40 protein-coding genes, 1 pseudogene and 1 riboswitch are annotated in these 42,929 nt (G+C 68.0%); of the genes and pseudogenes, 23 read left to right on the top strand and 18 right to left on the bottom strand.

Features of this window, described 5'->3' with window-relative positions:
- The 10 genes from J0J10_RS25565 to J0J10_RS25520 form a co-directional block, all read right to left on the bottom strand.
- Window positions 1–211: transposase (locus tag J0J10_RS25565; RefSeq protein WP_291650278.1), on the bottom strand; the 211-nt coding region annotated here is incomplete at its 3' end.
- A 180-nt stretch (window positions 212–391) separates the two neighbouring features.
- Window positions 392–766 (bottom strand): hypothetical protein, encoded by a 375-nt coding sequence (locus J0J10_RS25560; RefSeq protein ID WP_291650276.1) that lies wholly within the window; start codon window positions 764–766, stop codon window positions 392–394.
- Window positions 767–1,034: 268 nt separating this feature from the next.
- Window positions 1,035–2,246, bottom strand: coding sequence for an NnrS family protein (locus J0J10_RS25555; protein WP_291650273.1), 1,212 nt, complete (start codon window positions 2,244–2,246; stop codon window positions 1,035–1,037).
- Complete coding sequence (locus J0J10_RS25550) at window positions 2,243–2,983, bottom strand: ABC transporter ATP-binding protein (protein ID WP_291650271.1); 741 nt, start codon at window positions 2,981–2,983, stop codon at window positions 2,243–2,245. The genes J0J10_RS25555 and J0J10_RS25550 overlap by 4 nt, the downstream gene beginning before the upstream one ends.
- On the bottom strand, window positions 2,980–3,789 hold the full coding sequence (locus J0J10_RS25545; RefSeq protein ID WP_291650269.1) for an ABC transporter permease: 810 nt from the start codon (window positions 3,787–3,789) through the stop codon (window positions 2,980–2,982). The genes J0J10_RS25550 and J0J10_RS25545 overlap by 4 nt, the downstream gene beginning before the upstream one ends.
- Window positions 3,790–3,793: 4 nt before the next feature.
- Window positions 3,794–4,759, bottom strand: coding sequence for an ABC transporter substrate-binding protein (locus J0J10_RS25540; RefSeq protein ID WP_291650267.1), 966 nt, complete (start codon window positions 4,757–4,759; stop codon window positions 3,794–3,796).
- Between the two features lie 57 nt (window positions 4,760–4,816).
- On the bottom strand, window positions 4,817–7,081 hold the full coding sequence (locus tag J0J10_RS25535) for a TonB-dependent receptor family protein (protein ID WP_291650265.1): 2,265 nt from the start codon (window positions 7,079–7,081) through the stop codon (window positions 4,817–4,819).
- A gap of 444 nt (window positions 7,082–7,525) precedes the next feature.
- Window positions 7,526–10,156, bottom strand: coding sequence for an AAA family ATPase (locus tag J0J10_RS25530; protein WP_291650263.1), 2,631 nt, complete (start codon window positions 10,154–10,156; stop codon window positions 7,526–7,528).
- Window positions 10,153–11,277 (bottom strand): metallophosphoesterase family protein, encoded by a 1,125-nt coding sequence (locus J0J10_RS25525; protein ID WP_291650261.1) that lies wholly within the window; start codon window positions 11,275–11,277, stop codon window positions 10,153–10,155. Before J0J10_RS25525 ends, J0J10_RS25530 begins: the two co-directional genes overlap by 4 nt.
- A gap of 186 nt (window positions 11,278–11,463) precedes the next feature.
- The gene (locus J0J10_RS25520) at window positions 11,464–12,387 is read right to left on the bottom strand and encodes an NAD(P)-dependent oxidoreductase (protein WP_291650259.1); all 924 of its coding nucleotides are present in this window, start codon (window positions 12,385–12,387) and stop codon (window positions 11,464–11,466) included.
- 157 nt (window positions 12,388–12,544) lie between these two features.
- Here J0J10_RS25520 and J0J10_RS25515 point away from each other — a divergent pair, with 157 nt between their 5' ends.
- From J0J10_RS25515 to J0J10_RS25465, 11 genes are all read left to right on the top strand, one after another.
- On the top strand, window positions 12,545–13,450 hold the full coding sequence (locus tag J0J10_RS25515) for a LysR family transcriptional regulator (RefSeq protein ID WP_291650257.1): 906 nt from the start codon (window positions 12,545–12,547) through the stop codon (window positions 13,448–13,450).
- 132 nt (window positions 13,451–13,582) lie between these two features.
- Window positions 13,583–14,665 carry a 4-oxalomesaconate tautomerase gene (locus J0J10_RS25510; protein ID WP_291650255.1) on the top strand — a complete coding sequence of 361 codons (1,083 nt, stop codon included), beginning with the start codon at window positions 13,583–13,585 and terminating at the stop codon, window positions 14,663–14,665.
- A 26-nt stretch (window positions 14,666–14,691) separates the two neighbouring features.
- A complete protein-coding gene (locus tag J0J10_RS25505; protein WP_291650254.1) occupies window positions 14,692–15,417 on the top strand; it encodes a PIG-L deacetylase family protein in 726 nt (241 codons plus the stop codon).
- Window positions 15,414–16,103 carry a 4-carboxy-4-hydroxy-2-oxoadipate aldolase/oxaloacetate decarboxylase gene (locus J0J10_RS25500; RefSeq protein WP_291650252.1) on the top strand — a complete coding sequence of 230 codons (690 nt, stop codon included), beginning with the start codon at window positions 15,414–15,416 and terminating at the stop codon, window positions 16,101–16,103. Before J0J10_RS25505 ends, J0J10_RS25500 begins: the two co-directional genes overlap by 4 nt.
- A gap of 55 nt (window positions 16,104–16,158) precedes the next feature.
- Complete coding sequence (locus J0J10_RS25495) at window positions 16,159–17,334, top strand: ABC transporter substrate-binding protein (RefSeq protein ID WP_291650250.1); 1,176 nt, start codon at window positions 16,159–16,161, stop codon at window positions 17,332–17,334.
- A 34-nt stretch (window positions 17,335–17,368) separates the two neighbouring features.
- A complete protein-coding gene (locus J0J10_RS25490) occupies window positions 17,369–18,226 on the top strand; it encodes a branched-chain amino acid ABC transporter permease (RefSeq protein ID WP_291650248.1) in 858 nt (285 codons plus the stop codon).
- Window positions 18,223–19,230, top strand: a complete 1,008-nt coding sequence (locus tag J0J10_RS25485; protein ID WP_291650246.1) for a branched-chain amino acid ABC transporter permease — start codon at window positions 18,223–18,225, stop codon at window positions 19,228–19,230. The genes J0J10_RS25490 and J0J10_RS25485 overlap by 4 nt, the downstream gene beginning before the upstream one ends.
- Complete coding sequence (locus J0J10_RS25480; RefSeq protein ID WP_291650244.1) at window positions 19,227–19,979, top strand: ABC transporter ATP-binding protein; 753 nt, start codon at window positions 19,227–19,229, stop codon at window positions 19,977–19,979. The genes J0J10_RS25485 and J0J10_RS25480 overlap by 4 nt, the downstream gene beginning before the upstream one ends.
- Window positions 19,972–20,697 carry an ABC transporter ATP-binding protein gene (locus J0J10_RS25475; RefSeq protein WP_291650242.1) on the top strand — a complete coding sequence of 242 codons (726 nt, stop codon included), beginning with the start codon at window positions 19,972–19,974 and terminating at the stop codon, window positions 20,695–20,697. Before J0J10_RS25480 ends, J0J10_RS25475 begins: the two co-directional genes overlap by 8 nt.
- Window positions 20,698–20,722: 25 nt before the next feature.
- Window positions 20,723–21,832, top strand: a complete 1,110-nt coding sequence (locus tag J0J10_RS25470) for a 5-methyltetrahydropteroyltriglutamate--homocysteine S-methyltransferase (RefSeq protein WP_291650240.1) — start codon at window positions 20,723–20,725, stop codon at window positions 21,830–21,832.
- Window positions 21,829–22,794, top strand: coding sequence for a catechol 2,3-dioxygenase (locus J0J10_RS25465; protein WP_291650238.1), 966 nt, complete (start codon window positions 21,829–21,831; stop codon window positions 22,792–22,794). The genes J0J10_RS25470 and J0J10_RS25465 overlap by 4 nt, the downstream gene beginning before the upstream one ends.
- A gap of 19 nt (window positions 22,795–22,813) precedes the next feature.
- Here the strand turns inward: J0J10_RS25465 and J0J10_RS25460 are convergent, their stop codons facing one another.
- The 5 genes from J0J10_RS25460 to J0J10_RS25440 form a co-directional block, all read right to left on the bottom strand.
- Window positions 22,814–23,470, bottom strand: a complete 657-nt coding sequence (locus tag J0J10_RS25460) for a class I SAM-dependent methyltransferase (protein ID WP_291650236.1) — start codon at window positions 23,468–23,470, stop codon at window positions 22,814–22,816.
- The gene (locus J0J10_RS25455) at window positions 23,467–24,255 is read right to left on the bottom strand and encodes an ABC transporter ATP-binding protein (RefSeq protein WP_291650234.1); all 789 of its coding nucleotides are present in this window, start codon (window positions 24,253–24,255) and stop codon (window positions 23,467–23,469) included. Before J0J10_RS25455 ends, J0J10_RS25460 begins: the two co-directional genes overlap by 4 nt.
- Entirely contained in the window at window positions 24,252–25,289 is a 1,038-nt protein-coding gene (locus J0J10_RS25450; RefSeq protein ID WP_291650232.1) for a FecCD family ABC transporter permease, read from the bottom strand. Before J0J10_RS25450 ends, J0J10_RS25455 begins: the two co-directional genes overlap by 4 nt.
- The gene (locus tag J0J10_RS25445) at window positions 25,286–26,311 is read right to left on the bottom strand and encodes an ABC transporter substrate-binding protein (protein ID WP_291650230.1); all 1,026 of its coding nucleotides are present in this window, start codon (window positions 26,309–26,311) and stop codon (window positions 25,286–25,288) included. The genes J0J10_RS25450 and J0J10_RS25445 overlap by 4 nt, the downstream gene beginning before the upstream one ends.
- 275 nt (window positions 26,312–26,586) lie before the next feature.
- Window positions 26,587–26,798: riboswitch (cobalamin riboswitch) on the bottom strand.
- A 34-nt stretch (window positions 26,799–26,832) separates the two neighbouring features.
- Window positions 26,833–27,726: a LysR family transcriptional regulator gene (locus J0J10_RS25440; protein WP_291650228.1), complete on the bottom strand. Its 894-nt coding sequence runs from the start codon at window positions 27,724–27,726 to the stop codon at window positions 26,833–26,835.
- A 160-nt stretch (window positions 27,727–27,886) separates the two neighbouring features.
- Here J0J10_RS25440 and J0J10_RS25435 point away from each other — a divergent pair, with 160 nt between their 5' ends.
- From J0J10_RS25435 to J0J10_RS25390, 10 genes are all read left to right on the top strand, one after another.
- Complete coding sequence (locus tag J0J10_RS25435) at window positions 27,887–29,044, top strand: NAD(P)/FAD-dependent oxidoreductase (RefSeq protein WP_291650226.1); 1,158 nt, start codon at window positions 27,887–27,889, stop codon at window positions 29,042–29,044.
- The gene (locus tag J0J10_RS25430) at window positions 29,041–29,304 is read left to right on the top strand and encodes a 2Fe-2S iron-sulfur cluster-binding protein (RefSeq protein ID WP_291650224.1); all 264 of its coding nucleotides are present in this window, start codon (window positions 29,041–29,043) and stop codon (window positions 29,302–29,304) included. Before J0J10_RS25435 ends, J0J10_RS25430 begins: the two co-directional genes overlap by 4 nt.
- A gap of 52 nt (window positions 29,305–29,356) precedes the next feature.
- Window positions 29,357–30,643 carry an FAD-dependent oxidoreductase gene (locus tag J0J10_RS25425; RefSeq protein WP_291650222.1) on the top strand — a complete coding sequence of 429 codons (1,287 nt, stop codon included), beginning with the start codon at window positions 29,357–29,359 and terminating at the stop codon, window positions 30,641–30,643.
- A gap of 3 nt (window positions 30,644–30,646) precedes the next feature.
- Window positions 30,647–32,050: an aldehyde dehydrogenase family protein gene (locus J0J10_RS25420; protein WP_291650220.1), complete on the top strand. Its 1,404-nt coding sequence runs from the start codon at window positions 30,647–30,649 to the stop codon at window positions 32,048–32,050.
- A 20-nt stretch (window positions 32,051–32,070) separates the two neighbouring features.
- Window positions 32,071–32,979: a 4-hydroxy-tetrahydrodipicolinate synthase gene (gene dapA, locus J0J10_RS25415; RefSeq protein WP_291650218.1), complete on the top strand. Its 909-nt coding sequence runs from the start codon at window positions 32,071–32,073 to the stop codon at window positions 32,977–32,979.
- A 126-nt stretch (window positions 32,980–33,105) separates the two neighbouring features.
- Window positions 33,106–33,933, top strand: a complete 828-nt coding sequence (locus J0J10_RS25410; RefSeq protein WP_291650216.1) for a transporter substrate-binding domain-containing protein — start codon at window positions 33,106–33,108, stop codon at window positions 33,931–33,933.
- Window positions 33,934–33,982: 49 nt separating this feature from the next.
- Window positions 33,983–34,645 carry an amino acid ABC transporter permease gene (locus J0J10_RS25405; RefSeq protein WP_291637037.1) on the top strand — a complete coding sequence of 221 codons (663 nt, stop codon included), beginning with the start codon at window positions 33,983–33,985 and terminating at the stop codon, window positions 34,643–34,645.
- 12 nt (window positions 34,646–34,657) lie between these two features.
- Entirely contained in the window at window positions 34,658–35,467 is an 810-nt protein-coding gene (locus J0J10_RS25400) for an amino acid ABC transporter ATP-binding protein (protein ID WP_291637035.1), read from the top strand.
- 4 nt (window positions 35,468–35,471) lie between these two features.
- Window positions 35,472–36,608, top strand: a complete 1,137-nt coding sequence (locus tag J0J10_RS25395; protein ID WP_291650214.1) for a saccharopine dehydrogenase family protein — start codon at window positions 35,472–35,474, stop codon at window positions 36,606–36,608.
- Window positions 36,608–37,342 (top strand): aspartate/glutamate racemase family protein, encoded by a 735-nt coding sequence (locus J0J10_RS25390; protein WP_291650212.1) that lies wholly within the window; start codon window positions 36,608–36,610, stop codon window positions 37,340–37,342. Before J0J10_RS25395 ends, J0J10_RS25390 begins: the two co-directional genes overlap by 1 nt.
- Before the next feature lie 21 nt (window positions 37,343–37,363).
- On the opposite strand, the gene J0J10_RS25385 is transcribed toward J0J10_RS25390, so the two are convergent.
- Both J0J10_RS25385 and J0J10_RS25380 read right to left on the bottom strand, forming a co-directional pair.
- The gene (locus J0J10_RS25385; protein WP_291650210.1) at window positions 37,364–38,902 is read right to left on the bottom strand and encodes a sulfatase-like hydrolase/transferase; all 1,539 of its coding nucleotides are present in this window, start codon (window positions 38,900–38,902) and stop codon (window positions 37,364–37,366) included.
- Between the two features lie 8 nt (window positions 38,903–38,910).
- A complete protein-coding gene (locus J0J10_RS25380; protein WP_291650208.1) occupies window positions 38,911–39,906 on the bottom strand; it encodes a Bug family tripartite tricarboxylate transporter substrate binding protein in 996 nt (331 codons plus the stop codon).
- A gap of 132 nt (window positions 39,907–40,038) precedes the next feature.
- Here J0J10_RS25380 and J0J10_RS25375 point away from each other — a divergent pair, with 132 nt between their 5' ends.
- Window positions 40,039–40,929, top strand: a complete 891-nt coding sequence (locus tag J0J10_RS25375) for a LysR family transcriptional regulator (protein ID WP_291650206.1) — start codon at window positions 40,039–40,041, stop codon at window positions 40,927–40,929.
- A gap of 120 nt (window positions 40,930–41,049) precedes the next feature.
- Window positions 41,050–41,961 carry a polyphosphate kinase 2 family protein gene (locus J0J10_RS25370; RefSeq protein WP_291637024.1) on the top strand — a complete coding sequence of 304 codons (912 nt, stop codon included), beginning with the start codon at window positions 41,050–41,052 and terminating at the stop codon, window positions 41,959–41,961.
- Window positions 41,962–42,007: 46 nt separating this feature from the next.
- Here the strand turns inward: J0J10_RS25370 and J0J10_RS25365 are convergent.
- Window positions 42,008–42,783, bottom strand: a pseudogene (locus J0J10_RS25365) (IS630 family transposase); the annotation flags it as partial.
- Window positions 42,784–42,929: the final 146 nt, after the last annotated feature.

The following is a 42,929-nucleotide window of genomic DNA, read 5'->3' as shown; positions in this document are numbered from 1 at the left end:
ACCAGCCGTAATACATCGACGAGGCGATGCCTTCGCGCCGGCATAGCTCGGCGATGCTCTCCTCGCCGCGCACCCCTTCCAGCACGATGCGGATTTTCTCTTCGGCCGAGAACTGCCGCCGCGTCGCTCGGCGGATATCCTTCACGACCCGCTCTGCCGGAGCTTTCTCCGGCCCGGAGTTCGCTGCCGCGGTCCTTCGGTTCTGTCTCATCTGCGCTCCTGAATGGCTGCGATGATCCAGAAATCCTCCCTTCCCGAAAACCCCTAAACCGTCTCAAGGGCGCTGACGGCGGACACCGGATGTGACGGAACATCTGAATTCCTGTCGCGCTGCGGGCTTCAAAATGTGTTCCCGTCCACCTCAGGTTGAGGTTTCTCCATGTGAGATCTGTCAGCGCCGTCCGTTCGCCTTTGGTATCGGCGGCTTCGGCTGCCAGGTGCGCTGAACAAAGTCAGATACCAATGTGTGCTGAGCTGATGCCCAAGCGTCGCTCGGCCCACGACCAAAGCGAAACGACAGCCAAGCGGCGACTGCCTCTTCCTTAGATCGTTCGGCGACCCACGCGATGCAAAGCTCGATCGGCCAATGCTGACCGCTCATCTGTTCGACAGCCCAAAGCCTGTCTGAGTTCCAGGCGTCACGGTCGGAGCGAGCATCCATGAACAGGAAAGTGCTGGGCCGAACGCCTTCTGTCAAAGCGTGCTCGGGCTGCCCGCCCAGCGTGATCTTGACTTGATGCGGGGTAAGAATTCCCTGATCGCGCATCAAAAAATCACTGATTGCGCACCAGGGAATTCGCTCGTAAGTGCATCAACGGGCGAGGTAATTTCCGAGCCGGTATCGAGTTTCCCTGTCAGTTTCGACGAAATTCCCTGTATTTTCCCTGTTGTTCAGGGAAACAGCCCCAGACCGGTCCGATCCTGACTGTGTCGTCAGCCACTTCCTTAAGTGGTTGATTTAAAGCGAAAATCAAAAGCGCGATAACAAATCGGAGTGACGCTGCAGGCTGTCGCGCCGCGCGCCTGGTTGTCCTTCAACCGCAGCCGCTGTCCTCGCCTTTCCCCGCATTGAGGATAGGCCAGAAGCCGACCAGCCAGATCGCGAAGGCAGCCGACCAGAGCATGGCAGCCAGGGTGTAGTGCAGCCCCGCCAGGCCGGCACCGATGCCGAGTTCCGGCAGCGTCCGGACGAGGCCGGCGGCAGCCATCGCGGCCAGCGCATATTTCGCTGAGGCCGGAAGCACGAGGTCGCGACCGCTATGGCGCAGGCCCGCGATGACGAAGACCGCCATCACCGCCAGCCCGAGCGCACTGACCGAGAGCAGGTGCAGCCCGGTCGTCGGCGAGAGCGGGGCGCCGAGGCCGGAAAGGCCGATCGTCAGGAAACCCAGCCCGCCATAGGCGTTGGCGGCGGCCAGCGCCAACACTTCCGCCCGCAGCACGGCGCGGCCGATGAACCACTCCGCCAGCCGGTCGAAAAAGGCCGCGGCCGCCGCCAAAGCGAGCCAGGCCGGGACAGCCGAATCCGGCCAGAGCAGTGCCGCGGCGAGCTGGAGCGAAACCAGGCCGGCCGTCAGGTTCTGGCGGCCGGGATGCGGGCGATAGGGCGTCGTCTCGCCGCTCGGATCGAGCGCATGGTTGACCACCACGACATTGATCCTTGCGATGGCGAGCGACAGGAAGACCAGGAACACGGCGAGCGCCGCATGCAGCAGCCGCCCGGACAGCGCCGTCTCGCCGGTCAGCCAGGCGGCACGGATCGAAAGTTCGAGCAGCGCGAAGAGACCGACCCAAAGCACGAAGGAGCCATGGCGGGTGCTGCGGCGCGCGACCAGCGGCGTGGCCACGAAGAAGAGCAGCAGCAGGAGAAAGGCAAGATCGGTCGCAGCGGCCATGATGATCAGCGCATCGGCGCCGACAAGGCCGATCAGCCTGCCCGGCAGCCAGAACCCGGCCAGCAGCAGCAGGGCTTTGCCGCTGCGCGCTTTGGTATCCGTCCATTCCGGCATGGCCGAGGCGAGGAAGCCGGCGAGCGCCGCGCCATAGGTCCCGAAGATCATCTCATGGGCATGCCATTGCCCGGGCGGAACCTCCCGTGCGAAGGGCAGGCCGAGGCCGAACAGCGCGACCCAGGCCAGCGGCAGCAGCACGGCATGGGCGGCTGCGAGCGGAAAGAACAGCTTGAGCCCTTCGGCGAGCAGCGGATGGCGGATGCCCGTGGCAGCGTCGGTGCTGTGCTGGCTCATGCCCTGTCCCGATCCGGGTCGAACAGCTCGGCGAAGGCCGCCTCGTGCATCCAGCCCTGGACCATCTCGAAGATCGCCCGGTCGTCGCGCGCGCCGGGCGTGCCCGCGATCGTTCGGTCGACGCGAATGCTGCCGTCGCGGCCGGACATGACGAGGATGCGGTGGGCCAGCCGCGCCGCCTCCGAGAGATCGTGCGTGACGAACAGAGCCGCGAATTTTTCGCGCGCCGAGGCGGTGATGACGAGATCCTGCAAGACGCGCCGCAGGCCGACATCGACCGCCGTGAACGGCTCGTCGAAGAAGACCACCTCCGGATCGACGGCGAGCGCCCGGGCCACCGCCGCCCGCTGGCGCATGCCACCGGAGAGCTCGGCCGGATATTTGTCGAGGTCGCGCGGGTGCAGACCGACCTCGGCGGCCCGTGCGGCGGCGATAGCGTGACGCTCCTCGCGGCCGATTCCGCGCGCCGCGAGCCCGTAGGCGATGTTGTCGCGCGTGCGCTGCCAGGGCAGCAGGCGCGGCTCCTGGAAGACCACCGCATGGCGCCGATACTCGCGCCGCACCCGTCCGCGCAGCGGATCGACCAGCCCTGCCGCAATCTGCAGCGCCGTGGTCTTGCCGCAGCCGGAGGGGCCGACCAGCGCCAGCACCTCGCCTGCGTCGAGGCGGAGCGTCAGATTCTCAAAGACCGCGCGGCCGAGAAAGGCATGGCCGATGCGTTCGAGTGCGAGCCTCATCGCTTCACACCCCAGGGCCGCCCGGCCTCGCGCCATTGCTCGAGCCGGTCGCGCAAAGGCTGGATCAGCACATATTCGGTGAAGAGCGCAAAGCCGACGACGGCGAGCACCAGTGCGGTGACGCGCGGGATGTCGAACAGCGCCCGCGCGCTGGCGAGATCGCCCCCGAGCCCGCCGGCATTGGAGAGCAATTCCGCCATGACCGTGACCTTCCAGGCCGAGCCGGCGGTCGTCGTCCAGGCCGGAAAGAGATAGGAGACGAGATGCGGCGCCGTCACCGTACGCAGCCGCATGAAACGGCCGGCGCCAAAACTCTTCGCCATGGCTTCGAGAGCCCGGTCGCGCGTCGCGACGCCTTCCAGCCCGCCGGCGAAGGAGATCGGCAGCGAGGCGACCACCACCGTCAGCACCGCAGTCCCGCCCTTGGCGCCGAACCAGATCAGGGCGAGCACGATCCAGGCGATCGGCGGCACGCCGAGGATCACCGTCACGATCGGCCGCATCAAGCGCATCGCCGCGAAGGAATAGCCCGCTGCGATGCCGGCGCTCGTGCCGACCGCGACCGAAAGCAGGAAGCCGAGGCCGGAGCGCTGTGCCGTCTCCAGCGCCGCGACGCGGAAATCGGGCTCGCCGATCAACCTGGCGACCTCTTGCCCGGTTTCCAGCGGCGATGGCAGCACGAACGAACCGTAGAGCTCATGTCCCGCCTGCCAGGCGGCGGCGAGGCAGAACAGCCCGGCGGCACCCGCCCAGGCCGACCAGAGATAGCGGCCGAGCCAGCCGAGGAAGGCGAGAATGGCAGCCATGTGGTCAGAGGGCGTAGAAGCCGTCGCCCGGCAGTTTGCCACCGATGATGCGCGGATCGCCCTCGGCCAGCGCCGCGAACAGCTTCTCCAGATCGGGGCGCGCCGCGGAGGCGGGTTGAACGACGAGATTGCTGAAGGGCACGGCGCGGGCCAGCACCGGGCCCGGCAGCTGGAACAGCGTTGCGGCGTCCGAGGCGACGGCCGAGGGATCGGCCAGCACGGCGGCGAGCGCGGCCTCCATCCCCTGCTGCAAGGTTCGGATGCCGGCCTCGCCGAGCTCACGGCCGAGCGGATCGCTGATCGCGAGCCCCGCTTGCGGCAGGCTCGCGGCCCCGGTCGCCTTCTGCCATGCTAGGCGCGTGTCGATGGCACGCTCCAGCTCCTTGCCACGCAGGCCGGCGAGCAGGAGCGCGCCGGCCGAGGCCGGCTCGGAAAGCAGTGCCGCATCGGCACGGCCGGCGAGCAGGAGCTGCACCGCCTCGGGCGGCGTGCCGGAATAGTCGATGCTCAGTGCGTCGGGCGTGATCTGGCTGAAGGCGAGCAGGCGCCGGAAGATGAAGTCCGGCATGTCGTTCTTGAACGGCACGACGACGCGCTTGCCCTTGAGATCCGCCAGGGTCTTCACCGTGCCGGCGGGCGCGACGACGCTGAGCAGCCCCTGGGTCAGGATGTTGACCAGCTTCAGGCCGAGGCCGCGATTATGGAGATTGGCTGCGGCATAACTCGGCATCACCACCGCCTTCATCGTGCCGGAGGACAGGCCCGCCCGCATCTCGTCCGGCGTGCGCCAGATCCTGACCTCGACCGGCATCGGAAGCGCCTTCAGCGCCGCCTCGCGCGCTGCGGCGACCAGCAGCAGGCCGGGCGTGGCCGGCGGCCCCCAGAGCAGCAGCGGCTCCGCTGCGCGCGCGACATGCGGCATGGCAAGGCTGGCCGCGGCGGCGGCGAGGAAATGGCGGCGGTCGAGCATGATGCCCTCCTTGGCGCGGGCCAAACCGGCTGCCGCGCGTTCTGAATGGTCCAAAGTTCAGAAGGTCGCCTTCAGACCGGCATAGAAGGCACGGCCGGTTCCCGGCAGAAAGGCGGCCTGATCGGCACGAGCCTGGTCGACGATCAGCGTCGAGGCGGCATAGGTCTTGTCGAAGAGATTGGTGACCTCGCCGAACATCGTGAGGCGCTCATTGAGCTTGTATTCGGTGCGCAGGTCGAAGAGCGCATAGGGGTCGGCATAGAGCGTGTTCATGTTGTCGACCGGGGTCTTCTCCGGATTCCAGCGCAGCGCCGCCTGCAGCATCCAGGCTTCGGTTGCCTGGTATTGCAGCGTGGCGTGGATGACGTGGCGGGGCGCGCCGGCGATGCGATTGTCGCCGCGCACGGGATCGTCGACGAAGCGGAAATCCTGATAGGTGTAGGCGAGGCGCCCGGTCAGCCGCTCGAAGATCTGCGCGCCAAGGCCGAGCTCGACGCCGAAATGCCGGGTCTTGTCGGCGTTGACCGCGCCGAGCGAGGCGCCGGTGGCATCGCGCAGGCTGAGCAGCTCCTTGTCGACCCAGGAATAATAGACGACGCCGTCCCAGGAGAAGCTGCCATGGCGGCCGCGCCAGCCGCCCTCCAGAGTCGTCGCGGTCTGCGCCTTGAGGTCGGGCGTCGAGAAGGCGGCGGCCGCCGCCGTCGGCGCCGCCGGATTCGGGCGGCCGGGGCTGCTGTTGGGCGTGCCGTTCACCGTCGCCAGCAGATCGTCATGGGTCGGCGGCTCGAAGCTGCGCGAGACCGCCGCATAGAGGATCTGGTTGGTGTCGGGGCGCCAGCTGGCGCTGAGGCTCGGACTCCAGCCGGCATAGCTGCGCGAATAGGTCGTGCTCTGCGTCGGCACCGAGCCGTTGGGCAGCAATCTATAGGGCGAGGCCGGGTTGTAGGCGTTCGTCGGACGCCGAGCGTAAGGGTAGGTGTCGCTGTTGTCGCGCGTCGCATAGGCATAGGAGAGCGCCGGAGAGACAGTGATGTTCTGCCAGACCGGGATATTGGCCCCGGCATAGAGCGAGAGCGTGCTGGCATCGAGATCGCTCTGCCCGAACAGGGCTCCCGTCACGCCGTCCTGGTTCAGATAGTTCTCGCGTTTCGCTGAGCCGACCACATATTGCGCCGTGGTCTCGAACAGCGGCAGCGCCGCGCTCTCGACCGGTTTGTAGGCATAGCGGGCGACCGCAGTGAGATCGCCGCCCTTCGTGACGCGCACGCCCGATGACATCGGGAAGCGGAACATGTCGTCGGTATAGGTATAGCCCAGGCCGAGATCGATAAGATGCGGCCCGTATTCGGCAGTGGTGCGGTTGCCGATGAAGAACTGCTTGGCTTCGCGCCGCGGCCGGTCGCGCAGCACATTCGGGCCGGGATCGACCGCCACGCCGCCGACGACGCGCGGACCGCCATGGACCTGCTTTGGATCGAGGCGCAGGCCCTGCTTGGTCAGCGGGCCCGAAACGTCGAAGCCAAGATCGGTATAGCCGACGAAAAAGCGAGTCTTGATGGTCTCGCTCAGGGCGATACCGACATTGGCGCTCGCGCTGATGCGCTGCGAGTCGTTGTAGGTGCGGTAGCCGTCCGAGCGGCTGATATCGGCCTGGAGCAACCCGTCGACGCCGTCCTTGGCGAAGCCGGTCTGGCCGGAGGCATTGAACTGGCCGAAGCTGCCGCCGGAAATCTGCACCTTCGAGCCCGGTGCATTGCTGCCGGTCGGGGAAACGAAGTTCAGCGCGCCGCCGAGCACGGTCGCGCCGAGCCGGTGTGCGGTCTGGCCACGATAGACTTCGATCGACTGCGCCTGGCCGGGATTGGCCAGGCCGACGATATAGGAGCCGTCGGCCCGGTTGAGCGGCAGCCCGTCGCGCAGGACCAGGATGCCACGCTCGACCGGGTTCTGCTGCAGGCCGGAACCGCGGATCTGGATGCGCGGCTGGTCGTTGCCGCCGAAGAACTGCTGGACGACGACGCCCGGCGCGTTCTGCAGCGCCTGCGCCAGGGTCGGGTTCCCAGTTTGCGGGATGTCGTCTTCCGTCAGCAACGTCGCGCCGCCGGCCGTGGCGAAGAAGCGCTCGCGTACGAAGCTGGGAACGCCGTTGGCAGTCCCCTCGACGACGATCGTGTCGAGGCTGATCGTCGACCCTGGCGAGGCGGACTGGGCAAGGCAGGCCTGGCCAGACACCGAGGCGAGCAGCGTCGCCAGCATGAGCCGGTGCACGCAGCGAGCGCGCTTGCCAGCGACTGGGGCGGGGCCTGAGGTCTTCTCGGTCATGTCGGCTCTCGTCGGCGTGTCTCGAACGGGCGTGCAGCATCGGCCGGCGGCGCTGGCTGGCGCTCCGTTGCGGGACGGGGTAAACATGAATTTCAGATGTTTCTTTTCTGGGACAAAGGCAGCGATTTTGTCAACGGAAATTCTATCGTGAATTTATAGATTCACTCCTCGTCACTGAATTTGATCCGTCGCAAACAGATAGAAAATGTATAGATTGTAATTATTCAAATATAGATCTGAAATCTGTTCTACAAAATCTGATCTTGAACTATTCTAATATCGAAATTTATTCGTAATAATTGCTATTCAGGCGAGTTTGTTGCTAGGTAGAATCGCCGATTATCTTCAATTGCCTAGCGGCCAAGAGACAGGCGAAAGGCCGAACCTGTCAGCCGATAGACGACCGGCCGCGAGCGGTGACGTCCTCGCCGAGTGCGCGTTGCCTCATGTCTCCGGGCTCCAGGGCTTCATCCGCAGGATGTTGCCGCCGAGCTGGGAGAAGGCGCGCTGCCGGCAGGAGAAGACGATGATCTGCTGGTCACTGGCCTGCCGGTGCAGGGCGTCGAACATCCGCTCGATGCGGTCGTCGTCGGAATAGACCAGCGCGTCGTCGAGGATGACCGGTGCCGGCTGGCCATCCTTGGCCAGCAGCCGGGCGAAGGCGAGGCGGGTAAGCACCGCGAGCTGCTCGCGCATGCCGCCGCTGAGCACGCCGACCGGCTCCTCGAGGCCATTGCGGCGGACGGTGCGCGGCAGCAGGGTGTCCTCGTCGAAGGTGACCGAGGCATCCTCGAAGAGCAGGCCGAGCAGGGGCTTCAGCTCGGCCATCACCGGGCGGAAATAATGGTCGCGCGCCGTGGTGCGGGCCGCTTCCAGCGCGTCGCGCAGGCGCGAGAGCAGGGCGACCTCGCGTTCCAGCCCGGCGCGGCGCTTCTCGGCCGCTGCCAGCTTCTCGCTGGTTTCCTGCCAGGCCTCCTCGACGGCGGCATCGGCGCGGGCGCGGATCTGGCCATTGAGCTCGGCGGCATCCTCCCGCAGTTTCGCGATCTCGTTCGCGGTGGAGTCGACGATCGAGCGCATCCGCCGCAGCTTCGCCTCGGCGCCGGCAAGGTCGATCGCGCTGGCGCGCAGGCTCTCGACGCGTTCCGAGGCCGCTGCCAGCTCGGCTTCCGCCAACGCGAACGCGGCTTCGAGCCCGGTGGCATAGGCGGCGCGGCCGTCCTCGGCACCGAGCAGGGCCGTGAGCCCGGTACGCTCGGAGGCGATCGTCGCGAGAGACCGCTCGGCTGCGAGGATGGCGGCGTCGGCGGCCTCGCGCTGCGGCTGAGCCTCCCGCACCGCATTGCGCGATGCGGTGACGCGGGCCTCGGCGGCTTCGAGAGCAAGGCGCGCCGCTTCCGGATCGGCCTTGACCTCGATGGCCTCGCCGCGCTGGGCCTCCAGCCGGGCGATGCTCTCCTGCAGCGCCGCCAGGCCTTGCGGTGCGAGCAGGGCAAGGCGCTGCTGGCCGAGTCGCAGCGCGGTCTCCAGCTCGCGAAGCTTGCCTTCGCGCTGGCGGCCTTCCGCGAGGCTGGCGATGCCGAGCGCCTTCAACGCTTTCTGCCGCCGAGCCTCGGCCTGGGCGAGCTCTGCCTGCCCGTCCTGGCCCTGCGGCAGGGTCAGCGTGATCCTGCCGATCTCGGCGATGTCCAGTGTTGTGCTGCCGGTCAGGGCCTTCTCTTCGCCATCGCTCAGCGCCGTACCCGCGATACTGAGGGCGGCCTTGACGCCGTCGCGATAGTCGATGCGCAGCAGCGGCATCCGTGCGGCGACGACGGCGCGCAGCCCGACGAGTTCGGTTTCGAGGGCCTCGAGCTGCCGCAGGCCGGCCGCGGGCAAAGCGAGCGCCCTGATCTCGGCCTCGGCGGCTTCGATCGCGCCGCGCTCGGCCTCGGCGCCGGCATGGGCCTCGCGCAGGCCGGACAGGCGCTCGGCCGCGTCCCGGGCGCGCAGCGCCTTGTCGAGTCGGGCGAGTAGGTCGCGGGCCTGCCTTTCCTCGCTTTCGGCGGTCTCGACCGCGGCAGTCGCTGTCCGGCTTGCCTCCGCCGCGGTTCGTTGCCGGGCCAGCGCCTCGTCGCGCCTGCCCGTGCCTTCGCTTTCGAGCGCCTGCAACTCGGCAAGGCGCGCCAGGCTGCGCCGATAGGTCGAGAGCGCCTGGCCGGCCGCATCATGCTGGCTGCGGGCCAGCGCGGCCTGCGCCTCGGCGGTCCTCAGCGCCTCGCCCTGGGTCTTGGCGGTGGCGAGGTCCTTCTCGGCCTGCGCCAGGGCGCTGCGCCGGGCATTCTCCGTCTCGCGATCCTCGAGTTCGTCCAGCCGGTTGCGAATGCTGCGGCGCCGGTCCAGCGCCGCGCGCAGTTCGGCGACTTCCGCCGCCAGCTTGCGCTCTGTTTCGGCGAGGCGGTCGCGTTCCTCCAAGGCGAGGGCGTAGGGGCCGCCGGCCTTTGGCCGTCGCGTCGCGGTGACGAGCCGCGAGAGTTCCTCATCGCAGGCGGCGACGGCCTGCGCCATGCGCCGGCCGCCGGTCAGGGATTCGACCTCGCCCTGCACCGAGACCAGCACGGATTCGCGCGCCCGCTTCTCGCTCTCTTCCTCGCTCTTGGCGCGCCGCTCGATGCCGGTAATGCCCTGGCGCACCCAGAGCAGCCCGGCGGGGCCGGTGGTGCCGCCCTGCACCAGAGCGCCGATGAATTTTTCCGCCTCGTCGGCCTGAGCGATCAGGCGGCCGCTAGAAAGCTCGCGCACCATCGCCCGCTTGCCGCCATAGAACTGCTTGGTCAGGCGGAATGCCCCCTCGGGCGTCGCGATATCGGCCTCGACCAGGGGGCTTCCGCCGCTATAGGGCCGCAGCGCCTGCACCGCCCCGGGCGTGCCGCTATAAGGCTGGAAGAACAGGGCGTGCAGCGCGTCGAAGCAGGTCGACTTGCCGAACTCGTTGACGGCGCAGAGCACGTTGACGCCGTCGCCTATGCCTTCGACGGCGACGCCGGTGCCGGCGAAGCGTCGGACATTGTGCAGGCGCAGCGCCTTGAGCTTCATGGCTGCATCGCGTCGCAATAGGAGAACAGCCGGACCAGCGCCTCGCCTGCGATCTCGCGCTCGGCCTCCGGGCGATTCTCGTCGTGGCTCTCGGCGAGCAGCAGCTCGGCCGCCTGGCGCAGGGCGCCGGCCCGGTCGATCGCGTCGAGATCGGTATGCTCGCAATCGGCCGCGAGCGCTTCGCTGTCGAGCTGCAGATCGGCAAATTCCGGCGCCACGGCGGCGATGCCGGCTTCGAGCGCCATCCGCGCCGCCGGGCGCAGACGGCCGGAGGCGACGACGCGCAGCAGCGTCTGGCGGCGGGCCGCTCCGGCGGGAAGCTCGGCGGCGAGCGCGGCGGCGGCATCGTCGCCCGAGAGCAGTTCCAGGAAAAGGCTGCGCCAGGCGAAGCTGCCGGTCTCGACGGGCGCGACCTCGGGCAGAGCGCCGGGGCCGGGCAGGGCGACCAGCAGCGCCCGCCCGGGCTCGTCATGCTTGAAACGGTCGGGCTCGGGCGTGCCGCTGTACCAGCTGCGGGTATTGACCGCCATCTGGCCGTGCCAGTCGCCGAGCGCGAGATAGTCGAGCCCGGCGCGGGAGGCACGGTCGGGCGCGATGATGTCGAGGCCGGAACCGTCCTCGGAGAAGCTCTGGATCGCGCCATGGGCGAGGCCGATCCGGAGCGCGCCTTCGGGCGTCGCCGCCCGGTCCATCCATTCGGTCAGGTCGCGGCCGGGGCGGCGCGTGGTGCAGGGAGCGGGCAGCAGCGCGATACCGGGTTCCAGCAGGATCGGCCCCGGCTCGGTCGCCAGCACGACATTGCCCGGCAAGGCGGCGCTGGCGGCGGCCCATAGCTCGTCGGCGAGCAGGGAATCGTGATTGCCCGGCAGCATCACCCAGCGCAGGCCGGCATGGCCGGCCATGGCGGCGAGCGCCTGGCGCAGCATGGCCGGGCTTGGCGTCTCCGTGTCGAAGCAGTCGCCCGCCAGCAGGATCGTGCCGGCGCCGGCTATGCGCGCCTGCTCGGCGAGCCGGTCGAGCACGGTGTGGCGGGCATCGCGCAGCCGGCCGCGCAGCTCCTCCGGCATGTTGCCGAAGCGCTTGCCGATATGCAGGTCCGATGAGTGGATGAAACGGAACATCATGCCTCTGGCCGGATGAAGTCAGCCTGCGGCGGGATTCGTCAAGGCGACAGGTGCGCGCGTCGATTTCGCTGGTCCCGCGTCGGGGGCACCGGGCACAGGCGGCCGGAACGCCTGCCGATGGAGAGTTCTTCAGCCGATCGATCTTCGGTTGATTTTACAGAGGGTTGCGATGGTCAGCGGAATCTATGTCTCACCGCTCGCCGGGCCTGTCCTCTCCGCTTCGCCCTCAAACGCGGCATCGACCGCGCCGAGAATGGCGAAGCCCTCCTCCGGCTCCAGGCGCAGGCCGAGCCGGCCGAGCCGCTCCTGCTGGGCGACGACACCCTCGGTCACGGCGGGGTCGAGCCCGAGTTCGCGCAAGGTCAGCGCGACCTCCCGCATTTCGGCGGCGCGCCTTACGCCGTGCTGCAGCATGCGGCTGACATTGTAGGGAACCTGCCGGGGCCAGTCGAAGCCGGGATAGCTCGCCCCGAGCGAGGCCAGGATCTCGTCCTGCACGCCGGCGCGGCGCGCTGCCATGAAGCATTCATAGCTCAGCGCCTCCAGCCCCTTGACCATGACGCTGCGGACCATCTTGACGGTCGTCGCCGCGCCGATCTCAGGCCCCGCCAGGGTCAGCTTCATGCCGAATGCGGCGAAGCTCTCGATGAAGCGCTGGCCGGCCTCGCCGGCGACGAGACAGGGCGTGGCATGGCGCCTGGGGTGGACCGGCGCCATGATGGCGAGGTCGAGATAGGCACTGTCGCCGCTGAAAAGCGCTGCCGCCTCGCGTTTTCTGCCGGGCGAAACCGAGTTCACGTCGACGAAGAGCTGGCCGGGAGCGAGATGGCCGGCCGCCTGTCGAGCTGCCGCGACGCTCGATGCCGCCGTCACTGCCGAAAAGACGAAATCCGCGCCGGCCAATGCCTCGCCGAGGCTGGCCGCCAGACGCACGCCGAGCCGCGTCGCCGGCTCGTGGACCCGCGGTTCCCCGCCGGCGATGTCGAAGGCGGCGATCTCGGCGATGCCGGCCTCGCGCAGCCCGCCGGCGAGCGCCTGCCCCGCCTCGCCGAAGCCGATGAAGCAGAGCCGAGGCTGATTGGCGCGTGGGGGGGCGGATTGGCTCATCGTTCATGCCTTTCGGAAGACCGGCGGAGCCGGGCGGCGCGGCAGGCCGGGCCGGCGCTCAGGCTGCCGCCGCGCGCTCACGAAGACAAATTTGAACAATGGCGGGTTTGATGAAAATCTTGCATCAGAACCGACGAAGCGCAGAGAAGGGTGGGCGGTGAGGATCGACGTGCTTGGCCTGCAGGCCTTCGTCAGCATTGCCGAGCGCGGCAGCTTTCATGCTGCCGCCTCCCATCTCAACCTGTCGCAGACGGCGCTGAGCCACCGCATCCGCAAGCTGGAGGATGGCCTCGGCATCCAGCTTCTGCAGCGGACCACGCGCCAGGTTTCGCTGACCAAGGCCGGCACGGCCCTCCTGCCCAAGGCGCGCAGGGTCTTCGAGGAGCTCGGCTCCTCCCTGGACGAGCTCCGGCTCGACGCAGAGGAGATCAGCGAGAGCATCGAGGTCGGCTGCCTGCCGACCATCGCGATGTGCAGCATGCCGGATGTGATCGCGGCGTTCGCGCGCCGCCATCCCGATATCCGCGTCAGGGTGCACGACAACTCCGCCTCGGAGATCGCCGACAAGGTCCAGTCCGGCGAGGCCGAGTTCGGCATCACCATCGTCGCCGCCAATCGCTGGGACCTCGAGCTGAAGCCGGTGGTCAAGGAACCCTTCGTGCTGGTCTGCCCGCGCCACTCGCCGCTCGCGGCGGCGTCCTCGCTGAGCTGGGCCCAGCTCGAGGGCCTGCCGCTGGTGCGCATCAGCGCCGAGACCGGCAACCGCATCCTGATCGACGATGCGCTCGGCGCGCGCCGCGAGACGCTGGCCTGGCGCTACGAGGTCCAGCGTGTCGCGACCGCCGTGAGCTTCGTGCGTGCCGGCCTCGGCTGCACGATCCTGCCGCAGCTGGCGCTCGATCTGGCCGCCTCCGGGGAACTGGCAGCGATTCCGCTGCGTTCGCCGACGGTGACGCGCACGCTCGGGATCATCACGCGCAAAGGCGTGGCGCTGAAGCCCGCCGCGCGCGAACTGCTCTCGCTGGTCGTCGACGCGCTGAAAAGGGAGCGCCTGACGAGCTGAGAAAATTGCTGAGAGTTGTGCATGAAACGCTGCATTCTTGTCATTTGAATAAGCAATCATCGGCCGCCATGGTTGCAGCGAGCAGAGCGCCTGATCGTCGGCGCCGGGATTCCGCTGGGAGGCCGACAGCCGATGCAGACCGCGATCCCCTGCATGCTGATCCGCGGGGGCACGTCGAAAGGCGCCTATTTCCTCAGCCAGGACCTGCCCGCGGATAGGGCCGAGCGCGATGCTCTCCTGCTCGCGGTGATGGGCTCGCCCGATAAGCGCCAGATCGACGGGCTCGGCGGTGCCCATCCGCTGACCAGCAAGGTTGCCATCGTCTCGCGCTCGACCGAGCCGGACTGCGACATCGATTTCCTCTTCGCCCAGGTCGGGGTCGAGACCGCCAGCGTCGACACGACCCCGAATTGCGGCAACATCCTCGCCGGCATCGGCCCCTTCGCCCTGGCGCGCGGCCTCGTCCCGGCGACCGGTGCTACGACCACGGTGCGCGTCCGCACGCTGAACACCGGCACGATCGCCGATCTCGAAATGCAGACCGGCGACGGGCAGGCGGGCGTTATCGGGGAGGCGCGGATCGACGGCGTGCCCGGCACGTCCGCGCCGATCGACATCAGCTTCCTTGGAACCGAAGGCTCGGTCTGTGGCGCGCTGCTGCCGACCGGCAATACGGTCGACATCGTCGACGGCGTCGAGGTCACGCTGATCGACAACGGCATGCCGGTCATCGTGATGCGCGCCGCCGATCTCGGCCGCACCGGCCATGAGCCGCGCGAGGAGCTCGACAAGGACCGCGAGCTCAAGGCGCGCATCGAGCGCATCAGGCTGGCGGCCGGCCCCTTGATGAATCTCGGCGATGTCTCCGCCAAGGTCGTGCCCAAGATCGCGCTTGTCGCGCCGCCGCGGGCGGGCGGCTCGATCGCGACGCGCAGCTTCATTCCGCATGAATGCCACGCCTCGATCGGCGTCTTCGCCGCGGTCACGGTGGCGACCGCCGCGGCCTTGTCCGGCACGCCTGCCGCCTCCGTCGCGGTGATGCCTTCCGGGCGGGAGCGTTCGCTCTCAGTCGAGCATCCGACCGGCGAGTTCACCGTGCGCCTGACGGTCGGCGGTACGCCCGAGCATCCGGTGATCGAACGTGCCGGGCTGTTGCGCACCGCCCGCATCCTGATGGACGGCCAGGCCTTCGTGGCACCGCGGCCGGGCTCCTGACGTCCTGAGAAGAGGATTTTCGTTCGATGCCGAGCCCGCAGAAGACAGGTCTGGTCGTCACCGCCCATCCCGGCGATTTCGTCTGGCGGGCCGGCGGCGCCATCGCCCTGCACGTAAGGCGGGGCCTTCGCGTCAAGATACTCTGCCTGTCCTATGGCGAGCGCGGCGAGAGCCAGTTCGCCTGGAAGAAGGCCGGCGTGAAGATGGAGGAGGTCAAGGCGCAGCGCCGCGACGAGGCTGAAGCCGCCGCCGCGCTTTTGGGCGCCGAGATCGAGTTCATGGACGCCGGCGACTACCCGTTGCGCACGACCGAGCCGATGCTGGAGCGCGCGATCGACATCTTCCACGAACTCAATCCGAGCTTCGTGCTGACCCACGCGCTCGAAGACCCCTATAATGTCGACCATCCCGAGGCGACGCGTTTCGCCCAGGAGGCGCGCATCATCGCCCAGGCGGCCGGCCACAAGCCCGATCCGAACCGCGCCTATGCGGCGCCGCCGCTCTTCCTGTTCGAGCCGCATCAGCCCGAGCAGTGCAATTTCAAGCCGAATGTCATCCTCAACATCGACGAGGTCTGGGAGGTGAAGCGTCAGGCCTTCGAGATTTTGGCCGCCCAGAAGCATCTCTGGGAATATTACAGCCGCGTCGCGCTGAACCGCGGCATGCAGGGCGGGCGCAATTCCGGCAAAGCGATGACCTATGGCGAGGCCTATCAGCGCCTCTTCCCGGAAGCGCTGGAGACGCTGGCATGAAGCCTGTGGTCGTCAGGACGAACAAGCGCGCCGCAGCCGCCGACATTGCCGCGCTAGCGGAGCTCGGCGTCTCGACCACGCATGAGGCGATGGGGCGCAGCGGGCTGATGAAGCCCTATATGCGGCCGATCTATGCGGGCGCGCAGATCGCCGGCAGCGCGGTCACCGTGCTGGCCCAGCCCGGCGACAACTGGATGATCCATGTCGCGATCGAGCAGGTGAAGCCCGGCGACGTCCTCGTCGTCGCCTGCACGGCCGACAACACCGACGGCATGTTCGGCGACCTGCTCGCGACCTCGCTGATGGCGCGCGGCGGCACCGGCCTGGTCATCGATGCCGGGGTGAGGGATGTGCGCGCGCTGACCCGGATGGGTTTTCCGGTCTGGTCGCGGGCGATCTCGGCCAAGGGCACGGTCAAGGCGACTCTGGGTAGCGTCAACGTGCCGGTGGTCTGCGCCGGGGCGCTGGTCAACCCTGGCGACGTCGTCGTCGCCGATGATGACGGGGTTGTCGTGGTGCCGCGGCTCGAAGCGGCTTCGGTCGCGGCGGCTGGGCGCAAGCGCGAGGCCGGCGAGGAAGAGAAGCGCAGGCGTCTGGCCTCTGGCGAACTCGGCCTCGACATGTACGCTATGCGCGAGGGCCTCGCCAAGGCGGGCCTCGTCTATCGCGACGACGAAGACGACTGAGCACAAGATCAACCCCAAAAACGGGGATCGGCCAGAACTCTCGGGGAGGAACGATATGACGCATCGCAGGACTGTTCTCAAAGGGGTGCTCGGCTTGGCGCTGGCCGCGTCGGTCAGCAGCGCGGCACTGGCGCAGGAGGCGCTGAAGATCGGCCTCATCCTGCCGATGACGGGGCCCTTCGCCTCGACCGGCCGGCAGATCGACGCGGCGGTGAAGCTCTTCCTCGCCAAGGAGGGCGCCGTCCATGGCGGGCGGAAGCTCGAAGTGATCCTCAAGGACGATGCGGGCAATGCCGACGCGACGCGCCGCCTCGCGCAGGAACTCGTCGTCAACGACAAGGTCTCGGTGCTGGCCGGCTTCGGCCTGACCCCGCTCGCCATGGCCACCGCGCAGATCGCGACGCAGGCGAAAGTGCCCCAGATCGTGATGGCGGCGGCGACCGCTACGATCACCGAGGCCTCGCCCTATATCGCGCGCACCTCCTTCACCCTGCCGCAGGCCTCCGAGCCGATGGCCGACTGGGCCTGGGCGAACGGCATCAAGAAGGTCTTCACGGTCGTCACCGATTACGGGCCGGGCATCGACGCCGAAACCTCCTTCGCCAACAAGTTCAAGGCGGCCGGCGGCACGGTCGAGAGCGTGCGCGTCCCGCTGCGCGGTCCCGACTTCGCGCCTTTCCTGCAGCGAGTCTCGGAAGCCAAGCCCGACGCGCTCTTCGTCTTCGTGCCCTCCGGCGTCGGCGCGCAGTTCATGAAGCAGTTCGTCGAGCGCGGCCTCGACAAGGCCGGCATCAAGCTGATCGGCCCCGGCGACGTGGTCGATGACGACATCCTCCAGGGCATCGGCGACGTCGCGCTCGGCGCCATCACCACGCATCATTATTCGGCTGCACATGACAGCCCGGCCAACAAGGCCTTCGTCGAGGCCTTCCAGAAGGCCAATCCCGGTATGCGGCCGAACTTCATGGCGGTCGGCGGCTATGACGGCATGGCGCTGATCGCCAAGGCGCTGGAGGCGACCAAGGGCGACGCGAATGGCGACAAGCTGATCGCGGCGATGAAGGGCGCTTCCTGGGAGAGCGTGCGCGGGCCGGTGAAGATCGATCCGGACACCCGCGACATCATCCAGAACATCTATGTCCGCAAGACCGAGAAGGTCGGATCCGAGCTCCACAATGTCGAGTTCGCGACGATCAAGGACGTCAAGGACCCGGTGAAGGCCCGCAAGTGACGGCTGGCGATCCGGCCGGGGCGGAACCGAGCGCATGCTGACCATCCTGTTCGACGGCATCGCCTATGGGATGGTGCTTTTCGTCCTCGGCTGCGGGCTCTCCGTGACGATGGGGTTGATGAACTTCGTCAACCTCGCCCACGGCGCCTTCGCCATGCTCGGCGGCTATGTCGCCGTGCTGGCGATGCAGCGCCTCGGCCTGCCTTTCCTGGCGAGCCTGCCGCTCGCCTTCCTGTCCGCGGCCCTGGTCGGGATCGTGCTCGAGCGCCTGATCTATCGGCCGATGTACGCCAAGAGTCATCTCGACCAAGTGATGTTCTCGATCGGCCTCGTCTTCATGGCAGTCGCCGGGACCGATTGGCTGATGGGCTCGACCCAGCAGTTCATCCGCCTGCCGGTCTGGCTGCAGGGACGCTTCGAGATCGCCGGCATCGGCATTGGCCGTTACCGGCTCTTCGTCATCGCGATCTGCGGGCTGCTCGCGGTCTCCCTGCAATGGGGGTTCACCCGTACCCGCTTCGGCAGCCGCCTGCGCGCGGCGGTGGACGATGCACGGGTCGCGCGCGGGCTCGGCATCCCGGTCAACCGGCTCTTCGCGCTTACCTTCGCGCTCGGCTGTGGGCTCGCCGGTCTCGGGGGTGCGCTCGGCGTCGAGCTCATGGGGCTCGACCCGACCTTTCCGCTGAAGTTCATGATCTACTTCCTGATCGTCGTCACGGTCGGCGGCACCTCCAGCATCACCGGCCCGTTCTTCGCCGCGATGCTGCTCGGCGTCGCCGATGTCGTCGGCAAGTACCTGGTGCCGCAGGTCGGCGCCTTCATCATCTATGCGCTGATGGTCGGGCTGCTGATCACCCGGCCGCACGGGCTGTTCGCGAGGGCGCGGGCATGAGCGCCGAGAGCTTCGAAGCCAGGGTCAGGCAGGCGCTCTATGCCGGCCGCCGCTGGCATCCGGTCGAGATCGGCTTCTGGATCCTCGCCTTTGCGGCCTTTCTGCTGTTCCCGCGCCATCTGCTGCTGCTCAACGAGATCACGATCCTCGCCCTGTTCGCGCTCTCGCTCGACCTGATCCTCGGCTATGCCGGCATCGTCTCGCTGGGCCATGCCGCCTTCCTCGGCATGGGCGCGTATGCGGCCGGAATCTTCGCGAAATACGTGACCGGCGATCCGCTGGCGGGCCTTTTCGTGGGGATGGCGGCGGCCGGGCTGCTCGGCCTGCTCACCAGCCCGCTGGTCCTGCGTGGCAGCGATCTCACCCGGCTGATGGTGACGCTCGGCGTCGCGCTGATCCTCTACGAGCTGGCGAATTCCTTCGGTTCATTGACGGGCGGCGCCGATGGCCTGCAGGGCGTGATGATGAAGCCGGTGCTCGGCCAGTTCGAGTTCGATATCTTCGGGCGCACCGCCTATCTCTATTCGCTCAGCGTCCTCTTCCTGCTGTTCCTGATTGCGCGGCGCGTGGTGCATTCGCCCTTCGGGCTTTCCTTGCGAGCGGTCCGCGACAATCCGCTGCGCGCCTCGGCCTCGGGCGTCCCGAACGGGCGGCGCCTCGCCGCGGCTTACACCCTGGCTGCGGCCTATGCCGGGGCGGCCGGGGCGCTGCTCGCCCAGACCACGCAGTTCGTCTCGCTCGACGTGCTCGATTTCCATCGCTCGGCCGATCTGATGCTGGTGCTGATCATCGGCGGCGCCGGCTATCTCTATGGCGGGCTCGTCGGCGCCATCGCCTTCAAGCTGCTGCAGGACGCGATTTCGAGCTTCACCCCGCAATACTGGATGTTCTGGATCGGGCTCTTCCTCGTGCTCTTCGTGCTCGGCGGCCGCGAGATCATCCATGGCGCGGTGAAGACCGTGGCCGGTCGTTTCGCGCGTTTCGGCCGGGGAGGGGCGCGATGAGCGTCGCTCTCCAAACCTTTGAGCTCTGCAAGAATTTCGGTGGGATCACCGCAACGGACCATGTCGATTTTTCGCTGGCGAAGGGCGCCCGCCACGCCCTGATCGGCCCGAACGGCGCCGGCAAGACCACTTTCGTCAACCAGCTCACCGGCGTGCTCAAGCCGAGTTCCGGGCGCATCGCATTGATGGGCGAAGACATCACGAGGCTGTCACGTGAGGCGCGGGTGAAGCGTGGCCTCGCCCGCACCTTCCAGATCAACCAGCTCTTCGGCTCGATGACGCCACTTGAGATGATCGCTCTCGTCACCTCCGAGCGGCTCGGCCGCGGCAGTCGGCCCTTCCGCGCGCTCGATCTCGATGCGGAACTGGTCGGGCAGACCGCAGAGATCCTGACCCGCTTCAGGCTCGATGATATGATGGATCGCACCATCGCGACGCTGCCCTATGGCAAGCAGCGCCAGATCGAGATCGCCGCCGCCTTCGCCGCGCGGCCCACGGTCCTGCTGCTCGACGAGCCGGCGGCCGGCGTGCCGGAAGCCGAACGGCGCGAACTGATGCAGACGGTCGCCGAGCTTCCGGACGATGTCTCGGTGCTGCTGATCGAGCACGACATGGACCTCGTCTTCCGCTTCGCGACGCGCATCACCGTGCTGGTCAACGGGCGCGTGCTGGCGGAAGGGACGCCGGAGGAGATGGCGCGCGATCCGGCCGTGCGGGCGGCTTATCTCGGTGAGAGCGCCCATGTCTGACGCAGCATCGACTGAACTCCTGAGGATCGAGAAACTGAGCGCCGGCTATGGCGAGGCGCAGGTGCTGTTCGATATCGACCTCAGCCTTGCCCAAGGGCGCTCGCTCGCGCTGCTCGGCCGCAACGGCGTCGGCAAGACGACTTTGGTCAACAGCATCATCGGTGTGACGCGACGGCGCGGCGGGCGGATCGTGCTCGCCGATCGCGACCTCTCCACCGCCTCGCCCGAGCAGCGCGCCCATGCCGGAATCGGCTGGGTGCCGCAAGAGCGCAACATCTTCAAGTCCTTGACCGTGCTGGAGAACCTGACTGCGGTGGCGCTGCCGGGGCCGTGGGACGCGGCCCGCGTCTTTCGCATGTTTCCCCGGCTGGCGGAGCGCAAGGCCAATCTCGGCAACCAGCTTTCCGGCGGCGAGCAGCAGATGCTGGCGATCGGCCGGGCCCTGATGCTCAATCCGAAGCTCCTGCTGCTCGACGAGCCGACCGAGGGTCTCGCCCCGATCATCGTTGAGGAACTGCTCAAGGCGCTGAAGGGCCTGTTCCGCGAGGAGGGGCTTTCCGCGATCGTGATCGAGCAGCATGCGCGAAAAATCCTCGAATTGACCGACGACGCCATCGTGCTCGAACGCGGCCGCGTCGTGCTGGCCGAACGCAGTGCCACGCTCATCGCCGAGCCTGAGCGCCTCGAACATCATCTCGGCCTCGCCGCCGCAGCATGACCATCAAGAACCGGGAGGAAACGTCATGACCCAGAGGAAGAAGCCGCCTTTCCGGGGCGACGTGGTCGGCAGCCTGCTGCGCAGCGCGCCGGTCAAGGACGCCCGCGCCAGGCATGCGGCCGGCGAGATCAGCCAGGCCGATCTCACCGCGATCGAGGACGAGGAGATCAGGAAGCTCGTCAGGAAGCAGGAGGAAATCGGCCTGCAGGCGGTGACAGATGGCGAATATCGCCGCGCCTTCTGGCATTTCGACTTTCTCGACGGCTTGACCGGCGTCACGACCTACGAGACCGATGCGGGAATCCAGTTCAAGGGCGTCGCCACCAAGGGGCACGGCATCCGCGTCACCGGCAAGCTCGACTTCCCGGCCGACCATCCGCATCTGGCCCACTTCAAGTTCCTTGCGTCGGTGACCAGCCGCGTGCCGAAGATGACGATCCCGAGCCCGTCCATGCTGCATTATCGCGGCGGGCGGAAGGCGATCGACCCGAGCGCCTATCTCAGGATGGAGGATTACTACGACGATCTCGGCAAGGCCTACGCCAAGGCGATCAAGGCCTTCTACGATGCCGGCTGCCGCTATCTGCAGCTCGACGATACCAGCCTGTCCTATTTCTGCGATCCCGAGCAGCGCAAGATGCTGGCCGAGCGCGGCGACGATCCGGACAGGCTGATCTTCATCTACCGCGACGTGCTCAACGCCGCGCTCAAGGCCAAGCCGGCCGACATGCAGATCACCACCCACACCTGCCGCGGCAACTTCAAGTCGACCTTCATCGCTTCGGGCGGCTATGAGCCGGTGGCCGACATGGTCTTCAACCAGATCGATGTCGACGGCTATTTCATGGAGTGGGACGACGACCGCTCCGGCGGCTTCGAGCCGCTGCGCTTCCTGCCGAGGGGCGACAAGCAGGTCGTGCTCGGCCTCGTCACCTCGAAGTTCGGGGAGATCGAGAGCAAGGACAATCTCAAGCGCCGGATCGAAGAAGCCTCGAAATACGCTCCGCTGGAGCAGCTCTGCCTGTCGCCGCAATGCGGTTTCGCCTCGACCGAGGAGGGCAATGTCCTCGCCGAGGACGAGCAATGGGCCAAGCTCTCGCGCATCCTCGAAGTCGCCAGGGAGGTCTGGGGATGAGCAGCGAGCCCTGCTTCGACATCGCCCATCTCGCGCATGTCGAGCTTCTCACCGACAAGCCGGCCGAGAGCCTCGATTTCTTCGTCAATGTCTACGGGCTGACCGAGAGCGGGCGCGAGGGCGACAGCGTCTTCCTGCGCGCCTGGGACGATTACGAGTTCCATACGCTGAAGCTGACGGCGGCGAAGACCACCGGCATTGGCCATGTCGCCTATCGTGCCACCAGCGAGCAGGCGCTGCTGCGCCGCGTCGAGGCGATCGAGACGATGGGGTGCGGTATCGGCTGGGTGGATGGCGATCTCGGGCATGGCCGGGCCTATCGTTTCCGCGACCCGGACGATCATGTCTTCGAGATCTATTTCGACACCAACAAGTATGTCGCCCCGCCGCATGAGCGCCCGGCGCTGAAGAACCAGCCGCAGCGCAATCACGGCCGCGGCTGCGCGGTGCGCCGGCTCGACCATCTCAACCTGCTCGCCCGCGACGTCGCGGCGATCCGCGACTTCCTGCCGAAAGCGCTGGGCAGCCGCGTCACCGAGCAGATCGTGCTCGATTCCGGCGAGGTCGGCGGCTGCTGGTTCACCGTCAACAACAAGAGCTACGACATCGCCTATACCCGCGACCATACCGGCAGCCTGGGACGTTTCCACCACGTCACCTATGCCGTCGACCAGCGCGAGCATGTACTGGAGGCCGCCGACATCTTCCTCGAGAACGGCGTCTACATCGAGACAGGCCCGCACAAGCACGCGGTGCAGCAGACCTTCTTCCTCTATGTCTACGAACCTGCCGGCAACCGCGTCGAGATCGCCAATGCCGGCGCGCGCCTGATCCTCGATCCGGACTGGCAGACCGTCACCTGGACGGAGGAGGAGCGGAAGAAGGGCCAGGCCTGGGGGCTGAAGACGATCGAGAGTTTTCACACCCACGGCACGCCGCCGGTCCCGAACGCCGGCCACTGAGGGCAGGGGCGCGGCGCTTTCAGGCCCGGACGGCCGAGAGCACGAACATCGGCACGTCGCCCGGATAGGGCGAGGCCGGGAACAGGTGCTGCCAGGACGTGGCCGGCCCGAAACCGGCCTCGTCCAGCATCTGCCGGGCCTTGTCCTCGGTCAGCCCGTCATGCAGCGGCAGGCGGGCGGCGACATCGGTCGGATAGGTCGAGCGGTATTGCGGCGCGACCGACCAGAGTCCATCGGAGATGACGATCCGTCCGCCCGGGCGCAGGATGTCGCGAGCCTTGCGCAGCGCCGCCATCGGCTGCTCCAGCGTCCACAGCACATTGCGCAGCGTTACGATATCGGCCGAGCCCCGCGTGATGCCGGCATCCTGCAGCGTCTCGGCGATGAAGTCGACGGCGAGGCCCTGTGCTTCCGCGGCGGCCCGCGCCACGGCGAGCATGCCCTCCGCACCGTCATAGGCACGCACGCGATGGCCAAGCGAGGCCGCGACCAGCGCGCAGGCGCCCGTGCCGGTGCCGAGATCGACGACGTCGAGCGGCTGCTTGGCGGCGAAGGCCGCTTCCAGGACCTCCTGCCAGATCGCGGACTGGGCGACATGCGAGGCGACGCCGTCGAATTTCGGCGCGCGCGCGGTCCAGTAACCGGTCACGGCATGTTGCACGTCGGAAGCGGTCATGGCGCGGCCTCTCCATAGCAGTCGGGGTCGACGAGGTATTCGATATGGCGCCGGCCGGAAGCGGTGGCGCCGATCCTGACCGCGACGCCGAAGACCCGCCGGATCGTCTCCTCGGTCAGCACGGTCTCGGGCGTGCCGGAGGCGACCAGCCGGCCTTCGTGCAGCAGAGCGATCTCGTCGCAGAACAGCGCCGCGAGGTTGAGATCGTGCAGGGCGACGATGCAGGTCACGCCGAGCCGGCGGACCAGCGTCAGAATCGAGAGCTGGTGCTGGATGTCGAGATGATTGGTCGGCTCGTCGAGGATGAGCTCGCTCGGGGTCTGCGCCAAAGCCCGCGCGATATGCACGCGCTGGCGCTCGCCGCCCGAGAGCGTGTGCCAGAGCTGGTCGTGCCGTTCGCTCATGCCGACCCGAGCCAGCGCCGCGTCGACTGCCTGCTCGTCGGCCGCGCTCCAGGAGGCGAGGGCGCTGCGATGCGGGGTGCGGCCGAGGCGGACGACGTCGCAGACGCAGAGCTGGATCTCGGTCGTCGCCTGCTGTTCGACGAAGGCGAGGCGGCGGGCGAGCTCGCGCCGCGACACCTGGCCGATATCGCGGCCATCGAGCTCGACCACGCCGGACGAGACATTGCGCAGTCGGCAGAGCAGCCGCAGCAGGCTCGACTTGCCGGAGCCGTTCGGCCCGATCAGGCCGAGGATCTTGCCGGGCGCGGCTTCGAGCGTCACGCCGTCGACGATCATGCGCCCGGAGGTGCCCCAGAAAACGTCACGCGCCGAGAGCGTCATGCCGGCCGCCTGGCGCGATAGAGGATGATGGCGAAGGCCGGTGCGCCGACCAGGGCGGTGACGACGCCGATCGGCAGGATCTGCTGCGGTACCAGGATGCGCGAGAGGATGTCGGCCAGGATCATGAAGATCGCGCCGATGACGAGGCAGACCGGCAGCAACCGGGCATGGCCGGGGCCGACCAGGAAGCGGGCGGCATGCGGGATGACGAGGCCGACGAAGCCGATCGTGCCGACGATGCTGACCATGGTCGCGGTCATCACCGCGGTCACCGCGAAGAGGACGACGCGCACGCGCGTCACCGCGACGCCGAGCGAGGCGGCGGCGTCCGCGCCGAAGGCGAAGGCGTCGAGCGCCTTGGCGTGCAGCATGCAGATCGCGAAGCCGGCGAGCGCGACCGGTGTCGCGACGAAGACGTCCGGCCAGCGCACGCCGCCGAAATTGCCGAGCAGCCAGAACATCACGCCGCGCGCCTGCTCGGCGCTGGCGAGCGTCGTGACGATCGTCGCCGTGGCGGCGTTGAAGAGCTGGGAGCCGGCGACCCCGGCGAGGATGACGCGGTCGCTCGCCCCGCCGGCGCCGGCGGCCAGCAGCGCGACGATCAGCAGGGCCGCGACCGAGCCGAGAAAGGCGCCGCCGGAGACGGTCAGCGCCGCCCCGCCGAAGCCGAGGATCATCACTGCCACGGCGCCCGTCGAGGCGCCGGCCGAGATGCCGAGAATATAGGGCTCGGCCAGCGGGTTGCGCAGCAGCGCCTGCAGGATTGCGCCCGACAGCGCCAGTGCCCCGCCGCACAGCCCCGCCAGCAGCGCCCGGCTCAGCCGGTAGTCGAAGATCACGCCCTGCTGGATGGCGCTGACAGGGTAGCCCAGATCAAACAAGCCGTTGCCGAGCGCCTGGAAGGCGGTCGCCAGCGGAATCCGCATCTCTCCGATCGTCACCGCAAGGGCGATGGCGAAGACCGGCGCGGCCAGCGCCGCGACCGCGATGCCGATCCGCGCTGGCCAGTTCGGCTGGACGGGGTGGTGGCTCACCGCGCCAGGCCGAAGCGCTCGATGCCGCGTGCCAGCGCCTCGATCCCGTCGACGGTGTCGAGCCCGGCGCGCGTCGCGCCGACATCCATCACCACGATCCTGTCCTGCTTGACCGCGTCGAGCTTGCTCGCCACCGGGTCGGTCTTGAGGAAGTTGAGCTTGAGATCGACATCGTCGGCGGGAAAGCGCCGGCGATCCATCCTGACCACGACGATCACCGCAGGGTTCGCGGCGGCGATGCTCTCCCAGCCGACCAGCGGCCATTCCTCATTGGTGGTGATGACGTTGCGGGCGCCGAGCTTCGAGAGGATATAGGCCGGCACGCCGTTCTTGCCTGCGATGAAGGCGTCGCCCTTGATGTCCTTGCTGGAGAACCAGACGGCGACCGGCACGTCGCGCGCCTTCAGTCCGGCGACCGACTGGACCGCCTTCTCCTCGCGTGCCTTCAGCTCGGCGATCAGGACCTCGGCGCGGTCGGAAACGTCGAAGATCTGGCCGAATTCGCGGATGTTCTGGTAGACCAGCTCCATCGAGAACATCTTGGTCCGCACGCCGTCGCCGGGGCCGGAATTGTCCTTGCCGACGCAGTCGGTCGGGGAAACATAGGTTGGTACCTTGACCTTGGCGAACTGGTCGCGCTTCCCGACGATGCCGTTCGGCCCGATATGCCATTCGAACATCGCGGTGACGAGATCGGGTTCCTGCGCGACGACCGCCTCGAAGCTCGGATCATTGTCGGCGAGCCGCTTCACCTTGGCATTCACCGCCTCATAGGGCTTGGCGACCGGGCTGAACCAGACGGCGGTGCCGACGACGCGATCGCCGAGGCCGAGCGCATAGAGGATTTCGGTCTGCGTCTGGCCGACGGCGACCACACGCTTCGGCGCCTGGCTGAAGGTGATGGTCTCCCTGCAGTTCTCCAGCGTCAGCGGGTACTGCGTCGGTGCCGCCTGTGCGGCCGTGGCGAGACACAGGCCGGCGGCCAGGGCGAGCGGGAGGCGGAAACGCTGGACGGCGCGCATGGGACCCTTCGAAGGCAGGAGAGAGCGGGCGGCGCCGGGGAGTGAGCCCGCCAAGTGCGGCGTAGGTTGATATGTAATATTATAACAAAACCGATAGAGGCCTGCGCCGTGGCCTGTCAAGCTGGCGCGGGAAAAGGCGCCGGCGGCGCTGTTGGAGATGGGCATCTGGATTCATCGCTCCCCGAGATGAAGGCGGGAAGCAGGCGATTGCGACGGAGCGGCGGGATCCTCGTCCCGCGCCTGCCAGCAACCCTCCGGAGCACCCCGCCCGAAAGACCTTTCCGACGATCAGGGCAGGTCTCCTGGCTCGCGGGTCGATGCTGGTTCCGCCCGGCCTTCCCGGCGCGCGAGCGCCAGTGGACGATGGGTGGAGAGCTCGCCGCTTACAGTTGCGGGGGCAGCCTCGGCCTTGGCGCTGCGCGCCTCACCGAATTCCCTCTTAGCTCCAGGCCGTGACGCCTGGAGAACCATGATCGGGCCAGACCATAGATCGGCGAGGAACGGCGTCAAGCGGCTGGAGCCTACGGGGCCGGCGCCGTCTGCATCAGGTTGCCGCAGAGCTGGCGCAGCGTCACGACATAAGGGTTGCGGGCGAGGAAGCTCGCCTCGCCGAAATAGATCGGGATCTCCGGCAGCTCGGCGATCTCGAGTCCGGCAATGCTGGTCTCGCTGCCATCCAGGCACCAGGCGGGAATGATCGCGAAGCCGATCCCTGCCTCGACGCAGCGCTTCACGCTCGAGCTGCCGGAGGTCGAGATCGCGATCTCCATCTCCGAGCCGTCGGGGCGCAGGTAGTCGATGGCGAGGTTGCGCAGCAGCTGACCGGGCTCATAGGTCACGAAGGGGCGCCCTTGCGCCCATTCCCGGATCGCGCCCGGCGCCGGCGCCGCGCCCCAGGCGGTCGGGAAGACCAGCGCCGGCCGATAGGTGCAGACCAGATGCTGCGGCACGTTCGGGTCGCCGAAGTAGCGTTCGGTGATGCACAGATCGAGGCTGCCATCCTTGATCATCTCGGGCAGGGAGGTGTCGCGCTCATATGCGAGGATTTCGACCTGCGGGAAGAGCTCGCGGAAGCGCGCCAGGATCGGCGGCAGCAGATAGTAGAAGATCGCCTGCGGCAGGCCGATGCGCAGCACCGGCCGCTCCTTGTCGAGCGTGCGGTCGAGCCTCGCCAGCACCGTGTCGAGCTCCGGCAGCAGCAGCTTGTAGAGGCTGCGCCCGCGCGGCGTCAGCGTCACCGTCTTGGCGCCCTGCTCGGAGAGGACGAGGCGCTCCTCGAGCACCTGTTCGAGCCGGCGGACATGGTTCGCGGCCGACTGGTAGCTCATCCCCAGCTTGCGCGCTGCGGCCGAATAGGAGCCGTCGCGTGCGACGATGAAGAAGGTCTGGATCAGCGTCAGATTGGCTTCGCGCATGGCTCGTTCCGCGGCGGGGAGCCTCACTCTTAGCCATAGGCGGTGACCTTCCGCCACTTTCAAACAATGGCGCAAGTCGGGGCGGATCATTTGGATCGACCCGAAAGGCGAAGCGACCGAGGGTCGCGCATCGCTTTCAAGGACGCCCCCGTCGCCTCGCATGGCCCGCTCTCCTTCCCTTCATGTCGCTGTGATCGGCGCCGGAATCGTCGGCGCCGCCGCCGCGCATTTCCTGGCGGCGGCCGGGGCACGGGTGACGCTGCTCGATGCTTCGGGACCGGCCGCCGGCGCGACCGGCGCTTCGGACGGCGCGGTCTCGGTCGCGAGCAAGAAGCCCGGCCCGATGATGGACCTCGCCCGCCATGCCCGCGCCTTCTACGGAAGCTGCGAGGCCGACGGTCTGCTGCGCGGCCTGTTCCATCGCCGCTCGACTTTCCTCGTCGCCCGCACCCGGCTCGAGGCTGAGCTCGTCGCCGAGCACGGCGCCGATCTCGCCGCCGCGGGCGAGCGCGTGCTCGATGTCGACCGGCCGACGCTGCTCAACCGCATTCCCGGCCTCGGCGATGGTGTCTGCTTCGCCCTCGAGATCCCCGATGACGGGCATGCGCTCGGCTACGAGATCACCCAGCGCCTGCTGCAGCGGAGCGCCGTCACGGTCCGGCGCAACGCGCCCGTCTCCGAGATCGTCATGCGGGCCGGGCAGGCCGTCGGCGTTACGATCCGGGACGAGCTCCTGCCGGCCGATGCCGTGCTCGTCGCCGCCGGGATCGGCTCGGTCGGCCTGCTCGGTCTCGGCGACATCCTGATCCCGCGCAAGGGCCAGATGGTCGTGACCGACCGGGCCGCGGCCGGCCGGCCGGCGATCGATGGCCATCTGATGGCGGCCTCCTATCTCGCCGCCAAGCGCGGTATCGTCCGCGACAACGCCCATATCGGCCTCGTCATCGACCCGCTGGTCACCGGCCAGTTCCTGATCGGCGGCAGCCGCGAGGATCACCGCGCCGACCAGGCCACGGATGCCGCGACGATCTCGGCGATCCTGCGCGACGCGCTCGATCTCTATCCGCCGCTGCGCCAGCGCCGCGTCCTGCGGACCTTCGCAGGCGTCCGCACCGCCTCGCGCGACGGCCTGCCGATCGTCGGCCCGCATCCGCATCTCGGCGGGGTCACGATCGCCACCGGCTTCGAGGGCGATGGCATCTGCCTCGGCCCGTTCATGGGCGCCAGCGCCGCCCGGATGATCCTCGGCGAGGCGCCGGGCGTCGATCTCTCAATGCTCGCGCCCCAGCGCTTCTCCAGAGCCGAGGCCCTGGCATGAACCCGTGCTTCTACTGGATCGACCGGCCGGTTTCCTTCCGGCCCGGCGAGACCGTCGCTGCGGCGTTGCTGCGCGCCGGCATCGCCGATCTCAGCCCCGAGGGGGGAGTCGTGCGTGGCCGCGTCTTCTGCTGCATCGGCGCCTGCCAGGCCTGCGTCGTCGCCATCGCGGGCGAGGGGGCCGTCGAGGCCTGCCTGACGCCCGCGCGTTCCGGAATGCGTCTTTCCCCTCAGCCCAGCCTCGGACTGCGCCATGACTGATCTGGCCAAGACTGACCTGGCCAAGACTGACCTGGCCAAGACTGACCTGGCCATGACTGAGTTGCCGGTCCTTGTCGTCGGCGGCGGGCCGGCGGGCGTTGCTGCGGCCGTAGCCCTGGCGGAAGCCGGTCTGCGGGTGCTGCTGATCGAGCAGCGCGACCGGCTTGGCGGTGCCATCCATCGTCAGCCCGCAGTCGGTGCACCACAGATCTGGAGAGGGCCGGCACGGCACCGGCGCAACTGGGCGGAACTCGCCTCGCGCCTCGAACATGTGGCAGAGCGGATCGAGCTGCGGACCTCGACGGTCTTCCTCGGCATCGACGGCGCAGGGCGCTTCCTCTTCGATGATCGTATGGCCGGCCGCGTTTTTGCGCGCCCTGTCCGGGCCGCCATCGTCGCGGTCGGTGCGGTCGAGAAGATCGCTCCGTTCGAAGGCTGGGAACTGCCGGGCGTGATGAGCGCGGGCGGCGCCCAGGTCCTGCTCAAGGAGACCGGCCGGCCGCCCGAAGGTCCGATCGTCGTCGCTGGCAGTGGTCCGCTGCTGCTCGCCGTCGCGGCGCAACTCGCCCGCGCCGGCAACCCGCCGCTCGCCGTGCTGGAGCGCGGTAGGCCCTGGCACAAGCCCAAGGCCCTGGCCCGCCTGATGACGGCCGGGGCGCCGCTCGCCGAAGCCGCCTCCTATGCCGCGGTGCTCGCCCTGAAGCGCGTGCCCTGCCACGTCGGCAGCGAAGTCCTCGGCGTCAGCGAGACTGGGCAGGGGCTGACGATCCGCGTCCGCGCCGGCTCCGCCGAAAGCCTGCTGCAGGCTCGCCATCTGCTGATCCATGATGGGCTGGAGCCGAACCGCGCCGGTATCCCGCTGCCGGCCCCCGGGGCGGAAGTTCCCGTGCTGCTCGCCGGCGACGGGCGCGAAATTCTTGGCGCCGATGCGGCGATCCTCGATGGCCAGCGTGCCGCCTCGGCGGTCCTTTCGCGCTTGGGACACGCCGCTTCGGCTGCGCCGCTCGAAGCAGCTCTGAGCAAGGCGCGGAACTTCCAGCTCGCGCTTGCCGAGGCCCTGCGTAGCAAGGCCACGCCGCCGACGCCGCAGACCATGCTCTGCCGCTGCGAGGGGCGCCGCTATGCCGATTTCGCCGCGCTGCCGGCCGACGCATCGGCCCGCGAGATCCGGCTGATGGGCCGTTTCGGCCTCGGCGCCTGCCAGGGGCGCTTCTGCGGACCCATGCTGGCGGAGCTGCGGGGCGAGGCGCTGCCGACGGCCAATCCGCCGCGTTGGCCGCTGCGGCCGGTCTCGGTCGCCGCCCTCGCCAATTTCTCGACCGACGAAACGGAGTCATGAGCCGTGAATGGCACTCTCGCAAAATCCTTCAGAAGCAGCAGCCGTCCAGTGGTCGACGTGCTCAACCCCTTCTCCGGGGCGAGCGTCGGCAAGGTCGAGGTCGCCGACGAGGTCGCGGTCGCCGATGCGCTGCGGGCCGCCCGCAAGGCCTGGCGCTCCTTCCGCTTCAGCACGCCGGCCGAGCGCAAGGGCCTGCTCCATCGCCTCGCCGAACTGCTCGCTGAGGACGCGGAGGAGATGGCGCAGATCATCTGTGCCGAGGTCGGCAAGACGATCACCGAAGCGCGCAACGAGGTCCGCCGCGCCCAGAACACGCTGCGCCTGAGCGGTGATGCGATCACCGTGCTGCATGGCGAGGTGTTGCCGACGGCGATCGTGGCGGGGGCGCCGAGCAAGCTCGCCGCGATCACCTATGAGCCGGCCGGCGTCGTCGGGGCGATCACGCCCTTCAACTATCCGCTCAACCTGCTCTGCCACAAGCTCGGCCCGGCCATCGCCGCCGGCAATGCCGTCGTCGCCAAGCCGTCGCCCAAGGCGCCGTTGGCCGCCGAGCGCCTCGGCGAGCTCGCGGCCAAAGCGGGGTTCCCGCAGGGCCTGTTCAGCATCGTCCATGGCGGCGCCGAAGTCGCGGCCATGATTGCCAGCGGCGATATCGACCTGCTGAGCTTCACCGGCGGGCCGGCCGCCGGCCTCGCGCTCAAGAACGCCTCGGGCCTCGTGCGCTGCCTGATGGAGCTCGGCGGCAACGACCCGCTGATCGTGATGCCGGATGCCGATCTCGACCGCGCCGCGCAGACTGCGATCGGGCATCGCTTCGAGATTGCCGGCCAGAGCTGCGCCGCCGTGAAGCGCCTCTATCTGCATGAGGAGATCCGGGACACGATGGTCGCGCGCATCGCGGCGCTGATCGCGGATGTCCGCACCGGGGACCCCGCCGACGAGGCGACCGTGATGGGCACGCTCATCGACGAGCCCGCGGCGGCGGAGGTCGAGAGGCGGGTCAGGCTCGCCGTCGCGCAGGGGGCGAAGGTTGTCGCTGGTGGCAGGCGCCGTGGAACCATGTTCGCGCCGACCCTGCTCGACGATGTTCCGGCCGAGGCCGAGCTGGTGCGCAGCGAGACTTTCGGGCCGGTGCTCGCAGTGCGCCGCTTCAGCGATCCCGAACAGGTGATCGGCGAGGTCAGTGACAGTCCCTACGGGCTGCAGGCCGGCGTCTTCACCAACGACCATGCGCTGGTGAAGCGCTTCTCCCGCGAGCTGCGCGTCGGCGGCGTGATGATCAATGAAGGCCCGGATTTCCGCGCCGAGAACGTGCCCTTCGGCGGCATCAAGTCGAGCGGGCTCGGCCGCGAGGGCATCCACATGACCTTGCGCGAGATGAGCGAGACCAAGGTCGTCATCGACTGACTGAGATGGAAGAGAAAGCCATGATCGATTCAGAGCTGCGCCGGCGCCTCTCCGGCGTCTTCACCGCCCTCGTCACCCCTTTCCGCGACGGCGCGATCGACGTGCCCGCCCTCGAGCGCCTGATCGCCGCCCAGCTGGAAGCCGGCGTCGCCGGGCTCGTCCCCGTCGGCACGACCGGGGAGGCGGCGACGCTGTCGGAGGCGGAGGCCGACGAGGTCATCCGCATCACGGTCGCCGCCGCCAAGGGGCGCGCCTTCATCATGGCCGGCACCGGCTCGAACGCGACTGCTCTCGCCGTCGCCAAGGCGAAGCGCGCGGAGGCGCTCGGCGCCGACGGCATCCTCGTCGTCACGCCCTATTACAACAAGCCCTCGCAGGACGGCCTGTTCAGCCATTTCGCCGCCACCGCCGAGGCGGTGAAGATCCCGATCATGCTCTACAGCGTGCCCGGGCGGACCGGCGTCGAGATCGCCCCGGCGACGGCGGCGCGCCTGGCCAAGGCCTACCCGCATATCGTCGCGATCAAGGAGGCCGGCGGCAGGACCGAGCGGATCACCGAGCTGCGGCGGGCGCTCGGCGAGGATTTCGTCATCCATTCCGGCGATGATGGGCTGACCCTGCCATTTCTCGCGGTCGGCGCCGATGGCGTCACCAGCGTCGCTTCCAACCTGCTGCCGCGCGAGATCGTGGCGCTGTGCGCCGCCTGGGCGAAGGGCGAGCTGCGCGAGGCCCGCCGTATCCATCAGGCCCTGTTCGATGTCACCGGTCACCTCTTCATCGAGAGCAACCCGGTACCGGTCAAGACCGCCCTGGCCCGCAGCGGCGCGATTTCGGCCGAGGTGCGCGCGCCGCTGGCGCCGTTGCGACCCGAGAACCTGAAAGCGCTCGAAGCCAGCCTGGCCGCCTTCGAAAGCGCTCGGGACATATAAGAAAACCGGTAGGCGAGCGGCCTACTCTCGCATTGTTTGCGGAGGTGCCTTCCTTAGGCTCCTCCCTAACCCGGCAGGCCGGGGCAAGACCGAAGATCATCGGCAAGGGAACGGAGGATAATCGTCGTGAAGAAGATCATCAGCGCAATTTTTGCGGCCGGCCTTGGGCTGGCGGCATTCCAGTCGCCGGCTCAGGCCCAGGACAGCATCGAATCCGTGCGTTCGCGCGGCGTGCTGCGCATTCCCGGCATCATCAACGAGGATCCCTATTTCAACAAGGATCCGCGCACGGGCGAATGGCGCGGCTTCGCGATCGAGATGGCGCGCGACATCGCCAAGACGCTCGGCGTCAAGCTGGAAGTGGTCGAGTCGAGCTGGCCTAATTCGATCCTCGACGTGCAGAGCGGCAAGGTCGACCTCGCGCTCGGGGTGACCGCGACGCCGCAGCGCGCCATGTCGGTCGCCTTCTCGGCGCCGACCTATTTCAACAGCTTCGTCATCGTCTCGCCGAAGCCGGAGCTCTCCAAGCTGAGCTGGGCCGAGCTCAACGATCCCAAATACACCTTCGCGGTCGATCTCGGCTCCTCGCAGGATTTGATCGCCCAGCAATATCTGCCCAAGGCCAAGATGCTGCGCTTCAAGACGCGCGACGAGGCGATCGTCGCCGTGGTCAGCGGCAAGGCCGACGGCCTCGTCAACACCATGCTCAACGGGCTGGTGATGACCAAGAAGGCGAACGGCATCGGCAAGGTGATGGTGCCGAGCCCGGTCCTCTCGACGCCGTCGGTCGTCGCGCTGAACTGGAAGGGCGACGAGAAGTGGCGCGCCTTCATCTCGGCCTGGGCCGAGTACAACCGCCGCATCGGCAACAACCAGACCTGGATCGTCAACAGCCTGGCGCCGTTCGGCATCACGCTCGACGACATGCCTGAAGGTTTCGGCTTCGGTGGTTGAAGCATAGGGCGGCCCGTAAGGGCCGCCCTCCAAGGAAGGCTAGCAAGACATGTATACTTGGAGCTTCGCCCCGATCATCCAGGCCTCCGACCTCTTCCTGTGGGGGGCGTGGATCACGGTCGTCTACACGGCAGGCTCGATCGCGATCGGCCTGGTCCTCGGTCTCGCCGTCTGCTTCGCCAGGCTTTCGGGCATCGGACCGCTGAACTGGTTCGCGCAGGGCTTCCAGGAGCTGTTTCGCTGCACGCCCCTCCTGGTCCAGCTCCTCTGGATCTACTACGCGCTGCCGCTCCTGCTAGGCTTCGACATGCCCAACTGGGCGGCGGCGCTGTTGACGCTCTCGCTCTATGCGGCAGCGTTCTATGCCGAGGTCTTCCGCGGCGGCATCGTCTCGATCGACAAGGGCCAGTTCGAGGCCGGCGCCGCGATCGGCATGTCCGGCTGGCAGGTGATGCGGCGCATCATTCTGCCGCAGGCCATCCGCCGGATGATGCCGGCCTTCATCAACCAGTCGGTCACCCAGTTCAAGAACACCTCGCTGGTCTCGGTGATCTCGGTGGCGGACCTGACCTACATGGCGAGCATCGTCAACGGCCAGACCTATCGGCCGCTCGAATCCTACACGGTGGTCGCGGTGCTCTACTTCGTCATTCTCTTCCCGATGATGAAGTTCGCCGACTACATCGAACACCGCATGCGCCGCGGCAACTGATCGAGAGCGCCCATGACCTCCGCTTCATCCGCACCCGCTTCGTCTTCCTCGGTTTCGTCGCCGGCAGCCTCCGACATCGTGCTCGAGGCGCGCGGCATCACCAAATGCTTCGGGGCGCTGACCGTACTCCACGGCATCGACCTCGCCCTCAAGGCCGGCGAGGTCGTCTCGATCATCGGGCCGTCAGGCTCGGGCAAGTCGACCTTCATCCGCTGCATGAACATGCTGGAGAAGCCCGACGCCGGCGAGATCCTCTTCCGCAACCGCCGTGTCGGCGAGAAGCATCGCGGCAGCGGCGATCTGCTCGGGCAGGGCGAATTGCGCCGCCATGTCGGCATGGTCTTCCAGCACTTCAACCTGTTCCCGCATATGAGCGTGCTGGAGAACGTCATCGAGGGCCCGGTGATCGTGCAGCGGAAGTCGCGCGCCGAGGCCGTCGAGATCGCGATGGACTACATCGCCAAGGTCGGCCTGGCTGAGAAGCGCGACGCCCGGCCGGACCAGCTCTCCGGCGGCCAGAAGCAGCGCGTCGCCATCGCCCGGGCGCTCGCCATGCAGCCTGACGCGCTGCTGCTCGACGAGGTCACCAGCGCGCTCGATCCAGAGCTCGTCGGCGAAGTGCTCGGTGTGGTGCGCGATCTCGCCAATCAGGGCATGACCATGGTCATCGTCACCCACGAGATCTCCTTCGCCGCGGACGTCTCCGACCGGGTCGTATTCATGGAGAATGGCCGCATCGTCGCGCAGGGCCTGCCCGAGACCATCCTGCGCCGCCCCGACAATGAGCGCCTCAAGGCGTTCCTCGCGCGCTTCCATGGCTGAGCCGGTGCGACAGCCTGCCCCCCCCTTCAGGGTCGTCATCGTCGGCGCGGGGCGCGTCGGCTCGGCGCTGGCGCTGCTCCTGAAGCAGGCTGCCGAGTTCGAGGTCGTGGTGGTCGATCCGACCGAACCGGCGCGGCGGCGCATGGACGAGCTCGGCCTGCCGCTGGTGGAGGCCGACCCCGGCAACGCCACGCAGCTCGACCGGCTCCTCGGTGAGGCCCAGGCCGTGGTCGCGGCGTTGCCGGCGGCGGCGACGCCGATGGTCGCCGCCGCCGCGCGCCGCAGCGGCATTCATTATCTTGATCTCGGCGACGATACCGCCGGTCTCGACGCGGTGCTGAGCGAGGCCCGCTCGGCGGCAGGATGCTTCATTCCGCAATGCGGCATCTCCCCGGGGCTGGTCTCGCAGCTGGTGCTCGATCTGGTCTCGCGAAGCTCTGGGCCGGTCGAGATCGATGTTCGCATCGGCACCTTGCCGCGCGAGCCGGGTAGCCGGCTCGGCTACGGACTGACCTGGGACGTCGATGCCCTGCTGCGCGAATACATCCAGCCCTCGACGGCGCTGGTCGATGGCAGACGCGCCAGCCTGCCGGCCCTGAGCGATCTCGGCCGCCTGCGCCTCGGCGGGCGCGACTATGAGGACTTCGTTTCCGGCAATATCCCGGCGAGCCTGTGCGCGCGCCTGGAAGGGCGGGTCGCCCGGCTGACCTCGCGCACGATCCGCTATCCCGGCCATCTCGACTATATGCGTTTCCTGCTCGACGAGCTGAAACTGCGCGCCAGGACCGACCTCCTGCGCAACCTCTTCCTCAACGCCCTGCCCGAGATCGTCGACGATCGCCTGCTGATCTCGATCGGTGCGACATCCCGCCAGGATGGGCGCTCCGTCGAGGAGCGGTTCACCCGCGAGGTCGTGCCGGCTCAGATCGGTGGCAGCACGGTCAGCGCGATGCGGCGCACCGCCGCCGCCCATGTCGCCGCGGTGCTCGACCTGCTTCGCGTCGGAGCCATCGGGGTGCCGGGGCTGTGCTTGCAGGAGGACATTCCGTTCTCTGCGCTGAGCAGGAACCGCTTCCTGTCCTGGTTCTTCGCGGCTAGTGCGGAGGAGGGCGGGCTGACGAATCCGGGGAACGCGGCATGATGAGCGGCACGGACACATCGCGCGGACAGGCGGGGACTGTCGGCGATCTCGGCATCGGCATCCTGATGCTCGACACGCATTTCCGGCGGCTTCCGGGCGATATCGGCAATGCCAGGAGCTGGTCGACGCCGGTGCAGTTCCGCGTCGTGCGCGGTGCCGACCCGGCTGCGATCGTGCATGGCCGGCCGGGGGATTTCCTGCAGCCCTTCATCGCGGCCGCGCTCGACCTCGTTTCCTGCGGGGTGCGCGGCATCACCACGAGCTGCGGCTTCCTCGCTCTGTTGCAGAAGGAGCTCGCGGCGGCGCTCCCCGTGCCGGTCGCGACCAGCAGCCTGCTGCAGGCGCCGCTGATCGAGGCGATGCTGCCGGCCGGACAGCAGGTCGGCATCCTGACCTTCGCGCCCGAGGCCTTGAGCGCGCGCCATCTCGCCGCCGTCGGCGTGCGGACGGACACGCCGATCGAGGGCCTGGCGCCGGACAGCCTGTTCCGACAGGTCTATGGCGCCAAGGGCGGCGTCTCCGATTTCGCGACGCTCGAGCAGGAGGTGATCGCGGCCGCGCTGGCACTGGTCGAGAAGCATCCGAATGTCGGCGCGATCCTGTGCGAATGCACCAATCTGCCGCCGCATTCGGCTGCGATCGCCAGGGCGACCGGGCGCCCCGTCTTCGACATCATCGGCTTCGTTGACTGGTTCGCCCGCAGCCTGATGCCGCCGGCCTATCCGAGGGGCTGACGCGCCGGCTCGCCGGCGGTGTCAGCCCGAGCCCACCGCCTTGGCGGGGTCGGTCGGCGGGATCGGCGGATAATGCAGCCCGCGCTGGCCGGAGAGGCCGCGATTCGGCGCCATGACGAGTTCGGGCTCGGCCATGCCGACGAGTTCGCCATCGCGCAGCCAGGCTTCGTCCTCGCCGTAGAGGCTCGCCGCCAGCGCCTTGCCGAGCCGTGCCCTGATGTCCGCATGGCCGGGATCGCCGGTGAGATCGGCCATTTCCTGCGGGTCTTTGTCGAGATCGAAGAGCTGGAAATGGTTGCCGGCCGGATACCAGATCAGCTTGTAGCGGCCGTCATGCACCATGCGGGTCGCCTTCGCGCCCTCGAGCGATTCCCCATAGAGAATGTCGCGGCGCTGCTCGCCGACCATCGACAGGCCCTCGCAGCTCTCCGGAATCGGCAGGCCGCAGAGATCGAGCAAGGTCGGCATGATGTCCTGCAGGCCGACAAGGCGGCCATCGGTGGCGCCGGTGCCGACGCGGCTGTCCCCCGCCGCTCCCGAGAGCAGCATCGGCACGCCGGCCGAGGCCTCGTACATCAGCCGCTTGGCGTAGAGGCCGTTGTCGCCGAGCATGTCGCCATGATCGCCGCAGATCAGGATGATCGTGTCGTCGAGCAGGCCTTCCTCGCGCAGCGTCCCGATCAGGATCCGTAGCTGGTGGTCGATATGGGTGCACAGCGCATAGACCGCGCGGCGCATGTCGGCGAGCTGCGCTGGCGGAAGCTGCTCCCAGTAGTGATGCGCGACGCGCACCGCATAGGGCAGCGCCGCTGGGTCCCTGGCCCAGTCGGCCATCAGCGGGGCGTCGATGTCGCGGGCCCGATAGCGTTCGAAATAGCTCGCCAGCGGCACGATCGGCGGGTGCGGATGGGTATAGGAGACGTGCCAGAAACCCGGACGCGTCGGGTCGCGCCGCTTGATCGTGCGCGCCGCAGCGAAGGTGATCCAGTTGGTGACGTGCAGCTCTTCCGGCAGGTGCCAGGTCCGCCAGCTGTATTCATTGTTGCTCATGCCGTGCATGAACTGCTGGCCGGGCTGGCCCTTGTCGGTCAGGAACAGCTCGTAATCGTCCATGCCGCCGAGATGGCCGCGGCCCTCCTCGGCAAGCAGCACCTCCTCGAAGCCGATCCGGTCGCGCTGCGGATAGACATGGAGCTTGCCGATCGCGGCCGTCTGGTAGCCGGCGTCGCGGAAGGAGCGCGCCAGCGTCGGCAGGCCGTCCGGCATCGGCAAGGCCGGCTGGAAGACACGGTCGCCATGGCCGCGCGGGCTCGTGCCCGTCATCATCGAGCGCCGGGCCGGGATGCAGATCGGGCATTCGGCATAGGCGTTGGTGAAGCGCGTGCCGGTGCGGGCGATCTGGTCGAGCGTCGGTGTCTCCACTGTCGGATGGCCGGCGATGCCGAGCAGTCGCGCCGGCCATTGATCGACGGTGACGAACAGCACATGGCGGTCGCCAGGCGGAGAGGACGCAGCTCCCGCCGGTGGATTGCCTGCCTGATCGCCGGAGACGCGCTGCATGGCCCTGCTCAGTTCGCCTTGGCGCCGGAGATGCGGACGAGCTCCGCGATCTTGCCGGTCTCGGCCTTGATGAAGTCGCCGAAGGCGGCGGAGGTGCCGCCGACCAGCTCGATGTTGAGCGCCGCCATGCGCTCGCGCACCGCCGGATCGGCGACGATCTTGTTGAGCTCGGCATTCAGCCGCTCGACCACGGCCGGCGGCGTGCCGGCCGGGACGAAGACACCGTGCCAGGAGGCAAACTCATAGCCGGGCACGCCGGCTTCGGCGACGGTCGGCACGTCAGGCATCGCCGCCGAACGCTTCGCTCCGGTCACCGCGAGCGCGCGCAGCGTACCCTCGCGCGCCATCGGTACGGCGGTCCCGTCGATCATCGCGGTGACATGGCCGGCGATCACGTCGTTGATGGCCGGGGCAGAGCCGCGATAGGGCACATGGGTCGCCTTGATGCCGGTCTTCTCCTTCAGCAATTCGAAGGCGAGCTGCTGCGGCGTCCCGACGCCGGCCGAAGCATAGGTCACCTTCTCCGGATTGGCCTTGGCATCGGCGAGCAGCGCCGCCAGGTCCTTGGCCGCGTTCTTCGTATTGATCACCAGAAGCAGCGAGACCGAGGTCAGCCGCATCACCGGGGCGAAATCGGTGAGCGGGTTGTAGGGCAGCTTGTCCTGCAAGGCGGGGGTGATCGCATGGGTCGCGATGTCGCCGATCAGCAGAGTGTGCCCGTCCGGCTCCGAGCGTGCCGCATCGGTCGCACCGATGGCGCCGGCCGCGCCGGGCTTGTTGTCGATGACTATGGTCTGGCCGAGCGCCTCGCTCAGCTTCGGCCCGATCAGCCGCCCGAGAAGGTCGACATTGCCGCCAGCCGGATAGGGCACGACGATCCGCATCGTCTTGCTCGGCCAGGCGGTCTGCGCCATGGCGGAAGCCGAGAACAGGGCCGGCGTGATCACCATCGCCGCCGACAAGCTCAGCAGGCGGGGCAGCCCGCTCTTGTGCGTCACGCTCATTCCGAAAACCTCCCACCCGCGGCGTTTCTGCTCGCGCCGACATCGATTCGAAAACTGAGCCAATCGCAAGCCATCAAGAAATTAGTTTTGCTTATTAGTCTTGGGCTCTAGTTTCGGCTCATGGACCAGAGATTGCTCAGTTTTTTCGTCACCCTCGCCGAGGAGCTGCATTTCGTGCGGGCGGCGGAGCGGCTCGGCGTGACCCAGCCCGCGCTCAGCCAGCAGATCGCCAAGCTGGAGGAGACGCTGGCGGTAAAATTGTTCGAGCGCACCAAGCGCCGCGTTGCGCTGACCGATGCCGGCCGGAACTTCCAGAGCGACGCGCTGGCGATCCTGCGCCAGCTCGATCTGGCGGTGGCAGGGGCGCGCCGCGCCGCACAGGGGCAGATCGGCCGCCTGACCATCGGCTTCGTCGAGGCCTGTCCCTTCAACATCCTGCCGGTGCTCGTCTCGCGGCTCAGCCGCGAACTGCCGGAGGTCTCGCTGATCCTGCAGGAGATGGTGACCAGGGAGCAGGTCGAGGCGCTGCGCTCCGGCCGGATCGATGTCGGCCTGCTGCGGCCGATGTTCAACGAGCCCGGCCTCGGCACGCTGCCGCTGTTCCGCGAGAATTACGTTGTCGCGCTGCCAGCCGGGCATCGCCTGACGCAAGCGGCGGCGGTGCCGCTGACCGCGCTGCGTGAGGAGCGCTTCATCATGACCCCGCCCGGCAAGCGCCGCTATGTCGAAGGCCGTTTCCGCTCCGCCTTCCGCCGGGCCGGCTTCGAGCCGCAAGTGGCGCAGGAGGTCCACCAGCTCCATACCATGATCGGCCTGGTCGCCGGCGGCATCGGCGTCGCGCTGGTGCCGCAATCGGTGTCGCGGCTCAATCTGGAGAATGTCGTCTACCGGCCGTTGAAGGGCCTGGACTCGACGGTTTCCGAACTCGTCGCCGCCTGGCCGCTCGACCGGGAGACGCCGGTTCTCCGGCGCTTCGTCGCGATTGCGCGGTCGGTCGCGGCCGGGGAGGGGCAGCGCGAATAGGCCTACCGGGCCGTTGCGCATCGCTCTAAGCTCGGCCGGGCTTTCGCGAGGCTCGAGCCAGGGGATGGATCGTCGTCGATCCGACGGCGGAGAGGAGCGGTCTTGCCGCCGGAGAGGACGATGCTGAAGGACGAGCTGATCAAGCGCTTCATGGTGACCAATGGCGAGAAGTTCAGGCTCGCCGACTTCGATCCGGGCGACACGGTCGGCCTTGATATCGACAAGGAAGAGGCCAGGGAGCTGCTGGCGGCCGGCACTAGGCGTTTGCATGCCCTGCAGGAGCGCCTCTATGCCGAGGGGCGCTGGGCGGTGCTGATCGTGTTGCAGGCGATGGATGCCGCCGGCAAGGACGGCATGATCGAGCATGTGATGTCCGGGATCAATCCGCAGGGCTGCGAGGTGACCTCGTTCAAGGCGCCGAGCATCGTCGAGTTGCGCCATGATTTTCTCTGGCGCACGACCTGCGCCCTGCCGCAGCGCGGCCATATCGGCATCTTCAACCGCTCCTATTACGAGGAGGTGCTGGTCGCACGGGTCCACCCGGAGATCCTGGCCAAGCAGAACCTGCCGCCATCGCTGGTCAAGGAGGATATCTGGAAGGATCGCTATGACAGCATCCGCGATTTCGAGCGCCATCTTGCGCGCAACGGCACGCTGGTCCTGAAGTTCTTCCTGCATGTTTCGAAGGGCGAGCAACGCCGCCGCCTGCTCGAGCGCATCGACGAGCCGGCCAAGAACTGGAAGTTCGATGCGGGCGACCTGGCCGAACGCAAGCGCTGGCCGGACTATATGAACGCCTATGAGGAGGCGCTCGCCGGAACCGCGACCAAGCACGCTCCCTGGTATGTCGTGCCGGCCGACAACAAGTGGTTCAGCCGCCTCCTGGTGGCGACCGCGATCGCCGACAAGCTCGAGGAGCTCGACCCGCAATTCCCCAGGCTCGACGAAGAGGCCCGCGCGGCGATGCATCGCGCGCGCGCCGAGCTCGCCGGCGAGGGCAACGGCGCCAATGGTACGAAGCGCAAATCCTGAGCGAACGGCCCGCCGCGGCTGCGGCGGGTGCTAGAGCGTTTCCGGCTTAATCGGGGTCATATCCGGCGGCCTTGAAGTAGTTGGCGCACTCGTCTGGAGAGAAAAGGCCTACGATGGCGCCGACGGCGTCCCAGAGAGCGGCGATGCTGCGCTCGGCCCTGGCGCGAAGGATGGCTTTGAGCTTAGCGAAGGCGTTCTCGATCGGATTGAAGTCGGGGCTGTAGGGCGGCAGGAACGCGAGGGTGGCACCGACGCGTTCGATCGCCTCGCGAACGCCCGCGGGCTTGTGGGCCGGCAAGTTGTCCATGACGACGATGTCGCCCGGCTTGAGCGTGGGAAGTAGCACCTGCTCGACATAGGCGAGGAAGACCGTGCCGTTCATAGCTCCGTCGTAGACGAAGGGGGCAGTCATACCGCCGAGGCGCAGGGCTCCTGCGAAGGTGGTCGTCTTCCAATGTCCGTGAGGAATGCCAGCCCGGCAGCGCTCTCCGCGCGGAGCCCGACCGCGCAGGCGGGCCATCTTGGTCGAGAGGCCGGTCTCGTCGATGAAGACAAGGCTCTGCGGATCGAGATCGGGCTGAGCCTCGAACCAATCACGCCGCCGCTTCAGGACATCGGGACGCTCCTGCTCCAGTGCATGGGCGGACTTTTTTTGAACGTCCAGCCCCGGCCGCGAAGCCAGGTGCTCAATGCGCTGCGACGGATGGAGACGGTGCGTTCGGTCAGGAGCCGGGCGGCCATCTCGTGCAATGTGATGTCCCGCCGCTTCTCGATCAGCCCCACGATGAAGGCTTCATGCGCGTCAAGGCTTGAGCCGCGTTGGCCTGCCCCCTGAAAAGTGGCCCTCCCTGAAGTAGGCTTTCGAGCCTTGGAGGATGCCCATTATGCCGCAGAAGAAGCACAAGCCTGAAGAGATCGTCGCGAAGCTGCGCCAGGTCGACGTGCTGTTGTCCCAGGGGCGCCCGGTC

This window comes from Allobosea sp. (assembly GCF_017308075.1).
Lineage (GTDB): Bacteria > Pseudomonadota > Alphaproteobacteria > Rhizobiales > Beijerinckiaceae > Allobosea.
The sequence above is the reverse complement of the archived record's forward strand: the minus strand, read 5'-3'. Positions and strand labels throughout refer to the sequence as shown.

Bases quoted from the DNA above. Each gene is read 5' to 3' on its own strand.
- J0J10_RS25495 (WP_291650250.1), top strand. From the start codon at position 16,159: ATGACGCATCGCAGGACTGTTCTCAAAGGGGTGCTCGGCTTGGCGCTG.
- J0J10_RS25440 (WP_291650228.1), bottom strand. From the start codon at position 27,726: ATGCGCGAAGCCAATCTGACGCTGATCCAGACCTTCTTCATCGTCGCA.
- J0J10_RS25560 (WP_291650276.1), bottom strand. From the start codon at position 766: ATGCGCGATCAGGGAATTCTTACCCCGCATCAAGTCAAGATCACGCTG.
- J0J10_RS25380 (WP_291650208.1), bottom strand. From the start codon at position 39,906: ATGAGCGTGACGCACAAGAGCGGGCTGCCCCGCCTGCTGAGCTTGTCG.
- J0J10_RS25370 (WP_291637024.1), top strand. From the start codon at position 41,050: ATGCTGAAGGACGAGCTGATCAAGCGCTTCATGGTGACCAATGGCGAG.
- J0J10_RS25475 (WP_291650242.1), top strand. From the start codon at position 19,972: ATGTCTGACGCAGCATCGACTGAACTCCTGAGGATCGAGAAACTGAGC.
- J0J10_RS25485 (WP_291650246.1), top strand. From the start codon at position 18,223: ATGAGCGCCGAGAGCTTCGAAGCCAGGGTCAGGCAGGCGCTCTATGCC.
- J0J10_RS25465 (WP_291650238.1), top strand. From the start codon at position 21,829: ATGAGCAGCGAGCCCTGCTTCGACATCGCCCATCTCGCGCATGTCGAG.
- J0J10_RS25505 (WP_291650254.1), top strand. From the start codon at position 14,692: ATGCCGAGCCCGCAGAAGACAGGTCTGGTCGTCACCGCCCATCCCGGC.
- J0J10_RS25555 (WP_291650273.1), bottom strand. From the start codon at position 2,246: ATGAGCCAGCACAGCACCGACGCTGCCACGGGCATCCGCCATCCGCTG.
- J0J10_RS25390 (WP_291650212.1), top strand. From the start codon at position 36,608: ATGAGCGGCACGGACACATCGCGCGGACAGGCGGGGACTGTCGGCGAT.
- J0J10_RS25550 (WP_291650271.1), bottom strand. From the start codon at position 2,983: ATGAGGCTCGCACTCGAACGCATCGGCCATGCCTTTCTCGGCCGCGCG.
- J0J10_RS25490 (WP_291650248.1), top strand. From the start codon at position 17,369: ATGCTGACCATCCTGTTCGACGGCATCGCCTATGGGATGGTGCTTTTC.
- J0J10_RS25510 (WP_291650255.1), top strand. From the start codon at position 13,583: ATGCAGACCGCGATCCCCTGCATGCTGATCCGCGGGGGCACGTCGAAA.
- J0J10_RS25525 (WP_291650261.1), bottom strand. From the start codon at position 11,277: ATGTTCCGTTTCATCCACTCATCGGACCTGCATATCGGCAAGCGCTTC.
- J0J10_RS25535 (WP_291650265.1), bottom strand. From the start codon at position 7,081: ATGACCGAGAAGACCTCAGGCCCCGCCCCAGTCGCTGGCAAGCGCGCT.
- J0J10_RS25400 (WP_291637035.1), top strand. From the start codon at position 34,658: ATGACCTCCGCTTCATCCGCACCCGCTTCGTCTTCCTCGGTTTCGTCG.
- J0J10_RS25455 (WP_291650234.1), bottom strand. From the start codon at position 24,255: ATGACGCTCTCGGCGCGTGACGTTTTCTGGGGCACCTCCGGGCGCATG.
- J0J10_RS25520 (WP_291650259.1), bottom strand. From the start codon at position 12,387: ATGAGCCAATCCGCCCCCCCACGCGCCAATCAGCCTCGGCTCTGCTTC.
- J0J10_RS25500 (WP_291650252.1), top strand. From the start codon at position 15,414: ATGAAGCCTGTGGTCGTCAGGACGAACAAGCGCGCCGCAGCCGCCGAC.
- J0J10_RS25445 (WP_291650230.1), bottom strand. From the start codon at position 26,311: ATGCGCGCCGTCCAGCGTTTCCGCCTCCCGCTCGCCCTGGCCGCCGGC.
- J0J10_RS25545 (WP_291650269.1), bottom strand. From the start codon at position 3,789: ATGGCTGCCATTCTCGCCTTCCTCGGCTGGCTCGGCCGCTATCTCTGG.
- J0J10_RS25385 (WP_291650210.1), bottom strand. From the start codon at position 38,902: ATGCAGCGCGTCTCCGGCGATCAGGCAGGCAATCCACCGGCGGGAGCT.
- J0J10_RS25430 (WP_291650224.1), top strand. From the start codon at position 29,041: ATGAACCCGTGCTTCTACTGGATCGACCGGCCGGTTTCCTTCCGGCCC.
- J0J10_RS25435 (WP_291650226.1), top strand. From the start codon at position 27,887: ATGGCCCGCTCTCCTTCCCTTCATGTCGCTGTGATCGGCGCCGGAATC.
- J0J10_RS25405 (WP_291637037.1), top strand. From the start codon at position 33,983: ATGTATACTTGGAGCTTCGCCCCGATCATCCAGGCCTCCGACCTCTTC.
- J0J10_RS25425 (WP_291650222.1), top strand. From the start codon at position 29,357: ATGACTGAGTTGCCGGTCCTTGTCGTCGGCGGCGGGCCGGCGGGCGTT.
- J0J10_RS25480 (WP_291650244.1), top strand. From the start codon at position 19,227: ATGAGCGTCGCTCTCCAAACCTTTGAGCTCTGCAAGAATTTCGGTGGG.
- J0J10_RS25470 (WP_291650240.1), top strand. From the start codon at position 20,723: ATGACCCAGAGGAAGAAGCCGCCTTTCCGGGGCGACGTGGTCGGCAGC.
- J0J10_RS25460 (WP_291650236.1), bottom strand. From the start codon at position 23,470: ATGACCGCTTCCGACGTGCAACATGCCGTGACCGGTTACTGGACCGCG.
- J0J10_RS25540 (WP_291650267.1), bottom strand. From the start codon at position 4,759: ATGCTCGACCGCCGCCATTTCCTCGCCGCCGCCGCGGCCAGCCTTGCC.
- J0J10_RS25530 (WP_291650263.1), bottom strand. From the start codon at position 10,156: ATGAAGCTCAAGGCGCTGCGCCTGCACAATGTCCGACGCTTCGCCGGC.
- dapA (WP_291650218.1), top strand. From the start codon at position 32,071: ATGATCGATTCAGAGCTGCGCCGGCGCCTCTCCGGCGTCTTCACCGCC.